The organism is Armatimonadota bacterium, from assembly GCA_016789105.1.
GTDB lineage: Bacteria > Armatimonadota > Fimbriimonadia > Fimbriimonadales > Fimbriimonadaceae > UphvI-Ar2.
In genome coordinates this window covers 457,673-512,622 of the sequence record JAEURN010000004.1, presented here as the reverse complement: position 1 = coordinate 512,622, position 54,950 = coordinate 457,673, and the positions used below count along the sequence as shown (strand labels likewise).

The 54,950-nt window shown below is 58.3% G+C and carries 59 protein-coding genes and 1 pseudogene (2 of these 60 running past the window's edge); 28 read left to right on the top strand and 32 right to left on the bottom strand.

Features of this window, described 5'->3' with window-relative positions:
* The 4 genes and pseudogenes from JNM28_05485 to JNM28_05470 form a co-directional block, all read left to right on the top strand.
* Positions 1 to 517: the 3' portion of a C40 family peptidase gene (locus JNM28_05485; GenBank protein ID MBL8067880.1), read on the top strand. Its footprint begins 38 nt before the window's first position; 517 of the gene's 555 nt are visible here — the last part of the coding sequence; the start codon falls outside the window, past its left edge; the stop codon is at positions 515 to 517.
* 6 nt (positions 518 to 523) lie between these two features.
* Positions 524 to 730, top strand: a complete 207-nt coding sequence (locus JNM28_05480; protein MBL8067879.1) for a hypothetical protein — start codon at positions 524 to 526, stop codon at positions 728 to 730.
* 246 nt (positions 731 to 976) lie between these two features.
* Entirely contained in the window at positions 977 to 1,171 is a 195-nt protein-coding gene (locus JNM28_05475) for a DUF2202 domain-containing protein (protein ID MBL8067878.1), read from the top strand.
* A 15-nt stretch (positions 1,172 to 1,186) separates the two neighbouring features.
* Positions 1,187 to 1,507, top strand: a pseudogene (locus JNM28_05470) (DUF2202 domain-containing protein).
* Here the strand turns inward: JNM28_05470 and JNM28_05465 are convergent.
* From JNM28_05465 to JNM28_05455, 3 genes are read right to left on the bottom strand one after another with little or no spacing between them, the layout of a single operon-like run.
* Positions 1,504 to 2,247, bottom strand: coding sequence for a hypothetical protein (locus JNM28_05465; GenBank protein ID MBL8067877.1), 744 nt, complete (start codon positions 2,245 to 2,247; stop codon positions 1,504 to 1,506). The pseudogene JNM28_05470 and the gene JNM28_05465 overlap by 4 nt on opposite strands.
* Positions 2,244 to 2,957 carry a hypothetical protein gene (locus JNM28_05460; protein MBL8067876.1) on the bottom strand — a complete coding sequence of 238 codons (714 nt, stop codon included), beginning with the start codon at positions 2,955 to 2,957 and terminating at the stop codon, positions 2,244 to 2,246. Before JNM28_05460 ends, JNM28_05465 begins: the two co-directional genes overlap by 4 nt.
* Positions 2,950 to 3,729, bottom strand: coding sequence for an FKBP-type peptidyl-prolyl cis-trans isomerase (locus tag JNM28_05455; GenBank protein ID MBL8067875.1), 780 nt, complete (start codon positions 3,727 to 3,729; stop codon positions 2,950 to 2,952). The genes JNM28_05460 and JNM28_05455 overlap by 8 nt, the downstream gene beginning before the upstream one ends.
* A 44-nt stretch (positions 3,730 to 3,773) precedes the next feature.
* On the opposite strand from JNM28_05455, the gene smpB reads away from it, so the two are divergent.
* Positions 3,774 to 4,244: an SsrA-binding protein SmpB gene (smpB, locus tag JNM28_05450; GenBank protein ID MBL8067874.1), complete on the top strand. Its 471-nt coding sequence runs from the start codon at positions 3,774 to 3,776 to the stop codon at positions 4,242 to 4,244.
* A gap of 3 nt (positions 4,245 to 4,247) precedes the next feature.
* On the opposite strand, the gene JNM28_05445 is transcribed toward smpB, so the two are convergent.
* The 3 genes from JNM28_05445 to miaA are packed head-to-tail and all read right to left on the bottom strand — an operon-like array spanning position 4,248 to position 6,231.
* Positions 4,248 to 5,060, bottom strand: a complete 813-nt coding sequence (locus tag JNM28_05445) for a diaminopimelate epimerase (protein MBL8067873.1) — start codon at positions 5,058 to 5,060, stop codon at positions 4,248 to 4,250.
* Positions 5,057 to 5,314 carry an RNA chaperone Hfq gene (gene hfq / locus JNM28_05440; GenBank protein MBL8067872.1) on the bottom strand — a complete coding sequence of 86 codons (258 nt, stop codon included), beginning with the start codon at positions 5,312 to 5,314 and terminating at the stop codon, positions 5,057 to 5,059. The genes JNM28_05445 and hfq overlap by 4 nt, the downstream gene beginning before the upstream one ends.
* Positions 5,315 to 5,319: 5 nt before the next feature.
* Positions 5,320 to 6,231 (bottom strand): tRNA (adenosine(37)-N6)-dimethylallyltransferase MiaA, encoded by a 912-nt coding sequence (gene miaA / locus JNM28_05435; GenBank protein ID MBL8067871.1) that lies wholly within the window; start codon positions 6,229 to 6,231, stop codon positions 5,320 to 5,322.
* A 101-nt stretch (positions 6,232 to 6,332) separates the two neighbouring features.
* Between miaA and JNM28_05430 the strand changes: the two genes are divergently transcribed.
* Together JNM28_05430 and JNM28_05425 are read left to right on the top strand one after the other, a co-directional pair.
* Positions 6,333 to 7,052 carry a matrixin family metalloprotease gene (locus tag JNM28_05430; protein MBL8067870.1) on the top strand — a complete coding sequence of 240 codons (720 nt, stop codon included), beginning with the start codon at positions 6,333 to 6,335 and terminating at the stop codon, positions 7,050 to 7,052.
* A 24-nt stretch (positions 7,053 to 7,076) separates the two neighbouring features.
* On the top strand, positions 7,077 to 7,871 hold the full coding sequence (locus JNM28_05425) for a metallophosphoesterase (protein MBL8067869.1): 795 nt from the start codon (positions 7,077 to 7,079) through the stop codon (positions 7,869 to 7,871).
* Here the strand turns inward: JNM28_05425 and pruA are convergent.
* Entirely contained in the window at positions 7,868 to 9,496 is a 1,629-nt protein-coding gene (pruA, locus tag JNM28_05420) for an L-glutamate gamma-semialdehyde dehydrogenase (protein ID MBL8067868.1), read from the bottom strand. The two genes, JNM28_05425 and pruA, sit on opposite strands and share 4 nt — an antisense overlap.
* A 52-nt stretch (positions 9,497 to 9,548) precedes the next feature.
* Here pruA and JNM28_05415 point away from each other — a divergent pair, with 52 nt between their 5' ends.
* The 3 genes from JNM28_05415 (at position 9,549) to JNM28_05405 (ending at position 11,962) form a co-directional block, all read left to right on the top strand.
* Positions 9,549 to 10,469: an aminoglycoside phosphotransferase family protein gene (locus JNM28_05415; GenBank protein MBL8067867.1), complete on the top strand. Its 921-nt coding sequence runs from the start codon at positions 9,549 to 9,551 to the stop codon at positions 10,467 to 10,469.
* 161 nt (positions 10,470 to 10,630) lie between these two features.
* Positions 10,631 to 11,356: a PEP-CTERM sorting domain-containing protein gene (locus tag JNM28_05410; protein ID MBL8067866.1), complete on the top strand. Its 726-nt coding sequence runs from the start codon at positions 10,631 to 10,633 to the stop codon at positions 11,354 to 11,356.
* Positions 11,357 to 11,665: 309 nt separating this feature from the next.
* A complete protein-coding gene (locus JNM28_05405; protein ID MBL8067865.1) occupies positions 11,666 to 11,962 on the top strand; it encodes an RNHCP domain-containing protein in 297 nt (98 codons plus the stop codon).
* Positions 11,963 to 12,040: 78 nt separating this feature from the next.
* Here the strand turns inward: JNM28_05405 and JNM28_05400 are convergent, their stop codons facing one another.
* The 5 genes from JNM28_05400 to JNM28_05380 all read right to left on the bottom strand — a co-directional run bounded on the left by JNM28_05400 (position 12,041) and on the right by JNM28_05380 (position 17,102).
* Complete coding sequence (locus tag JNM28_05400; protein MBL8067864.1) at positions 12,041 to 12,382, bottom strand: hypothetical protein; 342 nt, start codon at positions 12,380 to 12,382, stop codon at positions 12,041 to 12,043.
* A gap of 206 nt (positions 12,383 to 12,588) precedes the next feature.
* A complete protein-coding gene (gene clpX / locus JNM28_05395) occupies positions 12,589 to 13,890 on the bottom strand; it encodes an ATP-dependent Clp protease ATP-binding subunit ClpX (protein ID MBL8067863.1) in 1,302 nt (433 codons plus the stop codon).
* A gap of 12 nt (positions 13,891 to 13,902) precedes the next feature.
* On the bottom strand, positions 13,903 to 14,502 hold the full coding sequence (locus JNM28_05390) for an ATP-dependent Clp protease proteolytic subunit (GenBank protein MBL8067862.1): 600 nt from the start codon (positions 14,500 to 14,502) through the stop codon (positions 13,903 to 13,905).
* 71 nt (positions 14,503 to 14,573) lie between these two features.
* Entirely contained in the window at positions 14,574 to 15,977 is a 1,404-nt protein-coding gene (gene tig / locus JNM28_05385; GenBank protein MBL8067861.1) for a trigger factor, read from the bottom strand.
* Between the two features lie 57 nt (positions 15,978 to 16,034).
* A complete protein-coding gene (locus JNM28_05380; protein ID MBL8067860.1) occupies positions 16,035 to 17,102 on the bottom strand; it encodes an acyl-ACP desaturase in 1,068 nt (355 codons plus the stop codon).
* A 148-nt stretch (positions 17,103 to 17,250) separates the two neighbouring features.
* Here JNM28_05380 and JNM28_05375 point away from each other — a divergent pair, with 148 nt between their 5' ends.
* Positions 17,251 to 17,772 carry a hypothetical protein gene (locus JNM28_05375; protein ID MBL8067859.1) on the top strand — a complete coding sequence of 174 codons (522 nt, stop codon included), beginning with the start codon at positions 17,251 to 17,253 and terminating at the stop codon, positions 17,770 to 17,772.
* Here the strand turns inward: JNM28_05375 and JNM28_05370 are convergent.
* Genes JNM28_05370 through murA form a run of 5 tightly spaced genes read right to left on the bottom strand, consistent with a single transcriptional unit; the run spans position 17,761 to position 23,354 of the window.
* The gene (locus JNM28_05370) at positions 17,761 to 18,954 is read right to left on the bottom strand and encodes a sigma-54-dependent Fis family transcriptional regulator (GenBank protein ID MBL8067858.1); all 1,194 of its coding nucleotides are present in this window, start codon (positions 18,952 to 18,954) and stop codon (positions 17,761 to 17,763) included. The two genes, JNM28_05375 and JNM28_05370, sit on opposite strands and share 12 nt — an antisense overlap.
* On the bottom strand, positions 18,951 to 20,447 hold the full coding sequence (locus JNM28_05365) for a GAF domain-containing protein (protein MBL8067857.1): 1,497 nt from the start codon (positions 20,445 to 20,447) through the stop codon (positions 18,951 to 18,953). The genes JNM28_05370 and JNM28_05365 overlap by 4 nt, the downstream gene beginning before the upstream one ends.
* A gap of 42 nt (positions 20,448 to 20,489) precedes the next feature.
* On the bottom strand, positions 20,490 to 21,035 hold the full coding sequence (locus JNM28_05360) for a hypothetical protein (protein MBL8067856.1): 546 nt from the start codon (positions 21,033 to 21,035) through the stop codon (positions 20,490 to 20,492).
* Positions 21,032 to 22,048: a rod shape-determining protein gene (locus JNM28_05355; GenBank protein MBL8067855.1), complete on the bottom strand. Its 1,017-nt coding sequence runs from the start codon at positions 22,046 to 22,048 to the stop codon at positions 21,032 to 21,034. The genes JNM28_05360 and JNM28_05355 overlap by 4 nt, the downstream gene beginning before the upstream one ends.
* A 16-nt stretch (positions 22,049 to 22,064) precedes the next feature.
* Entirely contained in the window at positions 22,065 to 23,354 is a 1,290-nt protein-coding gene (gene murA, locus JNM28_05350) for a UDP-N-acetylglucosamine 1-carboxyvinyltransferase (GenBank protein ID MBL8067854.1), read from the bottom strand.
* 354 nt (positions 23,355 to 23,708) lie between these two features.
* Between murA and JNM28_05345 the strand changes: the two genes are divergently transcribed.
* A complete protein-coding gene (locus tag JNM28_05345; GenBank protein MBL8067853.1) occupies positions 23,709 to 24,245 on the top strand; it encodes an HNH endonuclease in 537 nt (178 codons plus the stop codon).
* Between the two features lie 74 nt (positions 24,246 to 24,319).
* On the opposite strand, the gene JNM28_05340 is transcribed toward JNM28_05345, so the two are convergent.
* Entirely contained in the window at positions 24,320 to 27,016 is a 2,697-nt protein-coding gene (locus JNM28_05340; GenBank protein ID MBL8067852.1) for a pyruvate, phosphate dikinase, read from the bottom strand.
* 270 nt (positions 27,017 to 27,286) lie between these two features.
* Here JNM28_05340 and JNM28_05335 point away from each other — a divergent pair, with 270 nt between their 5' ends.
* Positions 27,287 to 27,970: a choice-of-anchor J domain-containing protein gene (locus JNM28_05335; GenBank protein MBL8067851.1), complete on the top strand. Its 684-nt coding sequence runs from the start codon at positions 27,287 to 27,289 to the stop codon at positions 27,968 to 27,970.
* Between the two features lie 34 nt (positions 27,971 to 28,004).
* Here JNM28_05335 and JNM28_05330 read toward each other — a convergent pair whose 3' ends face one another.
* The gene (locus tag JNM28_05330; GenBank protein MBL8067850.1) at positions 28,005 to 29,087 is read right to left on the bottom strand and encodes a response regulator; all 1,083 of its coding nucleotides are present in this window, start codon (positions 29,085 to 29,087) and stop codon (positions 28,005 to 28,007) included.
* Positions 29,088 to 29,255: 168 nt separating this feature from the next.
* On the opposite strand from JNM28_05330, the gene rpmE reads away from it, so the two are divergent.
* From rpmE to rpsT, 5 genes are all read left to right on the top strand, one after another.
* A complete protein-coding gene (gene rpmE / locus JNM28_05325) occupies positions 29,256 to 29,501 on the top strand; it encodes a 50S ribosomal protein L31 (protein ID MBL8067849.1) in 246 nt (81 codons plus the stop codon).
* A gap of 179 nt (positions 29,502 to 29,680) precedes the next feature.
* Positions 29,681 to 30,982 (top strand): PLP-dependent transferase, encoded by a 1,302-nt coding sequence (locus JNM28_05320; GenBank protein ID MBL8067848.1) that lies wholly within the window; start codon positions 29,681 to 29,683, stop codon positions 30,980 to 30,982.
* An 80-nt stretch (positions 30,983 to 31,062) separates the two neighbouring features.
* Positions 31,063 to 31,620, top strand: coding sequence for a hypothetical protein (locus JNM28_05315; protein ID MBL8067847.1), 558 nt, complete (start codon positions 31,063 to 31,065; stop codon positions 31,618 to 31,620).
* A gap of 142 nt (positions 31,621 to 31,762) precedes the next feature.
* The gene (locus JNM28_05310; protein ID MBL8067846.1) at positions 31,763 to 33,592 is read left to right on the top strand and encodes a hypothetical protein; all 1,830 of its coding nucleotides are present in this window, start codon (positions 31,763 to 31,765) and stop codon (positions 33,590 to 33,592) included.
* 79 nt (positions 33,593 to 33,671) lie between these two features.
* A complete protein-coding gene (gene rpsT, locus JNM28_05305; protein ID MBL8067845.1) occupies positions 33,672 to 33,938 on the top strand; it encodes a 30S ribosomal protein S20 in 267 nt (88 codons plus the stop codon).
* 330 nt (positions 33,939 to 34,268) lie between these two features.
* Here rpsT and JNM28_05300 read toward each other — a convergent pair whose 3' ends face one another.
* Positions 34,269 to 34,847, bottom strand: a complete 579-nt coding sequence (locus JNM28_05300) for a bifunctional (p)ppGpp synthetase/guanosine-3',5'-bis(diphosphate) 3'-pyrophosphohydrolase (GenBank protein MBL8067844.1) — start codon at positions 34,845 to 34,847, stop codon at positions 34,269 to 34,271.
* Positions 34,840 to 35,850 (bottom strand): aldo/keto reductase, encoded by a 1,011-nt coding sequence (locus tag JNM28_05295; protein ID MBL8067843.1) that lies wholly within the window; start codon positions 35,848 to 35,850, stop codon positions 34,840 to 34,842. Before JNM28_05295 ends, JNM28_05300 begins: the two co-directional genes overlap by 8 nt.
* Before the next feature lie 78 nt (positions 35,851 to 35,928).
* Between JNM28_05295 and JNM28_05290 the strand changes: the two genes are divergently transcribed.
* Genes JNM28_05290 through JNM28_05275 form a run of 4 tightly spaced genes read left to right on the top strand, consistent with a single transcriptional unit; the run spans position 35,929 to position 38,977 of the window.
* Complete coding sequence (locus JNM28_05290; GenBank protein ID MBL8067842.1) at positions 35,929 to 36,252, top strand: hypothetical protein; 324 nt, start codon at positions 35,929 to 35,931, stop codon at positions 36,250 to 36,252.
* 19 nt (positions 36,253 to 36,271) lie between these two features.
* Positions 36,272 to 37,249 (top strand): hypothetical protein, encoded by a 978-nt coding sequence (locus JNM28_05285; protein ID MBL8067841.1) that lies wholly within the window; start codon positions 36,272 to 36,274, stop codon positions 37,247 to 37,249.
* 43 nt (positions 37,250 to 37,292) lie between these two features.
* Entirely contained in the window at positions 37,293 to 37,808 is a 516-nt protein-coding gene (locus JNM28_05280; GenBank protein MBL8067840.1) for an RNA polymerase sigma factor, read from the top strand.
* Entirely contained in the window at positions 37,805 to 38,977 is a 1,173-nt protein-coding gene (locus JNM28_05275) for a DUF4349 domain-containing protein (protein MBL8067839.1), read from the top strand. The genes JNM28_05280 and JNM28_05275 overlap by 4 nt, the downstream gene beginning before the upstream one ends.
* A gap of 112 nt (positions 38,978 to 39,089) precedes the next feature.
* Here JNM28_05275 and JNM28_05270 read toward each other — a convergent pair whose 3' ends face one another.
* The 3 genes from JNM28_05270 to JNM28_05260 form a co-directional block, all read right to left on the bottom strand.
* A complete protein-coding gene (locus JNM28_05270) occupies positions 39,090 to 40,364 on the bottom strand; it encodes a DUF4097 family beta strand repeat protein (GenBank protein ID MBL8067838.1) in 1,275 nt (424 codons plus the stop codon).
* Positions 40,361 to 40,765, bottom strand: coding sequence for a DUF2089 domain-containing protein (locus tag JNM28_05265; GenBank protein ID MBL8067837.1), 405 nt, complete (start codon positions 40,763 to 40,765; stop codon positions 40,361 to 40,363). The genes JNM28_05270 and JNM28_05265 overlap by 4 nt, the downstream gene beginning before the upstream one ends.
* A 68-nt stretch (positions 40,766 to 40,833) precedes the next feature.
* Positions 40,834 to 41,859, bottom strand: a complete 1,026-nt coding sequence (locus JNM28_05260) for a glycosyltransferase family 9 protein (GenBank protein ID MBL8067836.1) — start codon at positions 41,857 to 41,859, stop codon at positions 40,834 to 40,836.
* A 54-nt stretch (positions 41,860 to 41,913) separates the two neighbouring features.
* On the opposite strand from JNM28_05260, the gene JNM28_05255 reads away from it, so the two are divergent.
* Together JNM28_05255 and murQ are read left to right on the top strand one after the other, a co-directional pair.
* A complete protein-coding gene (locus JNM28_05255; GenBank protein ID MBL8067835.1) occupies positions 41,914 to 42,843 on the top strand; it encodes a hypothetical protein in 930 nt (309 codons plus the stop codon).
* The gene (murQ, locus tag JNM28_05250; GenBank protein MBL8067834.1) at positions 42,840 to 43,658 is read left to right on the top strand and encodes an N-acetylmuramic acid 6-phosphate etherase; all 819 of its coding nucleotides are present in this window, start codon (positions 42,840 to 42,842) and stop codon (positions 43,656 to 43,658) included. The genes JNM28_05255 and murQ overlap by 4 nt, the downstream gene beginning before the upstream one ends.
* On the opposite strand, the gene JNM28_05245 is transcribed toward murQ, so the two are convergent.
* Entirely contained in the window at positions 43,655 to 43,963 is a 309-nt protein-coding gene (locus tag JNM28_05245) for a hypothetical protein (protein MBL8067833.1), read from the bottom strand. The two genes, murQ and JNM28_05245, sit on opposite strands and share 4 nt — an antisense overlap.
* A gap of 120 nt (positions 43,964 to 44,083) precedes the next feature.
* Between JNM28_05245 and JNM28_05240 the strand changes: the two genes are divergently transcribed.
* The 3 genes from JNM28_05240 to JNM28_05230 all read left to right on the top strand — a co-directional run bounded on the left by JNM28_05240 (position 44,084) and on the right by JNM28_05230 (position 46,361).
* Positions 44,084 to 44,548: a hypothetical protein gene (locus JNM28_05240; protein MBL8067832.1), complete on the top strand. Its 465-nt coding sequence runs from the start codon at positions 44,084 to 44,086 to the stop codon at positions 44,546 to 44,548.
* Between the two features lie 130 nt (positions 44,549 to 44,678).
* A complete protein-coding gene (locus JNM28_05235; protein MBL8067831.1) occupies positions 44,679 to 45,071 on the top strand; it encodes a CBS domain-containing protein in 393 nt (130 codons plus the stop codon).
* 6 nt (positions 45,072 to 45,077) lie between these two features.
* Entirely contained in the window at positions 45,078 to 46,361 is a 1,284-nt protein-coding gene (locus JNM28_05230; protein ID MBL8067830.1) for a hypothetical protein, read from the top strand.
* Positions 46,362 to 46,374: 13 nt separating this feature from the next.
* Here the strand turns inward: JNM28_05230 and JNM28_05225 are convergent, their stop codons facing one another.
* The 4 genes from JNM28_05225 to JNM28_05210 are packed head-to-tail and all read right to left on the bottom strand — an operon-like array spanning position 46,375 to position 50,679.
* Positions 46,375 to 47,124 carry an ABC transporter ATP-binding protein gene (locus tag JNM28_05225; GenBank protein ID MBL8067829.1) on the bottom strand — a complete coding sequence of 250 codons (750 nt, stop codon included), beginning with the start codon at positions 47,122 to 47,124 and terminating at the stop codon, positions 46,375 to 46,377.
* Between the two features lie 15 nt (positions 47,125 to 47,139).
* The gene (locus JNM28_05220) at positions 47,140 to 48,348 is read right to left on the bottom strand and encodes a branched-chain amino acid ABC transporter permease (protein MBL8067828.1); all 1,209 of its coding nucleotides are present in this window, start codon (positions 48,346 to 48,348) and stop codon (positions 47,140 to 47,142) included.
* Entirely contained in the window at positions 48,345 to 49,388 is a 1,044-nt protein-coding gene (locus JNM28_05215) for a branched-chain amino acid ABC transporter permease (GenBank protein ID MBL8067827.1), read from the bottom strand. Before JNM28_05215 ends, JNM28_05220 begins: the two co-directional genes overlap by 4 nt.
* 31 nt (positions 49,389 to 49,419) lie before the next feature.
* Positions 49,420 to 50,679 carry an ABC transporter substrate-binding protein gene (locus JNM28_05210; GenBank protein MBL8067826.1) on the bottom strand — a complete coding sequence of 420 codons (1,260 nt, stop codon included), beginning with the start codon at positions 50,677 to 50,679 and terminating at the stop codon, positions 49,420 to 49,422.
* A gap of 149 nt (positions 50,680 to 50,828) precedes the next feature.
* On the opposite strand from JNM28_05210, the gene JNM28_05205 reads away from it, so the two are divergent.
* Positions 50,829 to 51,869, top strand: coding sequence for a hypothetical protein (locus tag JNM28_05205; protein ID MBL8067825.1), 1,041 nt, complete (start codon positions 50,829 to 50,831; stop codon positions 51,867 to 51,869).
* Here JNM28_05205 and JNM28_05200 read toward each other — a convergent pair.
* The 3 genes from JNM28_05200 to JNM28_05190 form a co-directional block, all read right to left on the bottom strand.
* The gene (locus JNM28_05200) at positions 51,866 to 52,873 is read right to left on the bottom strand and encodes an alpha-ketoacid dehydrogenase subunit beta (GenBank protein ID MBL8067824.1); all 1,008 of its coding nucleotides are present in this window, start codon (positions 52,871 to 52,873) and stop codon (positions 51,866 to 51,868) included. The two genes, JNM28_05205 and JNM28_05200, sit on opposite strands and share 4 nt — an antisense overlap.
* Position 52,874: 1 nt before the next feature.
* Positions 52,875 to 54,005 carry a thiamine pyrophosphate-dependent dehydrogenase E1 component subunit alpha gene (locus tag JNM28_05195; protein ID MBL8067823.1) on the bottom strand — a complete coding sequence of 377 codons (1,131 nt, stop codon included), beginning with the start codon at positions 54,003 to 54,005 and terminating at the stop codon, positions 52,875 to 52,877.
* A 179-nt stretch (positions 54,006 to 54,184) separates the two neighbouring features.
* Positions 54,185 to 54,950, bottom strand: the 3' portion of a protein-coding gene (locus tag JNM28_05190) for a thioredoxin family protein (GenBank protein ID MBL8067822.1). 236 nt of this gene lie beyond the right edge of the window; only the last 766 of its 1,002 coding nucleotides appear in the window; its start codon lies off the right edge, out of view; its stop codon occupies positions 54,185 to 54,187.

Below are 54,950 nucleotides of genomic sequence, written 5' to 3'. Positions count from 1 at the left end.
GGCGGTCGCCGGTGGGGTTCTTTACCGGGTCTTCAATCCGCCCGCGACATTGCTCAAGACAGTTCCGGCCGATGTTTTAAAGAAGCAGCCGGAGCTTGAACCCGCCTATCGTAACTATGTGAAAAATGGCGGCGAATACATTTGGGGGGCAAACGACTGCTCGATTTTCGTCAGCGACTACATCAACCAATGCGGTAACCCCTGCCCGTTCCGGCCGACGACCAAGGAGTTGATCGACCCGGCTTTCATGGCCAAAGTCGGTTTCACCTCCGCGAGTGGCCAAATCCGCCCCGGCGACGTCATCGTTTTCCGCTACCTGAACGCCGACCGGCAATGGCGCGGGCACACCGGAGTGGTTGTCTGGTACGACGGGGCCAATTGGGTCATGCACAACACTGAGCGATATCAAGGCATGGTCGTCGAAACCTTGGATAGGTTTTTGGCTCGGGCCGACGCGGCCACAAAAGGGAATCCGGATTTGAGGAAAGTGTTCCGGCGGCGAGACGCCAATCTTTGAACCCGCATGAGACTGTTCCTCTTCGTCTTCGCCGGGTTCGTCCTGTTGGCTGGAATCGCCGCCGTCGGCTACGGCGTGATGGTCGGATTTGGGGGTGGGATCACCCAAGCCCAGGCCAGCAACCGGATCCTCGCCTGGGCAATCCCCGGCTTTTTCGGCTCCGCTGGATGTGCCGTTGCGCTCGGCGTTGCCGCCGCCCGAATGAAGAATTAAGGTTGCAAGGCCCTTGCCGCCGCCTTTCGGTATCGCCGCCGCACGCTCGCTCCGGGGCCGGGAGGGCATTGGCCCCATTTCGGCGGCAACGGCGGGACCCAGTGGATTCTTGGGGAAGAGGGATGCCCACGGGCCGGCCTTGCATGCTTTGGACGGCGGCAGGAATCCCGATCGTTCGATTGGATTGCCGAAAAGCAACCCAGGACACGGTGAACCCCTCAGCCGGGTATTCGACTCTTTCCAATTATGATCGCATCCATCCTGCTTTCTATGATTCTCCGCCCTTCCGTCCATGGCCCAGATTTAAATTTCATGATTCAGGAAGAGAAGATGGCGCGGGACGTCTATACGGCCTTTGCCGATAAGTACGGAATTCGGATATTCGCCAACATTGCCAAATCAGAGCAAAAGCATATGGACGCCGTCGCCGCTTTGCTTTAGAGTGTTGACCAAGCCAACCCTGTCGAGGGTCTCAAGCCCGGCGAGTTCAAAAATCCCGATGTCCTCACGCTTTACAAGAAGCTGATTAGGGCTGGCAACAAGTCTCTTTTGGATGCCCTCAAGGCCGGCGCGACAATCGAAGACAAAGACATCTTCGACCTGAACGCCATGATCAAAGCGGGTACCGAAGGGCAGGTGTTGACAACGTTGAGTGCACTTCGTTCAGCATCAGGGAACCACCTGCGCGCCTTTTACGGGCAAATCAAATCCCGAGGAGGTGACTACGAACCGCAGTTTCTCACCGAAACAGAATTCCGAAAAATTGTCGGAAACTAGTCCGCCGCCGTGGGAACGGACAGGCCAAGGCACTCTTCAAATCCGCACATGACGTTCATGGTGTGGACGATTTGGCCCGCCCCGCATTTGCCGTTCTTATCGGCCATAACCAGCACAGTGACCAAGGCGCGGTCTTCAAACGGGCTGACCCGCAAGGTGTAAACGGCGTTGTCCCAACCCCGGACATGCTCGACATCCCATGTCAGCGCGTCGACCCCGCGGATGAAGAACGACCGGCCAAAGGCCTCTTCGAACAAGGAATCCAACTCCGAATAGTCAGCCATCGCCTCGATCTCGGCCATGCAGACGGCGGCCAAGACTGACCCCAACTCTTGAGGGTCGGCGTGGACGACGACATCACCTTGCCAACCCAGCTCTGCCAGCGCCGGCCCGATATCGCCATGAGCCGGCTCAAACGAGAGTTGAACCACCGGGTCTTCGACAATGAGCCCGGCACGCACCAATGGCCCGAGCCCGATCAGGGCCAACGTAGCTTCTGGCGAAGGGACGCTGAACAGGTCTGCGCAAACCAACGGGTTGTTATCGGCCAATTCCGGAAGGCCGTAGAGAGAACCATTGACCGCTTGCCGCCCCGGCTGGCCCACTACGATTTCGCGATTCCAACCGCCGCGGGCAAACAGCACTTTGTCGGTCGGATCCCCCGATAGGGTGAATCCAGAATGCCCGCGCAACCGCCGATCCAACTCGGGATCTGTGGATGGGCGGGCGAACCAAGTCATTTCCGGGTCATCTTGACGGTGAGGTCGATCGATTGCGTTACAGTTTTCCCTTTGGAATCCTTGGTGCTGATCGTCATCTTGAGGGCCATCGACGTGCGCAAGAGTTGGCCATCAGCCATGGAGATCAGCGAATCGGTCTTGCCTTTGCCCGACACTCCGCCACCCGAAACGTTCAAATCGGTCGTCACGTAGGCGTAAGATTTGCCGCCTTCGGTTCGGAACCCTTTCAACGTGTTGGTGGCCGTTCCCGTCATTTTGCTGCCGCCCATACCGGGGAGCGAGGCGTTGGTCTTCCAACTCCCCCCGACGGCGACGGCTTCGGCCGGAAACTCAAGGATGTTTGAGAACCCGGCAACGTTGGAACCGCCGGAGGCCCGACCGCGGTCGTCGATCTTCACGGTTTCCTTTTGGGGTTGCTGCCCGGCATTGGAAACCGTGGCTTGGACGGTTCCGACCCCGTTGGCCACCGAAAGGACGTCATAGACCAAGCCCATCTGCATCGGTTTTGCCGTGCTGCCGACCTGGGTCATTTCCAACCCATAAGCCATGTGGGCCCCTTTCACCCACTTCATGCGGAACTTGTATTTGCTTCCGCTCTTGGTCACTTGCGCCAAAGAAGGCGATGGGGCTACTGCAACAAATCCGAGGGCGATGACGGCCGAAGCCAAGAAGAACTTTTTCACCATTTCCATTCCAAACGCGTCAGGCACCGGCTCCGTTGACTTTGAGCAGCTCAACCACGATTTTGATAGGCTGATTGCCCTTCACCGATTCCGAACCAGACATCCCGAACGCCATGGATGGGGGCAGAACCAGGGTGCGCACGCCGCCTGCCTTCATCCCTTGGATGCCATAGATCAGGCCAGGCATTCCTTCTTCCGTGATTTTGAGCGGAAAGGTCACCGGGTCGCCGCGCTCGCGGCTGTTGTCCCATTGCTTGCCCGAAAGGTAAGTGCCCTTGTAGTGGATGGTCACGGTATCCCCTTCCTTGGCAACCGGCCCCGAACCGACTTTGGTGTCGACTGAATCGATCACGTTCTTCTCGCTATCCTTGAGGACATAAAGGAGCTTGATCTCAAATCGCAGGTCGGCTTTGGGGGGAATCTTGTCCCGGCCAGTATCGCCATAAGCGTCTTTGTAAGGGATGTCGATGATGCGGGTGCCCCCTTCTTTCATCCCCGGGATTCCATCAAGCCATCCCTGAATCACGCCGCCATATTTGAACTGCACCATGAATGGCATCGACGACTCTGGGTCGTCCATATTGCTGTCGAATTGCTTGCCGTCTTTGATGAACGTCCCTTTGTAAAGGACAAACACGGCATCGTCCTTGGTGGCCTCGCGGCCCGTGCCGACCACGGTGTCCTTGGTCGTCAACTTCTTCAGCCCGGTGTCGTATTCGGACTTCTCACCTTTTTTGCCATCACAGCCGCAAAGGGTGAGGGCGACCGCAACAACAACGGCCAAACCTAAGGATTTCATGCGACAATGGTACCTGCGCGGCATCACGGTACACTCAACGGCCCATGGGGTCCAAGGATTCCAAAAAGAACCAAAAATCGGGCCCAGCGACGATTCAAAACCGTAAAGCCTCTTTTGAATACCATTTTGAAGATACGGTCGAGGCTGGAATCGTCTTGGTGGGTTCGGAGGTCAAAAGTCTTTTCCTGGGCCGCGCCAACCTCACCGACGCCTACTGCCAAGTCAAAGCAGGCGAATTATTCCTCTTCAACCTCGACATCGAGCCCTATGAGTTCAGCGCCGCCTTCCCGCACGAACGGCGGAGGGCGAGGAAGCTGCTGATGCACCGGAACGAGATCGACCAACTTCAGCGAAAGTCAGAACAGAAGGGGCTTGCCCTCGTCCCCTACAAAATCTATTTCAAAGATGGCAAAGCCAAGGTTGCCGTTGCCCTTGCCCGGGGCAAAAAAACCTACGACAAGCGCGAATCGATCAAGGAACGCGACGAAAAGCGGGATCTGGAACGCAACGGGTGAAAACTACGGCCCGTCGGGCCACGCCCCCCGGCGGCCGATCCACGTCCCGGTAAAGCTGCGCACGGCCGGGCCGGTCATTGTGGCGAGGTTGCCCTCAAAGTCGATTTGCAAATCCCCGCCAGGCAAATGGATCAAAACCGAATCGCCACACCACCCATGCCCCCTTGCCGCAGCGGCACTGGCGCAGGCACCGGTTCCGCATGCCAGAGTGATCCCAGCCCCCCGTTCCCAAGTGGACTGCCGGAGGGTGCCATCTGGCTCCAGGCTGACAAAATGAACATTGGTTCGGTTTGGGAAAGCCGAATGGTTTTCCAAACGGCGACCCCACTCTTCCAATTTGACATCTTGATGGCTGGGGCAGAACACCACCAAGTGAGGGTTGCCGACATCTACGCCACAGGAGTCGAACCGGTGCCCATCCAACTCTATTTCAACAGGGCCGGGCAGAATTTGCACCACGCCCATCTCCACGGCGACCTGGTCTCCGCGAACTTGACACCGCAAGGAACCGGCTCTGGTTTCCACTCGATAGTCCCCGGCTGATTCCCGACCTTGATGGTGCCACATGGCAAAACACCGCAACCCGTTGCCACACATTTCGGCTTCGCTACCATCCGGGTTGTACATGGCCATCCGCGCATCCGCGTCAACTGGCGGCAATGCAACAAGGAGCCCATCGGCACCGATGCCGAAGGTGCGTTGGCAGACGGCCCGCGCAAGCTCCGGCAGGTCGCCCTCGGCAATCCCGTCTGGTAAACCGTCGATCAGCACGAAATCGTTGCCGATCCCGTGCCACTTCTCAAATTGAAGACTCAATCCTCGCTCTTGGCCGGAACTCCGTTTTCGTCCTCTTTTTGGCCGACTTGCTTGCTGGGGACCACGCTGGTGATCGCGTGCTTGTACACCAATTGGGTCGGCTTACCGGGGGAATCGAGCAAGACGGTGAAGGCATCAAAACCCCTCACATTCCCGCGAAGCTGCACGCCCCCCATCAAATAAATCGTCACCTGGATGCCTTCTTTGCGCACCTGGTTCAAGAACATGTCTTGCAAATTGATCGCTTTGCCCATTTCCGTTATCCATCCCGTTTTGCGGCGGACGTCCAAATTGACGCCGCAACCGCTTTCAAAGACCTGACTGAACCAGGTTCAACGGCCAAAGTGCGCAGGCGGGGCTCTTTCCTAAACCAAGTGCGCTGCCGCTTGGCGTATTGAACCGTCAAGGTCAGGATCTCTTCTTTCGCCTCGTCCAAAGTCGTTGCCTTGGACAAGTAACGAATCCAACTGTGATACCCGATTGCCCGCATCGCCGGGGCATTTTGTGCAATTCCCTTCCCCTGGAGCATTTTGACCTCTTCGATCCAACCCCGGTCGATCATCGCATCCAGCCGCGAGGCAAGCAGGGCCCGGTGTCCGGCCGGTTCAACCTCCAGGCTGAACTTTGATAGGTTGAATGGCGGGAGATCTACTTTGACCGGCTCCGTCGGGCAGTAAATCCGTTCCAAGGCGCGGCGCACCCGAACCGGGTTGGCCAAATCCACTTTGGTGTCCGGATCCAGCCGCGTTAACTCTTCGGCCAGGGCTCCCAGCCCGGATTCCCGCTCCCTTTGCATCAGCTCCGCCCGGACGGCCGAATCTGGCGGGCCGGCAAGATCGGCATATCCTTCGAACAAGGCCCGGATGTAGAGGCCGGTGCCCCCCGCCACCACGACAGGGATGCGACCCTCCCAAGCTTTGGCCAGGATCGGCCCGCACCGCTGCAAAAATTCCCCAACCCCGAACTGCTCCGGTGGCTCGCAAATGTCGATCAATTCATATCTTGAACGGTCATTGGGCTTGTTCGTGCCAATGTCGAACCCCCGGTAGACCTGAAAGGCGTCGGCGGAAACCAGGACCGCACCCAACTTGGCCGCCACCATTTCGGCGACATCGGACTTGCCAGACCCGGTTGGGCCCATGACGGCGATAAGGGGGGGAGCCTGATCCACGGCAGACGTTTACCCAATCCTGGCAATTCGTCCAGGAAGGTTCGCCAGAGATTTCCAAAGATAAAAAAGTAAGAAGCCGGGACAACCGGCGGGTTTTGGCAATGAACAAGTTCGCGTACCCCACCTTGGCGGCAATCGCCATTTGCGCCCTTGTGCCAGCCCATGCCGAAAATGCCCGCAGGCCCTACGATTTGGTTCAGCCAAAATTGCGCGAATTCATCCAGACCGCCGGTCAAGCCATGGCCGGGGGCGATTATGACAAAGCCATTGCCTATGCCGACCTCGTTCTTGTTCAGAACGAGATCCGCTACACCGTTGACTATTCCCAGGTTCTGGATTCACAGGCCGAATCTGCCAAAGCGGCCATTCATGACGCCGTGGCGATCTGGAACAAGGCCCTGGATCAGGAAGTCCGATTTGTCGAGGTCGAACCGGGCCAAGCCAACGTGCGGATTCGGTTTGAGACGGGCGTCCGGTCGGTTGGCGGCGAGGTCGCCGGCTATGCGGTTTGGCAACGCCAGGTCAACGATTGGGGCAACGGGCGATACAGCCTCACGCTCAGCGGTGATATTAAAGTCCGTACAAAGGCCCCCAGCGGCCGGGATATGGATCAATCTGCCTTGACTCACGCCGCAGCCCACGAACTCGGACACCTCCTTGGGCTGTGGGACAGCCCCAACTTGGGGGATGTCATGGGGCCGCTCTACCTAAAGCAACCGGCGACCTCCGCCAGCCAATTAGAGGCCGCAGCCCTCCGCGGGGCCCGGAATGAAGCCCGCTCCATCGCCCAAGCCAGCCTCCTTTCCAAAAACGGCAACTGACCCCGCTCAGGTACAACCGTTCCGTTGAAAAAGCTCCTACCCTGGCTCGCCGCGGGTGCGGGTGCCCTTGCCTATGGGGCTGCGGTGGAAGCCAACCGCCTCAAATGCGAGAGCCGGCAGATTGAACTTCCCCGCTGGCCAAGCGGGTTGGCCGGCTTCCGCATCGGGTTTTTCGCCGATCTCCACATCCGCGACCGGCAGACCGTCCACTTGACCCGCCAAGCTCTTGAATGGCTCAAAGATCAAAACCCTGATCTCCTCGTTATTGGTGGAGACCTTGTGGATCGGAACATCCCGCACTACCGCGACCTCTTGCGAGCCGCCTTGCACGACCTGCATTTTTTTGCCGGAAAGTCGGTGGCCATTGCCGGCAACCGCGACCACGACCGGGGGGATGTCGAGCTCGTGCGGCAGGTCGTCGAATCTTTCGATTGCCGGTTCCTCGTCAACGAGGTTTGGTCTTACCAAGGCCTGCAACTGGTCGGGATCGACAGTGCCAATGCGGGTTCACCACAACCATTTGCGACCCTGATGAAGACCGATCCGGCAAAGCCGATGGTCGTTTTGTGGCATGAACCGGATATGGTGGACGTCTTGCCCGTTGGGCCAGAACTCATGTTGAGCGGCCATTCCCACGGCGGTCAGTTTGGAACGCCCTGGGGTTGGACGCCGATGAAGACCCGCAACGGGCGCAACTATGTCCGAGGGTTCTACCCCCATGCCCCCACGCCGCTTTATGTCACGCGGGGGCTGGGGACGACGTTCTTTCCGAGCCGGTTGTTTTGCGCGCCCGAAGTCGCCTTGCTGACTCTGGCTTAGTCTTCTTGCAAGAACGGGTAGCGGTAGTCGGTCGGGGTCACAAACGTCTCTTTGATCGTCCGCGCACTCAACCACCGATACAGGTTGAGCGCAGACCCAGCCTTGTCGTTGGTGCCGCTTGCCCTTGCGCCGCCGAACGGCTGTTGCCCGACCACGGCCCCGGTGGGTTTGTCGTTGATGTAGAAGTTGCCGGCCGCGTGCCGGAGCTTTTCAACCGCCATTTCCACCGCGGCCCGGTCTCGGGCAAAAACCGCGCCCGTCAACGCATAGGGACTCGTCGAATCGATGAGCTCCAACGTCTCTTCATACCGGTCTTCGTCGTAGATGTAGACCGTCAGCACCGGGCCAAAGATCTCCTCGCACATCGTTCTGTACTTGGGATCGTTGGCTTCGATGACGGTCGGTTCGATGAAATAGCCCTTGCTCTTGTCGTACCCTCCGCCGACCCAAAACCCTTGGCCATCGGCTTTGGCCTGGTCGATGTAGGCCGCGATGGAATCAAAAGACTTTTCGTCGATGACTGCGTTGATGAAGTTGGAGAAATCATCGACCGGCCCCATTTTGAAGGACTTGACCCCTTCGACCAGGAGGGCTTTCACTTCGGCCGCCAAGTTGCGGGGGATGTAGGCCCGGCTGGCCGCCGAGCATTTTTGACCCTGGTATTCAAATGCCCCGCGCAGGAGGCCGGTGGCCACTTGGACGGCATCGGCCGATTTGTGCGCGACCACAAAGTCTTTGCCACCGGTTTCGCCAACGATTCTGGGATAGGACTTGTAGTTTCCGATCCGCTCCCCGATTGTCTTCCAGAAATAGTTGAATGTTCCCGTTGAACCGGTGAAGTGCACCCCGGCAAAATCAGGATGGCTGGTGCAAGCCTCGCCCACCTCTGGCCCGCTGGCGTAAACCAAGTTGATGACGCCATCGGGCAACCCGGCTTCTTGCAGGATTTGCATGAACATGTGCGCGGAATAGATTTGGGTATTGGCCGGCTTCCAAACAACGACATTGCCGCACATGGCCGCCGAAGTGGGGAGGTTCCCACTGATCGCCGTGAAGTTGAACGGTGTGACGGCCAGGACGAACCCTTCGAGCCCGCGATACTCCATCCGGTTGTGGACCCCTGGGCTGCTGTTGGGCTGCTGCCGGTAGATCTGGTCGAGGAAGTGGACGTTGAACCGGAGGAAATCGATGATTTCACAGGCGGCATCGATTTCGGCTTGGAACGCGTTCTTGCTTTGGCACAGCATCGTCGTCGCGTTCATGTAGGGGCGGTACTTGGTGGCAATAAGGTCGGCTGCCTTCAAGAAAATCGCAGCCCTCGTTTCCCAATCCATGGCCGCCCACGCCTTGCGGGCCGCAAGGGCGGATGCAATGGCCTGTTCCACGTGCTCGCGGGTTCCGTAATGGTAATGGCCCAAGAGGTGCCCGAGTTCGTGGGGGGGGCGCATTTCGCGCCGGTCGCCGGTTCGAACATCTTGGCCCCCAATCACCATCGGCAGGTCGGAAGTCTTTGCCTTGAGTTCGGCCAAAACCTCTTTCAATCGGCGGCGCTCCGCACTGCCTGGCGCATAATTCAGCACCGGCTCGTTTGCCGGCATTGGGTAGCAGAAATTCCCAACCTTCATACTCCTCAGTCTACCGACCACCCTGCGAGAGCCCAAGCCGACGCCCAGCCCTATGCCCCGAACCTGCCCTGAAAAAACCCGTCTCAACGCGGCCGCTTTAGCCGCATTGGAACTCTTTGGTATCGAAGTCTCAGCCTGCAAACTCATCCATTACGGGTTCAATGCAACTTTCCGGGTCGAAGATGCAAATGGCCAACTTTTCGCCTTGAAACTCATCACCGACTCCCCCCGGACTATTGACGACTTGAGGGCAGAATTGGCGTGGTGCGACTCCCAATCCAAAGCCGGCATCCCCGTTTGTCGGCCATTTTCTACCGAGCCAGTCCGCGTTGCCGGCGCAGGGCCGCAAGGGACTTTGGCAATTTGCAACCACTGGATCCAGGGGCGGAAACTCCCCGCTAACCTCACTACCGGGCCATTGCAATCCGTGTGTGGCCTTTTGCAGAGGATCTCCGGCCACCCGCTCCCGCCCGGTTTCCGGCTGCCCGAATACCGATCGGTGTTTGCCGGCTTGGAATGCCGGTTGGAAGGCCCCGTCTTCAGCGAGGCGTCGGCAGAATGCCAAGAGGCGCTGGACACCCTGTGGCGCAACCAGCCCCCCTCCGCCCTGCACTTCGACCTCCACAACCGGAACGTCCTCCGCTTCCGGCGCCAGCTGATCGCCTTCGACTTCGAATACTCGCACACCGCCCCGCCGGCGATCGAGGTGGCCAACACGGTGTTCTACTACATGACCAAAACGCCCCGGTGCGATGTGGAAGCCATTGTTCGGCAAACATTTTCATTTGAGCCAGTCCAGATTTCGCTCACAGAAAGACAGTTCCAGTCCCTCATCTTGGCCCGAAAGCTGTTCTTTGCCAACGACCTCTTTTTTGTTGCCAACCCAGAGCTCGACGAGATCAAAGAGCGCTATGCCACCCGCGCCCGGATTCAGGCCGAGATGTTCCTTTCCACGGGCGCCTATTCCCCTTAGCCTTGCTATTCCGCGAGCCGGAATCGGCTGCATATCCCGTAAATTTGCCAGTTCCGAACACATGGCAAACATCCCTGGCAAAAAATCAGTTATGATTATTTCAACAGGGTTTGCTGAAACGGTTCAGTAAACGTCTGATTTTTCACAGAGGACAAAATTCAATGACGAAAACAAGCGTTTTGGCACTGGCCTTCGGCCTGGCCTGCATCACGCCGGGAATCGCCGGCGCAAACCTCTTGCTCAATGGCGACCTCGACGTCACCTATCAACAAGAGATCGTTCCCAACTTCTTCTTGCCCAAGCCGGCCAACTGGATCAACGATGGCACCCGCTCCTCAACCGGGGCTTACGAAGATGAAATGTCGTCCGAGTCGTGGGCCGGCCCTGCCCCCACCCCCGTGACCACCAACGGCGCCAACTCAGATGACTGGGGGGTTTTCTTCAAACCCTTCAGCGGCACGTCGACAAACCTTGCCACCGGCCACCTATACCAAGATGTGGCGGCAACGGCAGGCACGGTTTACACCATGACCGGATGGGCCGGCGGCGAAGCCAACGCCCTGATGCAAGATGCCGTGTTCGCCATGGAATTCCATGATGCGGCCGGCGGGCTCCTTTCCCAAGTGTCACTCTCCTTGCTGCCGACCCTGGTGACCGCCAATGGCCAAGCGTTCCAATACAAGCTGTACTCCTTGACGGGCACGGCTCCGACCGGCACCAACTTCGTCCGGGTGCGCGCTTCCATGATCAACGCCCAATCAAACCCGTTGGGTGGCGGCCAAGCGTTTGTTGTCGATGACTTCACCTTGGATGCGGTTCCGGAACCCGGCACCATGGCTCTCTTGGGCCTCGCCGGTTTGGCCGCCCTCAAGCGCCGCAAAAAGTAAAGCTTAGTCAAAAAGCAAGGGTCATAATCCCGCACGGATGCGGAAACACCGGCCCGGCTCCGAAAGGAGTCGGGCCTTTTCCATGGGTCTTGCCCGAGCGGTTTGTGCCAAAATGGCCACGGTATGCAATCTGCCCGATCCTGAGTTGGGGCCGCGGAATCCAATCTGGAGCCAAGGTTCCCCTAAAAATGTGTTAGCAACCCTCTCCGAGAGGCCGCCTGGGTGCTTCGTTGCGCCTTCATTCACAGGATCCATTTGTCAAGCAGAAAACAACTCAACCAGCCGTTCCGGTGCGCGCATTGCCGTGCCATGGTTTTCCCCGAAGGGGCCGGTTCGCGTCACCGCAACCATTGCCCCAACTGTCTCCATTCGCTTCATCTCGATTCCCGGCCCGGCGACCGCTCGTCGAACTGCGGGGCCGAAATGGAGCCCATCGCCATTTGGTCTCGGAAGGGTGGCGAGTGGGCTGTCATTCACCGGTGCACCCAATGCGGGGCTCTTAGCAGCAACCGTGTCGCTGCCGACGACAACCCGTTCGTGCTGTTGCAATTGGCGGCCCGGCCGTTGGTGCAGCCGCCCTTCCCCATCGACCGGGTCGGCATTTGAATCCATGCCATAGCCCAACATAAACGCGGCCGCCCCAGGGCGTGAAACCCTGGGGCGACCGCTCAATCTGATAGCAGACTAGCAGGCGAAGGCCATGTACCGTTCCCGGCCTTCCAAAACGCCCTGAAGCCGGCTATTCGTCAAAACCGCGGCCTCTTTTTCATTGCGCGTGATGAATGTCACGCGGCTTGCGCCAGCAAAAAGGCAGATCTCCCGGGCTTCTTCCATTGTTTGGGCCACGGGTTCATCCATGAAACTGGTTGTCGAGTAATCGACGGTCACATCGAAATGGCTGTCCTTCCGCTCGGCCAGGATATCGCGGAGTTCATCGATGAACACCCTTGCTTCGTTCAAAGTCACGTGGCCGCCAAAGCTCGCTTCGACTTTCCGCTCATTCTTGTTCCAGGTCAGTAAGTACATAGGTCAGGTTCCATTCGATCCCCAAACCAGCCTTCCGCAACGCGTTGGAGCCGGTGGGGCACAGTTTGTTTATTCACTTTGGCGGCCCAGAATTTCCTCACAGGATTAACAGGGTCTTGCGGAACCGGCAGGGATACCGGCCCGCAAAAACAACATGCCCCCGGGTTATTGGATCCCGGGGGCATTGGATAGAGAAGCGTTTGCTCTCAGCTTGCTTCTTTGATCTGCTCGGCCGTCATCAAGATCGGCTGTTTCTTGTCCGTTAGGACTCCCGGGGGAATCACCACGCGCTTGATATCCGATTTGCTCGGGACTTCGAACATCGCTTCCAGCATGATTTGCTCGATGATGGCGCGCAGGGCACGGGCACCCGTCTTGCGTTTCAAGGCCTCTTGGGCGATTTCCTTGAGCGCTTCGCTGGCAACTTGCAGTTCAACACCATCCAGTTCGAACAACTGGGCGTATTGCTTCATGATCGCGTTCTTCGGTCCGGTCAGAATCTCGACCAGGGCCTCTTCGTCCAATTGGTCAAGGGCCGTGATGACCGGCAATCGGCCGATGAATTCCGGGATGAGCCCGAACTTCATCAGGTCTTCCGGATTGGCCTCGCGCAGAATGTCTTTCTTGCGTTCCTGTTTGCTTTGCGGTTCGCTCCGGAAACCAATCACGTTTTCCTTCATGCGGCGTTGGACGATCTCCTCGAGACCGTCGAACGCTCCCCCGCAAATAAACAAGATGTTGCTTGTGTCGATCTGCAGGTAATCCTGTTGCGGGTGCTTGCGGCCGCCTTGGGGCGGCACGTTGGCCAGCGTCCCCTCCAAAATCTTGAGGAGGGCTTGCTGAACCCCTTCCCCGCTCACATCCCGCGTGATCGAGGGGTTGTCGCCTTTTCGGCTCACTTTGTCGATCTCATCGACGTAGATGATCCCGCGCTCACAAAGGGATTTGGGGTCTCGGCCATCCATGCTTTCGGCGGTTTGCCACAGCTTGAGCAAGATGTTCTCAACATCTTCGCCCACGTATCCGGCTTCCGTGAGGGCGGTGGCGTCTGCAATCGCAAAGGGGACTTCAAGCATCCGCGCCAGCGTCTGCGCCAGCAGGGTTTTGCCGCTCCCGGTGGGCCCAATCATCAAAATGTTGCTCTTGCTCAGCTCAACATCAGAATCTGTGCCCCGGTTGCCGATCCGCTTGTAGTGGTTGTAGACCGCCACGGCGAGGGCGCGCTTGGCGTGCTCTTGGCCGATGACATAACCGTCCAGGAATTCGACAATCTCTTTGGGCTTGGGCAAGTCACTCGACTTGCCCGAAAAACCAGTCGAAGTCGTCAGGTTTGCGGCCGTCGGGGCCAATTCGGGCCGGCGTGACGTGTCGCTGCCCAGGATTTCCTTGCACAGTTCAACGCAGTCGGTGCAAACGGCTCCGTGGAGACCCACGATGAGTTTGGGAACTTGTTCCTTTTTCTTTCCGCAAAGACAGCACCTGTCTCTCCGCTCTTCCGTTTTCGCCATAAGCCTCTTCTATTATCGTTCGCCGGGCTTCAAAACTTTATCGACCAGCCCGTATTCCAGGGCTTCCTCGGCCGACATGAATTTGTCGCGGTCGCAATCTTTGCTCACTTGCTCGACAGACTTGCCGGTGGCTTCAGCCAAGATCCCCATCAAAATCTGCATGTAGCGGTCTGCCTCTTGGATCGCGATCTTCATATCCGTGAGCTGGCCTTGGGCTCCCCCGCTCACTTGGTGGATCATCACCCGGGCGTTATCCAGGCAATACCGTTTGCCCTTTTTCCCGCCGGCCAACAAGACGGCACCCATAGAAGCCGCTTGCCCCACGCAGATGGTCGCCACATCCGGCTTGATCATGTTCATCGTGTCATAGATCGCCAGACCCGCGCTGACACTGCCACCGGGGCTGTGGATGTAAAAGTCGATGTCCTTGTCCGGGTCTTCTTTTTCCAGGAACAGGAACTGGGCGATCAACAAGTTGGCGACATAGTCGTCAACGGGCGTCCCCAAAAAGACGATGCGGTCTTTCAGCAACCGCGACCAAATGTCGTAGCTCCGTTCCCCTCTCGCCGTTTGCTCGATGACAAACGGGACTCCGACGTTCATCTCATTCATTCTCGTCAATCCTTGTACCTTTGTACTGTTGTCGGGCCTGGTCGGTCATCCTTGCAGGCTAGTTTTCTTGACTACTTCTTTGTTTTCTTCGTTTCGCTGGCGGGCTTTTTGGCGGCTTTCGGCTTTGCCGGCTTTTCGGCCGGAGACCCGGATTCGGAGATCTCGGCATGTTCGATCAGGTAATCCGTGACTTTGCTCGTCATCGCCCGGAAGATCACTTCTTCACGGATTTGGGCACCAAACTCCTTGGTGAACGATTCCGTGTTTTCCGGGGCCACATTGTTTTCGGCCAAGACTTGCCGGAAAAATCCGTTCAGGTCATCCTGGCTGATGGTCATCCCATTGTCTTGGAAGATCTTTTGGATCACGACTGCCCGGTGCACGTTAAGCTTGGCATCGGCCCGCAACTGCTCCAAGAACTCTTCTTCCGTCAGGTTGTTGGCCTTAAAGTGCTGTTCGTAGTCCATCCCCCGGTTCTGGAGTTCGGCCCCCAGCTCCCGGATCCGGCGATCCACAACGCTTTCCCAGGTGTTCTCGGCGACATGGACAGTGCTCTTTTCAAGCAATGTATCCAGGAGCTGATCCCGGACCATGTCCCGCACCGCATTGTCTTTGACCCTTTGAATGCCTTCCCGGACGCGTTCTCGCAAGGCCTCCACGTTGTCGATGTTGTAGCCTTTGGCGAATTCGTCGTTGAGTTCCGGGAGCTGGAACGATGTGACCGATTTGACGGCGATTTTCGTCTTCAGCTTCTTGCCTTTCCAAGCTTCGTGTTGGAAGTTGTCAGGAAAACTGAGCGTTTCAGACTTGACGTCGTCTCCGGCCATGCCCTGCAGGGCCTTGTCGAGGTCGGGGAACGTCTGGCCAGCAATGACCATGAAGCTCCTCGGATCGGCGTCGTCAGCGGAAAGGCTCAAAACAACGGCGTCACCATCTTGGATCCCCCGGTCGGAAACTTCGCGCTTCGTCCCTTGGCCGCGCCGCAACTCCTCGATCTGGTAATCGACCTCTTCCTCGCTGACCGTGACGGCGGGGCGTTGCGCCTGCAACCCTTTGGTGTCGGCCAATTCCACAACCGGGGCCAAGGGGATTTTGATTGTGAATTGGAGCGTCGGGTCAGCCGTCTTCCCGTCTTCGGTGGTTTCACCTCCCCGGTAAAACTGTTGCAAGTCGACGCTGGGCACGCCTTCCGGTTTCAAATCGAATTGCTTCGCCGCTTGCTCATACGCTTTGCGGATGATCATGTCCGCGGCATTTTCGTAAAGGGCCTGCGGGTTTACGGCCTCCTCGACCATCTTCCGGGGGGCTTTGCCGGGACGGAATCCGGGGACCTTGACTTGTTTCCCGAGTTCACGGAGGGCCCGGTCGAAGCCAGCGGAAATCTGTTCAGCGGTACAGGAGATGGCGAGGCGCACCGTCGCCGGGTTGATGTCTTCTCGAGTGACCTGCATTTCGGAAAGGCCGGTTGTGCTCATGCTTGAATGCCGCATGGTACCTGGCTGATCCGGTTTCTGCCGGGGCCATGCGCTGCTTCAGTAGGCAGGTTTGAATCCGAACGGGTCGACCTCGTCAAACCCGATTTCCGCTTCGAACTTGGCCGTACGGTCGAACATGCGCCTTACGGCCTCCTCCACGTGGGAAAAGTCCAGTCCGGGGAAAATCGCCGTCTCCCGCAAGTTGCCATCCGCATCCGGAACCAATCGGGTTTTGCGGATTCCGTCCTCCAGAAGTTTTTTGCTGGCCATCCCCAAATTATTGAGGGCGACCTGAATCACGTCTTTGGCGTGTTCCCGAGGGCCGTAGATCCCCGCCTTGTGCACAATCGAACTGAACTCGTCGTAATTTGGGATGATCTTGCCCGCCGGCATCGAAAAATACTTGATGACGTCGTGCATCGCTTCCAGCGCCTGGGCCGGGTAGTAGTAAAGGAACAGTCGCGCCCCTTCAAGGAAAAAGTTGTAGTGCGCGGCTTCGTCGATCGCGATCAGCCGGCATGCCTGAACCAAAACGGGGTCGGCCGAATCTTTGTAGGCCTCCAGCTTGCTCTGGCCCTTGGCAATCACGCCCATGTTGAGATAGTTGATCTGGGTTGCCCGCTCTTGGAACACCGTATAGAAAATCATACGCATCGGGTCGCCTTCCCACGGCAACCGCCATTGGTTCCCGCGGAGTTCACCCATATAGTTGCGCAGCCATTCCGGGCTTCTGAACCGGCTGAACAGACAGGCGTTGTGCCACAAATCGGCGTGTTTAGCCTCTTCGCTTCCCCAGCGGATCTGAAAATGGCTGCGCCCATGGCTTCGCCGAATCAAGTTGACCATGTCTTCCACATAGTCGGGGACATATTGCTCAACGGCAAAAAACCCTTCCAAAATCCGGTTGACCTCATAGCTGTGGTCGCGCCGGATGTTCTTCCACAGCACGTCGCGGTCGGGCGACCAGTTGCGCAACGCCTGGCTCCGGTCCACATACCAGCGGTAAAGGGCCAAAAAACCCCGTTCGATCAAACGATCCTTTTCTTCACGGCTCAACAGCCCGACCGGGATCCGGGGCCGATCCGATTCCAGTTCTTCTACAATTGATTTGTCGTAATTCAGCATCGGGCTTCCGTTGGGCGGTTCTGCAAGTGTACCTGTGGGCTCTCTACGCCACAAAGCGCGGGAGTGCGTCAAAATGCCCTCCCTTTTGGTTAGGGACGGTACCAGCCAACCGCCTGGATCGTTCAAAATACAGACTGGTGGAATTGCTATGAGCTTGGCCCTCGCCGTTATCGCAATCACGCTCACCTGCAACGAAACGGCGGAGCAAGAAGCCATGGCGGCGATGGTGGGGTTTGCAAGCCGGAACCTGGGCAAAAAAGTCGGAGATGGCCAATGCGCCGACCTCCCGGCCGAAGGGCTGACCTCAACTAATTCCAAACCTTTCGGGACTTGGCCGGATTACCCTGACGAAGGCGACTATGTTTGGGGGCGCCGCACGGCCACCCTGACCGCTGAATCGCACGCCGGCCAACTCAAACCAGGCGAGGTTCTGCAATTCCGGGACGTCGTCATCGTCACAAAGGCCGGCAACGCAAAATTCACCTTCCGCGCTGTTCACCACACGGCCGTGGTCGAAAGTTATGAGCCCAGTTCCGGGCTAGTCAAAATCTTGGAGCAGAATTCGCAGGGCCGCGCCTACGTCACCCGGGGAACCATCGACCTGAATGGATTGCAAGCCGGCACGATTTGGGTTTACCGGCCGCAACCCAAGTCCGCGTCAAGCCGCTGACCGCATCTTGTGGGGCAGGTGTTGGATCGATAGTTCGACTTCTTCTGGGCGGGCCATGACCGTTGCCCGCTCCATGGTGTTTTCCAGTTCCCGAACATTGCCCGGCCACTCGTAGCGGTGAAGAAGTTCCAAAGCCTCCGTGCTAACGGTGGCCAAACCGCGGCCGTTTTCGGCCGAGTACTTGGCCAAAAAGTGCTCGCACAACGCCCGGATGTCCTCCTTGCGGTCGCGGAGTGGCGGGAGATGCACTTCCACCACCTGCAACCGGTAAAGCAGATCAAGCCGGAACGTGCCGTCATCCACTGCTTCCTGGAGGTCGCGGTTCGTAGCCGTCACAAGCCGAACATCCACCCGTGTCGGTTTGGTCGAACCCAACCGCTCGAATTCCCGCTCTTGGAGCACCCGCAACAGCTTGATTTGGATGGGCATGGGGATGTCCCCCACCTCATCCAAGAACAACGTTCCCGTGTCCGCCAATTCGAACCGGCCCGCCTTGGCTGAGTCGGCCCCCGTGAAGGCCCCCTTTTCATGCCCGAACAGTTCGGATTCAAGCAGCGTTTCGGGCAGGGCCGCGCAACTGATGGCGACAAAGGGGTTGGCGCTCCGGCCAGAGAGCGAATGGATCATGCGGGCCACAACCTCTTTTCCGGTACCGCTTTCACCTGTCACCAAAACCGTGGCGCGGCTGTCGGCCACTTGCGCGACCATGTCCATAATCTCGCGCATGGCCGGCGATTCGGCGATGAACGTACGCTGCACGCCGCCGCTTTCCTTCTTCCGCACGCGACCACCCGGCTTTTTGGCGCCGGGTTCACAACCGTCCAAGGCCAGCTGGATCGTCTTTTTCACCGAATCGAGATCGAACGGTTTGGTCACGAACTCAAAGGCGCCGCTCCGGATCGCTTCCACGGCCTGGGGGATCGTGCCATACGCCGTCATGATAACCACCGGGATGTCGGGATACCGTTCGGCGACTTCCTTTTGGATCTCATAGCCGCTCATGCCCGGCATCGTCACATCGGTCAAAACACAATCGATCTGTTCCCTCGCCAAGATGCGCAAAGCCTCTTCGCCCGATTCGGCCGTCATGGCCAGCCAGCCGTTTTTGTCGAACGACGCTTGCAAAATCCGGCGGATGTTCAACTCGTCGTCTACGATCAGGACGCGGTGCTTCTTGCTCATACTGTCTCTCGGTTTAGTTGGACGGTCAATGTCGTGCCCTCGCCGAGTGCCGATTCAACACCCAATTCCCCTCCATGGGCGTCCACTATTTTCTTGCAATTACACAACCCCAGCCCCGTTCCATTCGGCTTGGTTGTGAAGAACGGCGAAAACAGCTTCTCTATCACGTCTTGTTCCATCCCTGGACCCCAATCCCGTACCAAAAGGACACCCGGTTCGGCCTTAATGAGGACTTTGCCGCCGGCAGGAGTCACCTCGATGGCGTTCCGAACAAGGTTGTGGACAACCTGCCCGATCCGCCGGACATCGATTGATATCGGCAAATCCGGGCCGATCTGCACAAATTCCAACGAAACCCCGGTTTCTCCGGCAAGGGGGGCAAGCACGTTGACGATTTGGCCCGCCAACTCGCCAACCCGGTGAGGGGCCAAATTCAGCTGAAGAGGCCGGGCAAATTCCAGGAATTCGTCGCAAAGGTCGTTCAACCTCAACGATTCCTCCTCGATTAACGGGATGAAGTCCGGCACCATTTCAGGGTGCTGCCGGATCATTTGGGCCGCACTGCGGATCCCGGTCAACGGGTTACGAATCTCGTGAGCGATGGCCGCCGTCATTTGGCCGATCTCCGCGAGGCGCTTGACGCGCGCAAGCTCACGCTGTTGGCTTTCGTGGGCGGTCACTTCTTGGGATGAGACCACGGCCCCACCGCTTTCCAGCGCCGCGGTCCGGACAAGCCAGGCGCGGCCCGATTGCGGATCGAACAACCTCACCGGTTCGGGAGCCGGCCCTGCAAATGCCTCGGCGGCAAAGCGGGCCAAAGAGCTCGCTACCAAATCGGTCGGGTCAGACATGCACGTTAGGGCTTGCAAGTTCTGGTTGACCACGCTCCCATCCGGTGCCAAAACCCAAACCGCTGAACCGACGGAATCCAAAACGGCGACCAACTGCTCGTTGGCCCGCACAATGGCGTCCCGGCTATCCCGTAATGAGGCCACAGAGGCGGCATTGCCGACGGCGAGCGCCACATGGGCCGCCAAAGCGACCGCCTGATCCAGATCCTGATCCCGGAACGGTTGCTCACCGGATTGCCGGCTGATATTTAACACCCCAATGACCCGGCGTCCGGTATCCGCGAGCGGGATGACCATCGAACTGGCAACCCGCGAATCTCCGGCAACCCCGGCCAAATCGGGGTAAATCTGCGGGTCGTCGATCAAACGGGCGACGCGGCTGGAAGCAACAATTCCCGCAATCCCAACTCCGGGTTCGATGACCGCGCCGACCGGGAGCCGGCTCAGATCCCCCGACTTGGCCATCAACCGGAAGCAACCATTGCCGTCATCCAAGAAAATCGACCCGCCACTGGCACGAAACCAGCTGACGCATTTGGCTAAAGTCACTGCCAGGTATTTTCCGATATCCGTCTCTGAAACCGGCCCGAGGTCGAAAAGATCCCACAGGTCGGCCTGAGACCAACGAGGTTGCGCCGCCACCGACTAGATTTTCGGCGGATCGCAGCCACTTCGCCAGCCGATTCAACCGCCTTGCAAAGAAGGTGTCCAAGCCGGATCTGGCTGGTGAGAGTAGATCATCACCCGGGTGAAGAAGTAGCCAAGGGCGTCGCCAAGCTCTTCTTCCCCGATTTCGGGGCTGTTTCCGGCCACAAGCGGCCCAACCGGGCTCACAACCAGCCACTTGGAAAACATTTTCAGGGTCTCCCGTGTCTTGGGATCCGCGTTGAACTTGTCCACAACATCTGGGTAGACGTCGCCGGGCCGGGGTGTCACCCGGAATTTTGGCTTGTACTTGGCAAATAGCTTGGCCAGTTCGGCGACCACCTCATCCCGAGTGACCTTGCCCTCCCCGCCTTGATAGGGGGTCGCCCGGACTCCCAGTTTCTTGCTGGCGGCCGAATCGAGCCCGTTCAAAACCAGCGCAAAATCTGAGCGCAAAGCCGTCTGCGGTTGGGCGGATTGGGGCCGTGGCGGAACGGCTTTGGGAGCCGGCTTTTGCCCTTGTTGGGCGCAAACCGGGCAACCGAGCAGGATTGCGAGCCCAATGGCTGCTACAGCCCGGCTCATATCCGTGTGACTGCCCCCGACCGTTCGATGTCGTCCATGTGTTCAAGCGCGCGGCCGGTGCCAATGGCCACGCAATCCAAAGCGTTGTCCGCCACACGGACGGGGATCTGGGTCATTTTTTCCAAGAGCGTGCTCAGGCCGCGTAACAACGCGCCGCCTCCGGTGAGGACGATGCCGCGCTCGATGACGTCGCTCGAAAGTTCCGGCGGGGTTTCTTCCAGGACTTGGCAAAGCTTTTCTGCGATCGCGCGCACGGGTTCGCTCAGCGCCTCCCGGATTTCAACGCTGCTGACTTCGACAGTCTTGGGGAGCCCGGCTACCATGTCCCGGCCGCGGACTTCCATTTGGAGTTCGGGATCCATGGGGAACGCGCTGCCGATCCTGATTTTGAGTTCCTCGGCCGTGGGTTCGCCGATGCCCAGGTTGTAGACATTGCGGATGTGGCGGATGATCGCCTCGTCCATCTTGTTGCCGCCGACCCGGAGGCTGGCCGACCGGACGATCCCCCCCAGGCTGATGACGGCAATATCGGTTGTCCCTCCTCCGATGTCTACCACCATGTTGCCGCCGGGTTGGGCGATTGGGAGCCCGGCGCCGATCGCGGCCGCCATCGGTTCTTCGATGGTGCTGGCCCGGGAAAACCCAGCGGCCTGGGCGGCCTTGAGCACGGCCCGGCGTTCTACATTGGTCACGCCGCTGGGGACGCAGATTAGGGCCACCGGCTTGACGAACCCCGGGCCGGGAACCGTCTTTTTGCGGATGTATTCCAACATCTTTTCGGTGACGGTGTATTCCGCGATGACACCGTCCCTCATCGGCCGGATGGCGGTGATGTTGCCGGGGGTCCGGCCCAGCATCTCGCGGGCGTCGTTGCCGACGGCCAAGACCCTTTTGGTCTTGCTGTTGATGGCGACAACCGTCGGTTCGTTCAACACGATGCCCTTTCCGCGCCGGAATACCAAAAGATTGGCCGTGCCGAGGTCGATTCCGATTTGTGGGACGAGTCTCAAGATGGTTCTGCCTGGATCATTATGAACTGACCGAGCCAGTCGCCTTCAGCCATTCCCCTTCTGCTAAACGTTCGATCTGGCCGCCCAGTTGCGCGAAGTTTCGTTCGAGGTTCTGGTAGCCGCGGTCGATATAGTGGACATTTTTGATGACGGTCTCGCCTTGGGCAGCAAAGGCCGCCAGGCAAAGGGCGGCACCCGCCCGCAGGTCGCTCGCAACGACGGTCGCCCCCGTCAAATTCTCAACCCCGTCAATCAAGGTCGAACGGCCCTCAACCCGGATGTTCGCCCCCATCCGCCGGAGTTCGTCGACGTGCCCGATTCGGCTTTCATAAATGGTCTCTTCGATCGAACTCGGCCCATCGCAAAGGCACAAGAGGGCGGACATCGGCTGCTGGATATCGGTTGGGAAGCCCGGGTAGGGCATGGTCTTCACCCGGATCCCCCGGCCCCGGCCTTCGGCCCAAACCCGCACCCAGTCGTTCCCTTCTTCTGAATTGAAACCAGCTTCGCGCAGCTTGTTCACCAAAGCCGTCTGCTCTTCGGGCAAAATCCCCCGGCAGGTCACGTCCCCGCCAGTGATGGCCCCCGCCAGCAGATAGGTGCCGGCTTGCATGCGGTCGGCCGGAATGCGGAACCGGCAACTTTCAAGCCGATCGACACCTGCGATAGTGATCGTGCTCGTCCCTGCTCCCTCGATCTTTGCCCCGGCGGCGGTGAGGAATGTGGCCAAACTCACCACTTCGGGTTCCACGGAAGCGTTTTGGATCACGGTGTTCCCTGGCACCAAGGTCGCCGTTGCCAACAGGTGTTGGGTGGCCCCGGCGCTTGGGGCGTCCAGGTAGATTTCGCACCCATCTACACCTTCGACTTCGGAGACATAAGTGCCAGCCACCGTTTCGATTTGGACGCCCAGCGCCCGCAGGCCCTTGAGATGGAAATCGACGGGGCGGGCCCCGATTTTGCAACCACCCGGCATGGGGAGTTGCACTTTGCCAAGCCGCATCGTCAGCGGTCCCAACATGTAAAAGCCAGTTCGGATCTTGCGGACTTCTTCTTCGGGGAGCTCGGCCTGCTTCAACCCGGCCGTATCGAGGGTCAGTCGGTCACCTTCGAAGACCGATTCCACCCCCAGTTGATTGAGGAGCGCCAACTTGATGCGAATGTCGCTGATATCTGGCACATTCGTCAGCTCAACCCGGCCATCGACCAACGGCACCGAGGCCAAAATCGCCAAGGCGGCATTTTTGCTGCCCGCCACATCGACATTGCCCTTCAATGGGCTGCCACCGACAATCCGCAATACGTTCATTTCCCCGTTTCCACCATCCATGGTCTTTTCCGAAGCAGCCGGATTCGCACCGGCTCAACCTGTCCATTCTACCGGACGAGGCCGGCCCGCCAGTTTTTTTCAGGTCAAGTGGAGGATTCGTTGCCAAGTCTGTTAAGACAATAAAAATTCGAGCGGCAAATCTTATCCGCCGTCCGTATGAAAAGCAGAGACATGCAACTCTGCGGCAGCTATCTGGTACGCCACTGTGGGTGCCCACCCATATGCTTCGACACCCTGATACGCCCGGCCGTCGGAGACCATCCGGCCCGCGCTTGTCCCAACAGGCGCGGGCTTTTTTGTACGCCAAGCGCAATCAACCAGGTGATGTGACCCATGCCGAAACACGAAGTCTTGCTACTCAACGCCAACTACGAGCCGCTCAACGTTTGCAACCTCCGAAGGGCCGTCACGCTCATCATCCTGGGCAAGGCCGAAGTCATCGAAGACACCGGGGCCGCCTACCTCACTTCATGCGGCGAACACACGACGCCGTCCGTTGTCCGCATGCGCTACCAAGTCCGCCGACCCATCCCCCGGTTGCGCCTTTCGCGGCACAGCATCCTCGCCCGCGACAAATACGAGTGCCAGTATTGCGGCTCCACCCGCGACCTCACCCTGGATCACGTCATCCCCCGGTGGGTGGGTGGGCCCCACACCTGGGACAACCTGGTGGCTTGCTGCCGCCGGTGCAACCTCAAAAAGGGAGACAAAACCCCGCAGCAGGCCAACATGAAGCTCAAAAAAGTCCCTAAACAGCCGCACTACGTGCCTTATCTCAGCTTACAAAAATACATGTCCGCCATCGAAAGGGACGACTGGGCTTTCTATCTTCCCGTCTTCAAAGAGTTCGGGCAAAAGGCCGTCAACTAACATTCGGCAAGCGCCAGCCGAAACAAGTGGGGGGCGGTTCCAAACCGCCCCCCAATACTGCTCTTGATCCCGGTTCACTTATCAGCCGTGCCGACCTTGACGCGATCTTTCACCGCGGCCTGGGCGGCGGCCAAGCGCGCGATCGGCACGCGGAATGGGGAGCAACTCACGTAATCCAGGCCGATGGCGTGGCAGAAATGAACCGATTCCGGGTCTCCCCCGTGCTCGCCGCAAATCCCGCACTTCAAGCCGGGCCGGACTCCGCGGCCCTCTTCCACAGAGAGCTTCATCAGGCGGCCAACCCCGGTCTGGTCAATCGACTCAAACGGATTGGTCGGCAAGATCTTTTGCTCAACATACCGTTGCAAAAACTTTCCTTCCGCATCGTCCCGGCTGTAGCCAAAAGTCATTTGCGTCAGGTCGTTGGTGCCAAAGCTGAAAAACTGGGCGTATTCGGCGATCTCGCCGCTGGTCAGAGCGGCCCGTGGGATTTCGATCATCGTGCCGAACATGTATGGGATGTCGACCCCTTGCTCGGCCACGATCTTCTTCGCCTCGGTCTCCAAGAGCCCTTGCACAACTCGCAATTCGTTGACGGTGGAAACAAGCGGGATCATGATCTCTGGGAACACTTTCACACCTCGTTTGGCAACCGTTGCCGCCGCTTGCAAAATCGCCCGCGTTTGCATCACCACCATCCCGGGGAGGATGATGGACAGTCGCACACCGCGCAGACCCATCATTGGGTTGGCCTCGCTCATCGCCTCCACTTCGTGAAGCAGCTTCTGCTTTTCTTCCAACTTCAGCTTGAGCTCGGAATTGGTCATCGATCGGTAGCCGAGGTCGCAGACTTCGTGGATCAGCTGATCCTTGCTCGGGAGGAATTCGTGCAAGGGCGGGTCGATCAAGCGGATGGTCACCGGCTTGCCGTCCATCGCTTCAAAAATCCCCTCAAAGTCGCCCTGCTGAACCACTTGCAATTTGTCCAACATGTCTTGCCGGATGGCTGGATCCTTGGTCAGGATGAGCTCCTGGACCAAGGGGAGCCGGTCGGCTTCAAAGAACATGTGTTCGGTCCGGCACAACCCGATCCCTTCGGCCCCGAATTCGATCGCTTGTTGGGCGTCGCGCGGGTTGTCGGCGTTGGTTCGCACCTTGAGGGTGCGGAATTCGTCCGCCCAGGCCATCAGCTCTCCAAATGACCCGCTGACTTCGGGGGCGATGAGCGGGAGCTCGCCCAGATAGACCTTTCCGCTCGACCCATCCATCGTGACCGTCTCTCCCTCCTTGACCGTGTGGCCGCCAACGGAGAAAAAATGCGCCTTCTCGTCGATGTGCAACTCCTCGGCCCCGGCAACACAAGGAATCCCGAACCCACGGGCCACAACGGCGGCGTGGCTGGTTTTTCCGCCGCGCGCGGTCAAAACGCCTTGTGACGCCAGCATGCCGTGGACGTCGTCGGGGTTGGTTTCTTCGCGGACGAGCAGCACTTTTTGACCAGCCCCGCCGTGAACCCCAAGTTCGGCGGCCTTATCGGCGGTGAAAACCACTTTGCCGACGGCAGCCCCCGGCGAAGCCGGCAGCCCTTTTGCCAATTCGGTCGCATTTTCCAGGGCCGAAGGATCGATTCGCGGGTGGAGCAACTGGTCCAAGTGGGAACCGGTGACCCGCTGGATCGCCTCTTCGCGGGTGATCAGCCCTTCGTGAACCATTTCAACCGCAATCCGGACGGCCGCCGGGCCGGTTCGCTTCCCATTGCGGCACTGGAGCATGAACAACTTGCCATGCTCGATGGTGAATTCCAGATCCTGCATGTCCTTGTAGTGCTTTTCCAAGATCGCGCAGGTGTCGGTGAAGTGCTTGAACACTTCCGGGTTTTGCCTTTCCAGCTCGCTGATGGGCACCGGGGTGCGGACGCCGGCCACGACGTCTTCGCCTTGAGCATTCATCAAATATTCGCCGAATAGCTCGTTTTCGCCCGTGCTCGGGTCGCGGGTGAAGGCAACCCCCGTCCCGCAATCCTCGCCGGCATTGCCATAAACCATCGATTGGATGTTGACGGCGGTGCCAATCTCGTCGGGGATCTTTTCTGTCCGGCGGTAAACAATGGCCCGGTCGTTGTTCCAGCTTGCAAAAACTGCCTCGATCCCGGCCATGAGCTGATCCCACGGGTCGCTCGGGAACTCTTTGCCCGTTTCGGCCTTGACATAGGCCAAAAATTCATCGCAAACCTCTTTCAGTTGGTCCGCCGTCAAGTCGAGGTCGCCCTTAGCCCCCACCTTTTTCTTGTATGCCGAAAAAATCTCGTTATCAAAGTGGTGTTTGCTCAGCCCGAACGCGACGTCGCTGAGCATCATGATGAGCCGGCGATAACTGTCGTAGACAAAGCGGGGGTTGCCGGTTTCCGCGATCATCGCCTGGACGGTCGTCTCATTCAAACCCAGATTCAAAACCGTGTCCATCATCCCCGGCATGGAGAATTTGGAGCCAGAACGGACAGAAACCAGCAACGGCTTGCTGGATCCGCCGAAAGTCCGACCCATTTGGGATTCGACATCCCTAACCGCGCTTTCCAATTCGCCTTTGAGGGCGGCGGGCAACTGGCGACCGTTGGCGTAATATTCGCCGCAAACCTCGGTGGTGATGGTGAATCCCGGGGGGACCGGTAGGCCGATATTGGTCATTTCGGCGAGGTTGGCGCCTTTGCCGCCAAGCAGGTCGCGCATCGATTGGTTCCCTTCTCGGAACAGATAAACTCGCTTGTCGCTCATGGGTGGTTCCTGTTTGTAAACTGGAATGCCCACCCGCCCTGGCGCCGCTGACAAAACGGTGGGGATTGCGCCCCGAGTATATCCACGGGCCGTTTTCAGGTTCAGGACGCCAAAACAGAACCCCAACCCGCAAAAATACTAGCCTTTACCCTGATTGTTGCCGGGAAAGTCAACTTTCGCCGGATTTTTCTGTCAGACTCCTAATGAAGAGATTGCACTGGTTCGTCTGGAACCGGCTCTCCTAATCTTGCGAAAGAGAGAAAACAAAAAATGAAAAGAGTCCTCCTCCTCGCCCTCGCGGCAGTCAGCGCGAGCGCGTTTGCATCATTTACCGAAGAGTTTGAAGACATCACCACCCTCCCGGGTAGCGGATGGGTTCAATCCAACCAATCCACCCCCCTCGGCACCACCAACTGGTTCCAGGGCAACACTACGGTCTTCAACGCTTTCTCGGGCGCTCCGGCCGGCTACATTGGCACCAACTTCAACAACACGACCGGTGCCAACACTATTAGCAACTGGCTCGTCACGCCGACCGTCACGCTCGACAACGGCGCGACCTTCTCGTTCTACACCCGAACCGTCAGCAGCCCGGCGTTCCCGGACCGGCTCCAAGTCCGCATGAGCACCAACGGTGCCAGCAGCAACACGGGCGTTCTCCCCACCGACCTCGGTGACTTCACCACCTTGTTGCTCGACATCAACCCGACCTACACCACGGCAGGCTATCCCAATAACTGGACCCAATTCACGGTCAACATTAGCGGGCTCGGCTCGGCAACCACCGGCCGCTTGGCCTTCCGCTACTTCGTCGAAAATGGCGGCCCCTCCGGCGCCAACTCCGACTACATCGGAATCGACAAAGCCTCCTACACCGACGCGGTGCCCGAACCGGCAACCATGGCCATCCTCGGCCTGGGCGCTGCTGCGGCTCTGCGCCGCAAGCGCAAGTAATTGCGTTAAGGGATCAATTGGAGAAGCCCGCAGCTTAGGCTGCGGGCTTCTCTGCTTCTTCTGGAGGCCGCATCGGCGCCGTGCCTTCTGCCCCATTCCAAATCTTTGAAATCGAAGGGACATTTTGGTCGAAATAATCTAGCAATTCCAAATAGAGCCCCACGCAATCGGGATCGAAATGGCTCCCCGAGCCTTCCGCCAAAATGCCGCGGACTTTGTCTTGCGGGTAAGCCTCCCGGTACGGCCGGTTGAAGCTCAGCGCATCCCACACGTCCACAACCGAGAACATCCGGGCCACCAAGGGGATGCTCTCGCCCTTGATCTTGAACGGGTAACCCGTGCCATCAAACTTTTCGTGGTGGTAAACCGGGATCGGCAGGGAGTCCCGGAGGTATTCGACCGGGTAGAGCATCTCGTGGGCGTGTAGCGGATGCTTTTCCATGATGCGTCGCTCCTCGCTGGTCAGCGGGCCCCGTTTCCGCAAGATCGCGTCGGGGATGGCCAGCTTGCCGATATCGTGGAGCAAGGCCCCGCGCCAAATGTGTTGCATGTCGCTTGCCGGGGTTTCAAACGCTCGGGCCAAGTGGACGGTCATCTGGGCAACCCGGACGGAGTGGCCTTCCGTCTCATGGTCCCGCAGGTCTAGCGCCTTCACCCACCCCTGGATCGTCTTGTCGTAAGCCTGCTGCACCGCCATCAGCGACTTTTGGATTTCGTTTCGTTGTTCGGCGAGTTTGCGGAACCGGTTGAGCTTGGACATGCTCCGAACAATGGCCGTGAGCTCCGCATTGCTGTACGGTTTGGTCACCACATGGTCGGCCCCCATTTCGTAGGCCCTGACCCGCATCTCGACATCGGCGACCCCGGTGACCATGACGACGGGCAAGTCCTCAATCAGCTTGTTCCGGCGGACGGTGTCGATCAGCGACCAAGCATCGATCCCGGCATAGGCCACATCGATGATGAGGATGTCGGGCATGTCGGCAATGATGTGTTCGAGCCCCCGGCGGGGATCCGGCTCGGTTGTACAGACAACCTCTTCCAAAACCAAGTGCTCCTCAATCGAGGAATACCCAACGAAGGTATCGTCGATGATCAGGACTTTGCTCTTCTCCATTCCGACAATCCCAACTGCCAACTAAGAGTTTCGGTCACCGATGCCCGAAGCATAAGCCCAAGCAAGGGACTTGAGACGATATTCTGAAATGCGGTCCCATCGGGCTTGGAACTGCCGTCCCAGACCGGACATAATAGAGGGCCGCCTCATTGCGCCGAGGTTTTAGCCATGAAAACCGACACCCATCCCGTCAACCATCCCGTGCTCTTCATCGATGGCGAGCATGAATGGCAAGGCATCTCGACCATGAAGAGCAATGAAACCCGCACGATCGACGGTATCGACCACTACGTGATCAAGGTCGAAATCAGCGCATTCAGCCACCCGTTTTACACAGGACAAAAGAAAATCGTCGACACCGCTGGCCGGGTCGAAAAATTCATGCGCCGCTACGCCAACGTCAAGCGCAAGTAATTTCGCCAAAAACAACGGGACGTTTCAAACCCGGGACGGATCATTCCGCCCCGGGTTTTGCTTTGCCTAGAATGTTCCACCCCAAAACCGCATTTCATTAGTCATTTCGACTCTTGCACTCGCATGAACTAAACGCCGTCTATTTGCAAACAGGGGCAACATTAGCCAATAATCGACCCATGGCAAAAGAAGGCCGTTACCGCGATCGATCTGTGTTGATCCACGGAAAGTTCCGTTCGGAAAAGTGGGACTTCCAAGACCACATCTTGCCCCCGATCACAACCGCCGTCTCCTTCCGCTTGCGGTCTGCCGAACGCGGAGCCCAGGGGTTCCAACAGTTTGCCAACCCAGAGTTTGACCGGAACACCACCACCCCGATCTACATCTATGACCGGCTCGATGAGCCCTGCCAAGGACTCCTGGAAGAGACGCTGGCCTTCAGCGAAAAGGGAGAGTGTGCCGTGAGCTTTGCCACCGGAATGGCTGCCGTCGCCGCTGCTATCGACATCCATGTCGAATCCGGCCACCATGTCCTCTTCCATCCGGCCATCTATGGTTGCACCCATGGGCATATCACCCACTGGCTCAAACGGTTCGGGGTCCACAACGACAGTGTCAACTTCAACGATGCCGAAGCTTTGCGCCGGGCCGTGAGACCGGAAACCCGCGTCCTCTACTTTGAAACCCCTTCGAACCCGACTATGGAGTTAGTCGACATCCGAGCGGTTGTCGAACTTGTGCGGGAGATCAACGCCGGACGCGGCGACTCTGACCAAGTCGTCACCGTCGTCGACAACACATTCGCCTCGCCCTATGCCCAGCGACCATTGGAATTCGGGATCGACTTTGTCGTCCACAGTCTCACCAAGCACATCGGCGGGTTTGGGGCGACAATGGGCGGAGTTGTCATCGGTCCCAAGAAAAAAGAAAAGGACCTCCTGCTTTACCGCAAGGATTTCGGCGGGTCGCTCAGCCCGGATGCCGCTTGGCACATCCTGACCTATGGCATTCCAACCCTCGCTGTCCGCATGGAACGGCAAGAGGAATCCGCCATGCGCGTCGCAGAATTCTTAGACCTCAACTCACGGGTGCAACGGGTCGCCTATCCCGGCTTGGATTCTTTCCCCCAAAAGCAGCTGGCCCATGTGCAGATGAGGGACATCGATGGCGATTTTGCCCCCGGCGCCATGATCTATTTTGAAGTCGCCGGTAGCCCGGAAGAAAGTTACAGCCGAGCTGTCCGCGTCATCAACCATATCGCTCAGAATTCTTTGAGCATCACTTTGGCGGTTTCGCTGGGGCAAATCCGGACTCTTGTCGAGCATCCCGCTTCCATGACCCACGCCGTCGTGCCGCCAGAAGACCAGGCCAAAGCCGGGATCGCCCCCGGAGGGATCAGGCTCTCGATCGGACTCGAAGACGTCCGCGACATCTTGCGCGACCTTGAAGAAGCGCTCGAATCGGCCTACGGCAATGGTTGATGGGAAATTCTCCCTTTTGTTGGAACAAATCTTGCCGGCCCCAGGTCTAACCCAAACGGGGTTTTATCGAGGCCAGTCGCATGCCATTGACACTTAGCTTGGTGACAGGGGAGGATCTGCAGGTTTTAGAAAACCTGTTGCAGCTCTACCTGCACGAAGCATCTCGGTTTGACCCCGTAGAAATCGGTGAAGACGGCAAGTTCGACACCAGCCCTTTCACCAAATTGTTACTGACCCCGGAAGTCGATGCCTACCTGGTGAGGATCAAAGGGAAGATCGCCGGATTTGCCATCGTCAAGCCAACTTTTCAGGGCGGCGAAATCGTGGCTCGCAGCCTCACCGACCTTTTCCTTCTGGAAACCTACCGGGGGTTTGGGATCGGCGAAGAGGTCGCCCGCATGGTCTTTGACCAATCGCCCGGCCTTTGGCATTTGGAAATCTACGGCAAGCACGAAGAAGCGGCGAAGTTCTGGGCCAAGGTCATCTATCGTTACACGGGGGACGACTTCCGCCACCTGACGCGACGAGGGAACCGGTCTGAAATCTTTGAGTTCCGGTCGCCTGCGGCCCGACCCCAATATTCCGGCCCCGCCAACGAACCAGAAGCCATCATCTCGCCCCTCCCGCAAGAAACATAAGCGATTTTTCACCGAGGGTAAAGCAGTTGGGCCCCACTCCTCAAAAGGGATGTTGGGGCCCGGCGATTTCAAATCGGCCGAGTCCCACACCAAAGCGCCCCGACATGCCAAACTATTGAGCCGCAATCCGACACTTCGGTCGGTGGAGTCCGTAATTTTGGCCAAAACGACGAACGCCCAAGAATCAATCGCACGCGACTATGCCGATCGCCTTGTCTTGCAAAAGCTGACAGAACTTTATGAAGTTGTCAAGCCGAGCGAAATCGCTGACGAACTGAGCGGCCAAGGAATCGGGATTGCCGCCATCCGCGCCCTCCTTGCCTCCAACCCCGGCCGGTTCGCCTATGCCGAACGGCGCTGGATCCCGGCCTCGAGGATCGAATCTGAGGGACGACCGGTTGCCGAGAAGATCGTTGAAATGGCCACAAGGTTCGGGGCACCCATGCCCGTTTCCCTCATTGGCATCGAACTCTCCCGCACCATCGGTATCGAAGACGAAGACCGGGCTGAAGAAGTCGTCCGCCGACACGCCGGGTCCGATCCTCGGTTGGTTCTCACCATGGATGACCACGTGGTTGCCGCCAGCCTGGTTTTTGCCGCCAAAGACGAATCCATCGAGCGGGCGTTTGCCATCAACGGCGTGACCGCAGAAGAGGTTGAAGACGTTCAGAAAGCGCTTGGCAAGTTCGATTGGCGCGATGAGGACGCCATTGTCAAGGCGGTGGAAAAGGCTTCACCCGTCAGTGTCAAAGCACTTGGGGCGGCGGCATGGCTGCAACTCAACCCGCAAGATTCATTCAAACACCTGCTTTATGATTGGAAGGCCTTTAACTCGGAACTGTTGAGCATCCCAGGGTTCATCTTCTCCGTCGATGGTTACCTCTATCCGGAATCTGAAGCGAAAGGCTGGCTCGCCACGGCGGGAAAAATCGCCGGCAAACTCGACGCCGTCATCGAGATCGAAGACGCAGCCCCGCTGGAACTCAAAAAAGATGACATCGAAGGCGTCATCAAAGATATCGTCAAAGCCGATGGCTCCCTCACCGCGACAAGCCTCCTGGCCGAAAAGTTCGAAGTCACCCAAAACATCAAGACCTTCCCGGACGACCTGGAAAACATGATGAACGCCCTCAAGGCGGACTCCCGTGTCAGTTGGGTCGGCGGCGACCGGTTCCAAAAACCAGGGCTTGCCCCCGATTTCATCAACGAAGTCCCCGAGCCGTTCCAATTCCTGCAAACCGCCCACAAGCAAGAAGACGGCGATCCCGTGGACATCGAACTCACCGATGAAGGGCTCAGCAGCTCGCTTCGGAAGCTGATGGTTCACCCGCTAGCCACCGACGTCTTGGATGAAGAAATTCTGCCTTCGCCCAAAACCATGCCGGAATCGCTGCGGCTTGTCCTCAAGCCGATCCACCGTGAACTCGGCACATTCCCGCTCAGCCAGTTCCCAACTGGGTGGTTCGGCATTGAACCAAAAATCCAAGAAGTCATCTTCAGGGATTCCCAAGATCGCGAACTCCAGGTTTGGCTGAACCACGAAGCCAGGCTGATGTTCAACCTGTTCGAATGGTGGTTGGACCAACCCGTGGAATCCGGCGCGGTCTTCCAGCTCACCAAAACCGACGAGCCCAACGTCTTGGAATTCAACTGGCTGGAGCAAACCGACCCCGTCGTCTACATCTCCAACCAAAGGATTGAAGAACTCCGCGAAATCGCCAGCGGCTCGGCTGACAAATCCACGTTTGAACTGCTCACCGAAGTGATGGCGCACTGGCCCAAAGGCGCAGACTTCCTCACCGTTCTTTGGGAGCTCAACGTTGTCCGCAGAACAAGCCGGCGCATGCTGGCCTCCCTGCTCAGCAGCTATGTCTGTTTCTACCAACGGTCGGGATCGCCTGTGTGGCATTACGACCACAAAAAGGTGGAACAGGGGTTCGACAAGTCGAAGAAGAAGTTCATCAAACCGTGACCCCGACCATCGCCCCACGAGGGTTGACTTTCAGCCAACCCTCTGCCATCATCTCTAGGCTCACCCAGCGAACCATTCCATGGCCAACCTGAAATCATCCAAGAAAGACGTCAAGCGGTCCAGCAAAAAAGCCGCCGTTAACAAAAGCGTTAAGACCTCGCTGAAGACATACGTCAAAAAAGTCCGCCTCGCCGTCGACGGTGGGGATCAAAAAGCGGTCAGCGAAGCTCTCGCTCTGGCCGTTAAGAACATCGACAAAGCGGCCCAACGCGGGATCATCCACAAAAACCAGGCGTCCCGGCGCAAAAGCCGTGCCGCAAAAGCCGCGAACGCGGTTGCAAAGTAAGCCAGATTCTTGGCAGGTGGGCAAAAGTGGCCCTTGCATCGCAAGGGCCACTTTTTTTGCGTTTGGCCAACGCCAATCCAGGCCTTGTGCCCAACACCGCAAAATGTCGCCGACCCTGGACGGCGAAGGCGAGAACTTTTTTGCCCTTAATAGAGTTTAATAATATGTGGGACGAGGGTTAGCCCTCCCTCGGAAGCCACAAAGCCTCCGCAACGTTCGAGGCAAGCGGGTTCGAAACCCATCTGGCCCGCACAAACATCCTGCATTTTTTGCAGCCGTTCCGCCAGTCGGCCTTGTCCTCTCCAGCCGATTGGCGGCTTTTTGATTTTTCTAGCCCGGAAACTTTGGATAGGCGGCAATCTCGGCCCCGTCGAACCCAACGGCAGATGCAACCGCATCCCACAGCCCAACATGGGTCTCGCGAGGGATCGTCTGGAGGATCCACACGGTTTGCCGCCGGTAACGGTCTCGTTTCGGCCCCGTGCGCGTCCGCTCACTTTCCACGATGTTGCTGAGGCGGTCGCAGAGCTTTATCAGCCGGGCCATCCGAGACATCCGCCCGATTTCCTCCAGGAGGAGCCCAGTCCGCAAAGTCCAGAACTCTTCCTTCCCCATTCCCGGCTCCCGCTCCGGTTCGATCCGGGTGACCTCGGCGACCAATCCCGCAACGACCGGGCCAAACTCGCGCTGAAGGTCTTCCAATGTGGCCTGAGTGTCTTCAACCGTGTCGTGGAGGAGGGCCGCGCAAAGCACCTCTTCGTCCGTCACTCCGGCCCGGTGCCGCATGGTCAGCATCACCTCAACTGGATGGCAAGCATAAGGCACGGCGGCCTCGCCATCCCGGTATTGGCCCCGGTGCGCGTCCACACAAAAGTCCAATGCCTTCGTCAACTGGGCGAATTCAGACATTCGGCCGCGCATTTGGTCCAAAGTTCGCCGAATAGTAGTTGGTGGTGAAGCTCCCCGGGGCGGCCACCTTGTCGATGGCCTCCAAGCATTTGCCGGAAAGGGTCTTGGCGCAAGCCTCGACGCTCTGGCGCAGTTGGGCCGGGTTTTTTGCGCCGATGATGGGGACTGTCACTCCCGGTTGATTAGCAACCCAGGCAAGGCTCATTTCAGTCAGTGTCAGACCATGTTTCTTTGCCACTGCGGCCAACCGTTCGACCAACTTCCTTGATCCGGCGTTGATGCGGCCCATCGGGTCGCTTTTGCTGTACCGGCCATCTGTTGCCTTGTCGTCCAGATACTTTCCGCTGAGTTGCCCGCCTGCCAGAGGTGACCACGGGATCACCCCGTAATCGTATGTGCGGCAGAACGGGAGCAATTCCCTTTCGATCCGCCGATCCATGAGGTTATAGGGAGGTTGCTCGCAAACAAATCCCGCGGTGCCCAACATCTTGGCGACGTAGTGGGCTTCGGCAATCTGCCAAGCGGCGAAGGTCGAGCAGCCCGCATAACGGATCTTGCCGGCCCGGACCAAATCATCCAGCCCCCGCAACGTCTCGTCAATCGGGATTTCGGGCTGGGGGCGGTGAATTTGGTACAGGTCGATCCAATCTGTGCCCAACCTCTTCAAGCTGGCTTCGCACGCCTCAACCACGTGCTTGCGGCTGTTCCCCCACATATTGGGATCGGCATCGTCCATTTTCCCGTGACATTTGGATGCAATGACGAGCTGCTGCCGCACTCCCTTTGATTTTATCCATCGGCCCAAAACCTCTTCACTTACCCCGCGGGCGTAGACATCGGCCGTGTCAAAAAAATTGATCCCCAACTCCAAAGCTTCATCGGCTACCGCAAAGGAATCGCGCTCCGTCGAACCCCAATCGTCGGGGGCCCAGCCAAATGTCATCGTGCCAAGGCAAGGGTTGCTGACTTTGAGCCCGGTCCGGCCCAGGGTTCGATATTCCATCCCCCGTGTTTACCCCCAAGGCCCAGACCTTTATGCCCTTTCGGGAACAGTCCGGCACCGGCAGATCTTTCAATGGGCATGGGCAAAGGATTCCTGCGCAACCCGGTCAAACTCAGCACAGTGCTGGTCGCCACCATCGGCCTAGCCGATTTGTTGAGCACGCTTGCCCTCATCCGGCTCGGCGGAATGGAAGGGAATCCGCTTTTTGCCCACTTGCTGCACCACGGAGTCGCCACATTCGCGTTGGCAAAAGTGGCCTTTTTGGCTGGCCCGCTGGCGTTGCTCGAATACGTCCGCACAAAAAGCCCGGCTAGTGCCGAAGCCGGGACATGGGTCGCCTTTGGATTCTATGCCCTTTTATGGGGCGGGCAAATCGTCCGGCTGGGGCACATGTTCGGGTAAGGCGTGATAGACTAATTCTGTGAGGCTGACCGAAGGCTTGGGATTGGACGAGTCGGATATCCCGGCCCGCCCAATATCGCACTGGCGGTTGAGTGCACGGGTGGAAGACCACCTGTTCAACACCAAGAATGAAACGGTCGGGATCCGCGTCATCCTGTGGTCGCTTTTGGCCGTGGCAACGGTCTATATCCTCGCGTTTCTCCGGCGGTCCGACCTGAGCGAAGACGCCGTCTGGATCTTGCACCTCAAAGCCTACTTCGTTTCGGCCGTCCTGGATTCGGCCCTGTTCTACATCTATTACCGCATGCTCAACCACTTGCATTTGGGGCCCGGGCTCAAGCGGCTCAAACACAAACTGCCCGACGATTCGGCAGTTCCGGTGCGCATCACTGTGACCCAACGATCCGTCGTCACCGGCATTGACGAGGGGTACGCCTGGTTCCAAGAAGGAACGCTGTTCTACAAAGGGAGGCAGACAACATTCCGCTTGAACCGGGATGACATCCCCGCCACGTCGCTTTGGGCCAAAAAGGACCGCCCAAACCTGCGGCTCAACAAAATGCCCGAAGTCCTGCCAATCCCATATAAAGACACCGATCTGCACATCCGGTACGCCATCCTCGATTCGCAAGAAGACTTTGGAACGCGCCGGCAAGCATCCCACTTCTACAATTCACTTGTCAATTGGCTGGGCACCCGGCCCGAAGGGTCGTGGGAATCGCTCCTCCCGCCGACCGACCTCCACCCCGGCTTTTGGCCTGGCACCCGTCAGGCCAAGGAACCCGTTTTTGCCGGGGCCGCTCTTTGCGCGGTCAACTTGGCCATTGTCGTCTTGATGAATGTCGGCGTGGATTACCGGTCATCGGCAACGCCGTTCGTGGCGATCTGTACCATCCTCCATTTGGTTTTGCTCTACTTCTCCCTCCGCCTGATCCTCACGGCCATGCAGTCCTACCGGTTGCGGAGCCACCTGGCCCAAAACCCAGAAATCATCTGAACCGCCGCCTCCCTCCGGGACACTCACTTTGCGGATCGGCCCAATGAGCTCACTTGCAGATCAAGCCAAAACCGGCGACCCCGAAGCCTTGCGGAAATTGGTGTGCGAACACTATGCGCAAGTCTTCCGGTTCTGTGCCCGACGCGTCGGGCCGCAGGCGGCCGCCGACCTCACCCAAGAGGTTTTCCTCACCATGCAACAGTCAATCAAACGATTTGAAGAACGTTCGAGTTTTTCGACCTGGTTGTTGGGAATCGCCAACAACCATTGCCGAACCTTCTCGCGGACGAAAAAGACCGAATGGCTCTCCCTCGACAACTGGTTCGAACCGAGTGCCACATTCGAAAGCCGCGTCATCGACCGAGAATTCGTCAATGCCGCCCTATCCAAACTTAGCGCCGAACACCGGGAGGTTGTTGTCTTGCATGAACTCGATGGCCTGAGCTACCCAGAAATCTCCCAACTCCTCGGAGTACCCCAAGGAACGGTCAAATCCCGACTCCACCACGCCTTCCAAAACCTTCGCAAGTCCTGCGTCCACCCGGGGGCCAGCGCATGAACGACCACCTCAAATTCTACATCGACAACGAGATCTCCGACGACGACCGCGCCAAACTCGATGCCGAGCTTTCGGACAATGCCGCCCTGTTGACCGAGCTTGACGAGCTTAGGGGAATCGGGCACTATTTGGAAGCGAGTGCCAAGCCCATCGAAATCAAAGGTCTGGAAAAGACGCTCGCCGCCCTTGGTGGCAAGGCCAAGCGCGTGCCGTGGTATCGGACGCCCTATGCCGTCCTGGCCGGGGCCACTTGCGTTGTCGCCTTGGGCATGGCCATGCTGCCCCAGGGCCTCTCCGGAATGGCCCAGGATACCGGGGCAACGGCGTCCAGCCCTGTCATGTCGAAGTCTGCCGCCCCGATGCCGGAAGAGTCGTTCAACCAGGCGAACCCCGCGGCCGACGCATCTGCCGACAAGGACCTGGCTAAAGGCGGTGAGATGGCGGGTGCCGTCGGCAATGTGCCTACCCGAACGCAAGAATCCAAGCCGGCCGCGCCGGAGATTTCGGTACCGAACCGGCAAGTCATCAAAACCGGCAACTTGAATGTCCGGGTGAAAGAACTCAACCCGGCAGCAGACCGGGTGGAAGCCATCGCCAAACAGTATGGCGGTTATCTGGAATCCAAATCCGTCAGCGGGAGTGGCGCGAGCAAATATGCCAGCTTCACAGTTCGCGTGGACAGCCGGTTCTTTGACCAGGCCATGAAGAGCCTCCGCGATCTCGGGGACGTCACAAACGAGTCGGTCACCGGACAAGATGTGACGGGTCAAGTCGCCGACACCCAAGCCCGGCTCAAGCAAATGCGCTTGGAAGAAGCCCAATACCAAGAAGTCCTCAAGTCCGCCCGGAAGATCGACGACATCTTGCAAGTCAAACAGTACATCAGCGATATCCGCCAAGAGATCGAAGCGACAGAAGCCCAGCTCAAAACCCTCAAATCGTTGAGCAACCTGAGCACTATCGGCGTCACGTTGGAGCAACGCGAAACCGTCAGCCCGGCCCCGCGCACCGATTGGCTGTCCAACACGTGGATCAGGGCCATGAACCGATTTGGCGACTTTGGCCGGGTTGTGGTTTCGGCTGCCATCAACATCGTGGTCTTGGCCCCCTTCTGGGGACCGTTCGCCCTCGCAATCTGGTGGTGGAGCCGTCGCAAGAACCGGCGGTGAAACTGAAATCCCCAAGGTATGCGGCCCTCCCCATAGTGGGGAGGGCCGCATACCTGAATATCCAACCCTATCCTCGTTCACCTAAGCAGGTGGCCTAAGGAAGCGGCCAGAATTATTCGGTTGGGTCGCCGGCCGGAGCAGGTTCCTCTGGCTTCAATTCTGCGCCGGCAAGGGCGACGAACAAGTCGCCGTTGACCGCGCTGACATCCAGGACTCCCGTGCCTTCTCCCAGCGTTCCCGAGCATTTCATCGGTTCAATGTTCGAATCTGCCAGTGGGAGTTTGCAATCCACGTGCCCACGCAATGTGCTCAGGTTCACGCGGGCGTCGGAACCATCGGGAACATGGAATGTCACATCCCCGCTGACGGTGCGGATGTTCACAGATCCGGTCACCGGCTCAAGGAAATCAGCCGTCACATCGCCGCTTGCCGCCTCCACAGAGAGCGTCCGGCCGCGGAAACCGTAAAGCGTGACGTCACCGCTGGCTGTCCGGATATTGGCCGGGCCCTGCACATGGTCGTAGACGATGTCCCCGCTCTTGATTTCCACCTGCGACGATTTGACCACACTGTGCCGCAGCCTCACTTCGCCCGAGCTCAAAACCACCTCAACGGTGCCCGCTGCCTGCTCGATCCTAACGTCGCCACTGGCTGCCGTGACCTTGACGCTGGCAAACGTATCGGTGACAAAGGTGTCCCCGCTGGCAGTGCGCACGGTGACCGGGATCCCCTTGGCCAACTTGACCACGATATCGGCCACGACGCCGTTTTGGTCGAGCTGCTTAAGCGTCACGGAATCATCGCTTTCTTCCAAGCTGGGCGTGAAACGGTCGGCCATCTCGTTCGCCTCTTGATTGTTGTAGCTGCGGAAACCGGCTTCGATGTGGACCGATCCAATTTCGTGGCCGCCTTCGATCCGGATGTCGCCGTGGTACGCCTCAACGATAAACGTTTTGCCTTCGGGAACTTGCAGGGGCAACTCAACCGTCCGAGTCACTTGGGGGGTGAACATGGAACCAAACGGCCCCTTGCCCTTGCTAGCGTCATTGGCTGCCTCTTTGATGGCATCCACACCTTTGCCGACCCCAAGCCTGACCTGGTTGGAGATTTCCTTCCAATCGATCGAGCCAGCCACTTCTTTCGTCGCCTTTTCAATTGATCCGATTAGTTTGGAAAACGGATCCTGGTGGCTTTCGGCCTTCGGCGGGGCTTCCGCAGCCGCGCCTTCTGGCCCGGGTGTTGCCCCGGGGGCTTCTTTTTGCCCCAAATCTTCGGCGGGCCCCTCTTCAGGAGCCTCTTGGAATGCCTCGATGAGCTCGGCGGCGTCCTCGGGCGAGAGCTTCCCGTCCTTCACCAATTGCATGATCCTGCGGATTTCGTCCTTCACTTTGCCCCTACCTTTTTGAGTTGTTCTTTTGCTTCGGCGGCGCTGATCTCGCCCTCTTCCAGCTGTTTCAAAATCTTCGCCTTCTCTTCGGCCCGGTCCGTGCGGCGATCCCCCTTGTAGGGTTCAAGGCCCATGTCGTGCAACAAGGCGTCGATGCGGTTCCGCACCGTAGGGTAGCTGATTCCCAGCTCTTTTTCGATTGTGCTGATCACCCCTCGGGCCCGCAGGAAAACCGTCAGGAACTCCTTCTGTTCGTCGCTCAGTTCTGCTGATTCCGGCATTGCGAACCGGCCCCGAATCACCACTCCCGACTCTTCCGAAGTCAGCTCCGAGACGTACATCTTTTCGCCGGTGACCGGGCAAGCCTTGGGAATCGGGTGCAACGTGTCTTTTCCTTTCATTCGCACCATGCTCCTTCTACTTCGAACATTCTCAGAAAGATGCGTGCCAACTTGAGAATTCCTGAACTTCAGGCCAATTGTATCTGAAAATTATTGATCGAATCCCAGACTTTTGTCACGGTGATGTCGCTCACCGACCCATCCAAACCCGGTTCGATCACCCTTAGGTTGCGGACGGGCGGGGCCCAAAGGCGGTGGATGCCGTGGCGGAACAGCCCGACAACCGGGGTTTCGGTGGAACAGGCGAAATGCAGGATTCCGTTGTCCAGCGTCACCACCAGCTGGGTGTGAGCCAGCGCCCCCACAACCTGCGGCAGGGTGAATTCTCCGCGCAAGTCTTCGACTGGGGCCTCGGCAACAAGCCGGCTTTCATCGTCGCCTCCTTGCCAAAATTGGCTCCCCTGCTTGGGTTTGGCCCCAACCAAGCCAACCGTCCGCCCCGATTCGGCCACTCGGTGCACGAGATCCAGCCAGTTCTCCAACGGCCACAGCTTTTCCGGCAAGCTTGCCGAAGCCGAGATGATCACATCCGGAACGTCGCGGGCGGGGTCATGTTGGGGCAGCCGATATGGCGGGATCGGGCCGTCCCAATAGCAGCACCGGCAAACGATCTCGGCAATATGTCCGGTGCTGAGAAAGGGATAGTCGATGCGCAGGTTTTCTCGCGTCCACTTTTTGTCAGACCACAACCGTCCCTCCGGAGAGTTTCCAAAGGGCAGATCGCCACGCCCGTCTGAGTTCGCGGCCGGGCCAACCGCAAATCCGGCATCGCCAGCCAAAATGGGCACCAGGCTCTTGGCCCACGCGGCGTTTTCCATATTGACAACAAGGTCATAAGGTTCCCGTGCCAAAACCCGGTGGGCGACTTCGCGTGGCCCGTCGCCATAAACAGGGATCGCCTCATCAAACCAGGGGCATTCCGAGGCGATTTCCAAAACGCGGTTCCCCGTGAAGCCATCCAAAACTGCCGGATTCAACATTTCCCGCAACACCTGGGCAACCGGGCTCGACACCGCAAAGTTCCCTAGCGCATCGTTGGCGATGAGCGCGATGCGCGGTCGGTTGGGCAACCCTTCGCCCAAGTAGCGGTGCATATGCCCCAGTCTATCACGGGCCGAACCGGCACTCAGGTAAATTCCGCGAGTCCAATGCCCACCTTTTTGGGAATCGACTGCGGCGGCTCGACAACCAGGGCCTTGCTCGTAGACGCGGGCAATGCCGCCCTTCACCGAGGCCGATCTGGCCCCGGCAACTTGGCATCCACACCCCAAGTCGAAATCGAACGCCACATCCGCGAAGCCGTCGGCGAGGGCCCCGCACCCCACTACGCCGTCGCTTGCTTTGCCGGGCTGCTGACGGATGCCGACCGGCAACGGGCCCTCGTCCTTTTGGAAAGCATCTTGCCGGGGGCAAAGATCCAGGCCTATGCTGACTACTGGGGGAGCCTGGAAGCCGAACCTGGCACCGATATCGTTGTGATCGCCGGAACCGGTTCCTTGATTGCCTCCAAAACTGATGGCGGTTGCATCAAATCCGGAGGGGGAGGCCCCCTACTCGGCGACTTCGGTTCGGCATTCGACATCGGCCGCCGGGCGCTTGGGAAAACCGTCCTCGCCGCCGACCCGGCCGAAGCCAGCCCGATCTTTTGGCAAAGTGTAAGCGAGGTGTTTGGTACCGATGAGCCAAACCAGGTTTTGGCCGCCGTCTACCGCTCCGTTTCGCCGGCAGCCCGGGTCGCCCGGCTGGCCCCCGCCGTGGCCCTGGATGCCGCACGCGGCCTGCAATACGCCAGGGATTCGGTGGATCAAGCGTTGAGTTCCCTTGCCCAAGCCACATGGCAACACATCCAAAAGCACATCCCCGCCGATGACGAAGGCAACCCCATCCAACTCAGACTCTCCGGAGGGCTTTGGGAAATCGACGACGAGGCCATGGTTCGCGGATTCAAAGCGCAAATGGATACCCTTGCCCCCCGGAACCTCCAACGGCCAGTTGCCGTTGAAAGACTGTCGGCCGAACCTGTCGAAGGTGCGGTGGCCCTGGCGAAGAAACTCGCCGAAAAAGACAACAGAGCATGAACACCGAATCGCGGAACCCCCGGTCCATCGGACTCGACAAGCTCGGCGCCGAACAAATCGTGCGTTTGATGAACGAAGAGGAGCAGGCGGTTATGCGGGCTCTTCAGCAAGCGGAAAAACCGATTGCCGTCGCAATCGAAAAGGCCGCCGCCGCGTTCCAGAGCGGGGGCCGGATCATCTATGTCGGCGCCGGCACCTCCGGGAGGGTCGCGACAATGGATGCTGCCGAAATGCCGCCCACTTTTGGCATTGAGCCAGACCGGTTTGTCGCTCTGATGGCCGGTGGCGGGGATGCCGGTGGAAAGGCCATCGAAAATGCTGAAGACGAAGAACACACCGCCATCAGCAGCTTGAATGCGCTCAACCTCACCCGGAACGACATCGTGATCGGCATCGCCGCCTCTGGCCGGACCCCTTACGTGTTGGCGGCTTGCCGCCACGCCCGGCAAAAGGGAGTGTGGACTTGCGGCATTGCCAATAACCCCAAAGCCCCGCTATTCGACCAAGTGGAGCATGCCATTCTCATCGAGACCGGCCCCGAGGTTCTCACCGGTTCCACCCGCCTCAAAGCCGGCACTGCCCAAAAACTCGTCCTCAACCGGATCTCGACGGGCGCCATGGTTCTCAGCGGAAAAGTTATTGAGAATTTGATGGTCGATGTCAAAGCCACCAACGCCAAGCTCAAGGATCGATGCATCCGGATTTTGTGCGACCTCACGCCCTGCACCCAAGAAGAAGCTCGCGATCTGCTTGAACAAAACGGGTGGCAAGTCCGGGCCGCCATCCAAGCGCTCAAACAGAACGCTTCATTCTAGATCCGGTAATCGACGGGACGACGCACCGCCTGCCGGAGGGCGGTCATGATTCGTTGGAACAGATTGGCCCGATTGGCGGGCCGCCAAAGTTCGCGGAGCTCCGGCTGCCTGAGCGCCAGCTCCGCCAAACGCAACCTGACCAGTCGGCCATCGGTTTCAAACTGGCCAGACCACCGGCACGCAAAGCACTCGTCGTTTTCAGAAACATTCAAACACCCGCACAAGGGGCAGGCCTTGAGCTTTTTGATGGAATTCCAATCCCGCAGGTGGGCCATCGTCGTGTGGGTGAGTCGCGTTTTTGGCATTGCGTCTTTCTTAGATTTTTGGCGGGGGATGTTTTGTTCCTCAGCAGATTTGCGGACCCAAAAACCACCCTAATGCGGAAGTAGGCCCCGAACCGATAATCCCGATTGGAGCCCTAGAAGATGAGCGCACTTGGAATGATCGCCTACTTGGTCGGCGCCTTGATCGTCGGCGGAGCCGCCACAATCGTGATGTCCATCTTCCGCAGCGTTAAGAAGCACGACGAATTCCGCTCTTGGCGGTGGATGGCCCTTTTCGCCCTGATCGCCGCTGTCGGGCCCTACGTCTATGCCGAAGTCAGGACACAAATGAACGGCGAAGGGATGGCCGACGCCGCCGCCGCCGTCTTCAAATCCGCAAAGGTTAATGGCAAGGTCAGTTACTACAAAGTGATGCAAAGCGACGACAAAGTCGCCAAAATCATCGTCGTCGGCAAAGAAAAGACCTCGATCAACGACAACGAAAGCATCGTCATTCAGGCCACGCTGAAACGCGACCCGAAAAAGGGTTGGAAAGCCGATACGTTCGAAATCGTCGACTCGTTCGACCGGGGCAAAGACGGCGTGACCTTTCCGCCTTATTGGTAACTCCGCCGCACTCTTCGCGCTTCCGACGGCCGGCAACGGTGCCGCCCGGGGCGGAGGAGGCCCGCAAGGGCCGACGAGGGAGTGGCCCCGGGCCGGGCGGCTCCGGCCAAAGCGGCCATAATCTCATCCGATGACCCTGCGGGAAGTCCTCCATGCCCATATCCCGACCCTCACGGCCGAAAGCACCGTCCGTGACGCGGTGGACAAAATGGACATCTACCAGTTCCCCGCCCTCGTCATCGTCGACCACGATTTGCGCCCAACCCATGTCCTCACGGAGGGAGACCTCGCTCGGGCAACATTGAAAACCGGCAAAGTCACCGCCATCGGCCAGGAGCCCGCTTACCTCTTTGCCACAGAAAAGCCGACCGTTGCCAGCGCCGCCTCCGAAATCAGCGACGCCCTGCACCAAATGCTCGGCCAGGGTTTGACAATCCTGCCCGTAGTCGAATCTGGAGTCCTCCTCGGGGTCGTCCTCCGCATCGATTTGATGCAGGCCCTGCTCATGGATTCTGCCAGCTGAAACTCCATGGTCACCCTCGCCCTAATCCTTGCCCAAACTGCCGAAACCAAGCCCGCGCGGATAGAAGTCATCACTCCGATTCATTCGGAAAGCTTTAACAAAAACGGCACCGCCAAAGTCCGCAAGCAAGGGGGGAACCCCCGCACCACCGGCGGAATCTTGACTTTTGATGGGAGCACCGATGGGAACCGGCAAGTCGACCCCCAGATTGCTGTCGGGGGAGGATATGTCCTCCACGGGACAAACAGCGGCCTTGTCATCTACGATAAGAAAGGCAATTACGTCCAAGGCGTCCCCCAATCTGAGTTCAATTCAGGAATAGATCCTAAACTCATCTATAGCATTCATGGCCGGTTTTTTGGATTCGAACTGTGGAACCCTTGGGATAAAGAAGGGAAAAAGCCCGTGAACGTCTCCATATCGCAAGGCCAAAATCCGACCGGCCCCTGGAACACCTATGCCGTCCCGGCACCCAATGGCGTGGATGGCGGTGCCATTGGCTATAGCGGCAAATGGATTGGGGTTTCGTTCCCGGGAGGATCGGAACAGACCTTTGTGATGAAGGTCAGCGAGGTGACGGCTGGCAAGCCCGCCACCGTCTTCCACTTTTCTGGGAGCCTCGGCCATCCTGTCTACACCCAAGACAGCCAGGATGACCTTTACTTTGTCAAACTCACGGACCAAGACATCGTCTTGACTCGGGTATCCGAGAGCCGGGACGGAACCCCATACATCGTCTCCGTCACCCGAAAGCCGCACTCCATCCCCAACTTTGCCTATCCCCCAGCCTCCCCGATGAAAGGCGTCGCGGTTCGCACTGCTTCCGGCGACCGGAACCCCAAAAATCTCGTCATCCAAAGCGGATCGCTTTGGTTCTCGCAAACTGTCAATGTCAGCGGCCGAGCCGGCGTGCAATGGCACCAATATGGGCTCGATGGCTCCCGCATCCAGTTTGGGCAACTGGCAAGCCCGACCAGCAGCTACATCCAAACGACCTTGGCCGTCAACCGCCAAAACGATGTCCTTGTTGGATTCCAGGAAACCAGCCCCGAAATGTTCATCAGTGCCAGGGCGGCAATTCGCCAAGCCGGCGACGAGCCAGGCACTTTGGGGCGGTTTTACAATCTGGCCGAAGGGATTGCAGCAACCGAAGGCGGGGCCTGGGGCGATTACAGCGGCTCAGTTGTCGATGGCGACAATCTCACCGACCTGTGGACGATTCAAAGTTATGCCAACTCCCAAGGCAAAGGCAGCACCGTGATCGCCAAAATCCCAATGAAAAAGCAATAGCGCGCTTCAAGGGTCAAACGGGCTCGCCCAGATACGCCTCGATCACCTTGGGGTCGTTGCGGATCTCGTCCGGGCCACCATAGGCGATCTCCTCGCCGTGGTCAAGCACCACGATCTTCTCACACAGGTTCATGACGAATTTCATGTCATGTTCGATGAGGAGAACCGTTTTCTCGAACTCGTCCCGGATGCGGTGGACCACGGCCCGCAACTCGTCCTTTTCTTGGGGGTTCATCCCGGCGGCCGGTTCATCCAGCAGGATGAGTTTGGGGTCGGTCGCCATCGCCCGGGCAATCTCTAGCCGGCGTTGTTTGCCATAACTCATGTCTGCCGATCGCGTGTGTGCCTCTTCGGCCAGATCGACCACGCTCAAAAGCTCCATCGACTTCTTACGGAGTTCAGCGGTTTCTTTGATGGCCCGAGGCGTGAGGAGGAATCCGCTCAGGAGGGATGTCTGGTGCCGCAGATAGGCCCCCACCATCACATTTTCCAAAGCACTGAGCGCGCTAAAAAGCCGGATGTTCTGGAACGTCCGGCAAATCCCCGTTTGCGCGATCCGGTTCGGCGGGAGCCCAGAGATGTCCCGGCCCTCGAAAATCACGTTCCCTTCGGTCGGCTTGTAAACGCCCGTGATCATGTTGAAGCAGGTCGTCTTACCGGCCCCGTTCGGCCCGATCAAGCCAAAAAGGTCTCCCTTTTCAATATCAAAGTTGACCTTGTTCACGGCCGTCAACCCGCCAAAGCGGATCGTCACATCTTTCATGCTCAAAAGCGGCACTTATGCAGCCTCCTGGTGAGACGCCCGGCCCTTGAAGAGCCGCCTCACGCCGTCCCAACTGAACTCATGATGGCCAAGCAAACCAGTTGGCCGGATCAACATGACCACCAAAAGCACAACGGCCAAGATCATCAACCGGATATCTGCAGATTCATACACCTTGTCGCCCAGAATGGTGAACCTTTCCAAAATCTTCCCCACCACTGTTGCCAAAGTCAGCGGCACAAAAACCGCCCCGGCGAAGGCCATGGCTTGGGGCCCCTTTTCCAAATGAACCCGGTTCTGAACATAGCGAACCGCATAGACCATCGCGCCAATCCCGACAACCAGCAGCGAGACCAACATGGCCTGCGAGACTTGGAACTTGGCGATCCGGCCCATTTCTGGGATCATGAAGAGGCAGACCGCGGCAATGGTCGAACCGGTGATGGAGCCCGTGCCCCCGAGAACGACCATCGTCAAGATCAAGAAAGAAACGTCCATCTTGAACAAATCTGGGTTGATGAACTGCGTTTCGTGGGCAAACAGCGCTCCGGCGGCACCGGCAAAAGCAGCCCCAACGACAAACGCCACGACCTTTGTCTTGGTCAGATTGATCCCCATGGCCTGGGCGGCCACTTCATCTTCCCTCACCGCCAAGAACGGCAACCCGTGAACCGATTTGAGGAGGTTCCGGCAAACGGCGATACACAAGATCGCCAACATGAACACCAGGGCAATGGATCGGTATTTGTTATCCAAGTTGTAACCGTAGGAGCCGCCCCACTGTTCTTGGTTCTGCATGGTGATGCGCAGAATCTCTCCAAACCCCAACGTGACGACGGCGAGATAGTCGCCTTTCAACCGTAACGACGGCAAACCAACTATGAGGCCGGCAACAGCCGCCGCCGCCGCGCCGATCACGGTGGAGACCACGAGATAGGCGGGCATATCCAGTGGTTGCTTTGCAAAAAGGGCATTGCTGGAAAGGCCAGCCGCATAAGCCCCCACCATGTAAAACGCCGCATGCCCAATCGAGAACTGGCCCGTGATCCCGTTGATCAGGTTCAAACTGACCGACAACGTTACGTAAACGCCCGCCAAAAAGAACAAGCGCAAGTAATAGTCGTCGCGGATCAATTGTTTCAGTAAGACTTCGGCGCCGATGCAAAGCAACACGGTCACCACCACTGAAACCGCCCGGACGCCTAGGATCTTGCCGAGGCTCATACCTTTTCCACCTTGTCAGACCCCAAGAGTCCGCCCGGCTTGAGCAAGAGCACAAAGATCAGGATGACGAATGCCACCGCATCCTTGTATTGGCTAAATCCCAACCAGACGACCAAGGTCTCCGCCAACCCCATGACGATTCCGCCGAGCACCGCTCCGGGAATGTTGCCGATGCCGCCCAAAACGGCCGCCACAAACGCCTTGACACCCGGCAAAAGACCATAAAACGGCTGCAGGGGAGTCCCTTCGAACGTGGCTAGCATCATGGCCCCCGCTCCCGCCAAAGCCGAACCCAGCATGAACGTGAAGGTGACCACGCGGTTGACGTTCACCCCCATCAAAGAAGCTGAATCGAAATCGTGGCTAGCCGCCCGCATCGCCCGGCCGGCCCTTGTGTACATCACCAGGTAAGTCAGCAGGCCCATCAAAACGACCACGGTCACCAGCATGATCACTTTGCCTTGGGTCACCGTCAGCTCGATTGCCGGGCTGGTTACGCTGCCATCCTGGGCGATCACCGCCTTCCGGAAGGAATGGTTGATGACCCCTTGGAACGGATTCACTTCCTGAACCACGCTTGGCGGGGGGTTTGCCGGCAAAAAGAGTTGCCCTCCATATTGCAGGAACAGCGAGACCCCGATGGCCGTGATCAATGCGGCAATCCGCGATTGGTTCCGCATCGGACGGTAGGCGAGGAATTCGATCACGGCACCGATGACCGCGCAAACCGCCATCGAAGCCAAAATAAGGATCACCAGGTTGAACGGGCTGCTGGTAAGGGGGTGGCCCTGCATCACGCCCTTCTTCACCAATTCCGGCGTAAAGCCCATCGTGTACGACGTCAACAGGGCCGTGTAGGCACCCAACATGAACACTTCGCCATGGGCAAAGTTGATCAACCTCAACACCCCATAAACCATGGTGTAGCCCAGGGCGATCAGCGCATAGATTGCGCCGATCACCAGGCCATTTACAAGCTGTTGCGGAAGAGATGAAAAGTCCAGCGTGAAGCCAGCCACCAAATGGAGAACCGAATCCATCGCCATGCTCAGTTAAGGGGCTGGGCCAAATTTATTGGCCCAGCACTTCGGCGGGGGTGTATTCCTTGGAGAAAACAAACCCGTCTTTCTTCACTTCGACGATCAGGGCCCGCTTTGCCGGGTCGCCAGTCGTCCCCTTGAGCGTGATATCGCCGCTGACGCCGTGGAAGTTCTCGGTTTCCATGATCGCTGCCGCCACATTGGCCGAATTAATCTCTTTGCCCGAGTCGGCGACGCGCTTGATCGCATCGAGGACAAGAGCCGTCGCATCGTAACCCAATGCCCCCATCGTGGTGCCGGGCAAGTTGCCGTTGTTGGCCGCCTTGTAATCTTCCAGGAACTTTTTGACTTCCGGCCGCTCTTCCTTGTCGTTGTAGTGGTTGCAGAAGAAGCCGCCCACAATGGCGTCGCCGCCGCTTGAAATGAGGTCGGCGCTATCCCACCCGTCGCCACCCATCAGGGTGACCTTGTCGGCCGTCATGCCCAGCTGGCGCACCTGGCGAGACATGGGGCCCACTTCGTTAAAGTAACCCGACATGAAAATGCCGTCTGGGTTAAGGCCCTTGATCCGGGTCAGCTGGCCATTAAACTGCGTGTCTCCGGATTGATAGCTCTCATCGGCGACGATTTTGCCGCCCAACTCCTCGAATTTCTTTTTAAACGTGGCGGTGAGGCCCGTGGAATAAGGCTGCTTCTTGTCGGTCATGACGGCCACGCGCCGCAGGCCCCGGTCATAGGCGAACTTGGCCATCACCGGCCCTTGCAGGTCGTCGGTGTAGCACACGCGGCTGATGAGCCCTTTTCCATCTTTCGTGATGTCCGGGTTGGTGGCCCCGACGGCAACCATCGGGATGCCCTTTTCCAGCGCCACGATCTTCATTTGTTTGGTGATGCCGCTCGCAACTTCGCCGATGATGGCCACAACCCCGTCGCCCGCCAGCTTGGCCGCGGCCGATTTCCCTTCTTCCGGTTTGGAGTTGGAATCTTCGACGATCAGCTCGATCTTCTTGCCGCCGATTCCTCCGGCGTCGTTGATTAACTTGACGGCCAAAACGCCGCCCGATTCACAGTCAGTGCCCCAGGGCCTGAGTTCACCGTTGCGGCTGGCAACCATCCCGATCTTGATCGTGTCGCCGCTGGCAGTTCCGCCCGTGCCGCCCGAACCCGAAGTCGATGAGCCGGTGGTGCTGCCCGTAGACCCGGCACTGCCGGGATCCTTGCATCCGCCGAAAAGGCTCATGCCGGCGATGGCAAGCGTGAGCCCTGCGATTTGAAGCAATCCGTTTTTCATAGTCAATCCAAGCAAGCGCGGCGGGCCCCAATCCACCCGGCCGCTTTGGTGCCGCCGAGTATACAGGAATTTTCCCGCATGATTCCCCCCAACGGAACAAACCGCTCAACGGCCTAAAGAAATCCCCACCCCAGGATTAAACTGGAACCATGCGGACGGCGAAAACCATGCCGCTCCTGGTCTTCGCTTTCTTCTGCCTGGCCAGTTGCCGCTCCAACACAACCTATAAGATCCCCACCCAAATTTATGCCCCGACGGCACGCCAAGCCGATGCCGACGATTTAGCCCAGTTTCGCAGGAGTTACCTGGCGTTTTCACAATATTGCGGATCAGAATTCTCGCGCCAAGATGGGGGCTTTGCATTCCCCATCGTCACTGCCTACCAGACCGGGCTCACCCTGCTAGCGGCATCCGAAGGCAAGACATTCACCGAGGCTGCCACCTTTTTGCACACCGACTCTCCCGATGAATACCCGCTGGTTCAGGGATTTAACGACCTCTACATCCCGCTTGTCCAACCAGAAAATCACCAAATGAAATTCGGGAGCGCGGTTTGGATGATCTGGCCAACCCCCATGCAAACCGAATTCCAAACGGAAATGGCTGAACGGATCGGCAGCGACGTCGTCCGGCTTGGGAGCGCCGGCATCACCCCGCACAATGCCATGGCCGCGTGGATCCACCAGTTTATCTACAAGGCAAAAGCTCCGGACTTTGATAAATCCGACCCAATTGTTTGCACCGGCGCACTTTCCGTCACGTTTAATTCGCCGCTGGCCAAGAATGGTGACATTTGGGGAGCCAAGGACGGCAACCTGATCTTTTTGGCTTGGGAAGACAAGGATTTATGGCAATTACCTGCGGAATCTTATCTTAAACAGGTTGTCAATTTTGAATCCGCCCCTGGGCCTAGCCCGGTGGAAACCGTGATCGAAGGAGAAGCCGATTTGTTGCCAATGGCAAAAGCCCTCGGCCTTGAAAAGCTCATCACCGGCCCGAACGACCTCCGCAACCTAAGCGTTGAAATCATCCCGCAAGGCGACGAGATTGGGGTGGCCATCATGCGCCAGTATCTCTCAATCAAAATCGATGGAACCACTGGGCCGCCCTCCAAGGGCGAGCCGTTCCGTTGGGCCCTCTACGACCGGCGGACTTCCCTACCATTGGCCATCGGCCGATTTGTGCCTTAGTACCGGCAAGCCTTGACGGCCGCTTCGGTGATTTTGGCAACGCTGGGCAGAACGTAGAGTTCCAACGGTTTGACCCAAGGCACCGGCGTATCCATACGGGTGATTCTCGCCGGCGGGGCATCCAAGTATTCAAAGGCCTTTTCCGTCATCCGGCTCATGATCTCGCCAGCAAACCCACAGGTCATTGGGGCTTCGTTGACGACCACAAGACGGTTGGTTTTCTTCAGGGACTCGATGATGGTCTCTTCATCCAACGGAACGAGCGACCGGATATCAATAACTTCTGCCGAAAAACCTTCCTTTTGGATCTCATCGGCCGCCGCAAGAGCGTGGTAGACGTTTTGCCCGTAGGTAACAATCGTGACGTCATCGCCTTCGCGAGCGATCCGTGCTTTGCCGATGGGGACGATGTAATCCTCTTCGGGCAGCACTTCTTCGATTTCGCGCCGACGGTAAAGGTCTTTGATTTCGTAAACCAAAACGGGGTTCGGGTCGCGGAGGGCCGCTTTCATCAAACCTTTGGCATCATAGACCGTGCTTGGGCAGATGATTTTCAGCCCAGGTGAGTTAGCAAACCATGCTTCGTTCATCTGGCTGTGGTAAAGCGCGCCGCCGCCGTAGGCTCCAGCAGGGCCACGGATGACCATTGGGATGTTGACTTCGCCGGCCGTCCGGTAATGGTAGGTCGCCGTCATGTTGACGATCTGGTCGAATCCACACGAAATGAAGTCGATAAATTGCATCTCGACCATCACGGTCTTGCCATTTAGACAAAGTCCGCAGGCGGTTCCCACAATGGTCGCCTCGCTGATCGGCATGTCGTAAACCCGCGATCGGCCATGTTTGGCCACCAGGCCGTCGGTGACGCCGAACGCCCCGCCAAGGGCACCGATGTCTTCGCCCATGCAGATCATGTCCGGGTTCCGATCCATCTCTTCGGCAATCGCTTCTTTGAGCGCCGTGAGGTAATTCTTTTTGAGTTCGGTTGCAACGGGTGCCGCCATATCAGTTGGCCTCCCGGAAGACCCACATCGCCGCCTCGGTTTCATCGGGCAATGGAGCCTTGATCGCGAATTGGACACCCTTGGTCAGGTAGTCGACAACTTTTTGGGGGAAATCATGGTCAGTGACTTCGCCAGCACCTTTCCCTTCGGCTTGGTGTTGCATCGCTTCGTCAACTGTGAGGTACCCGAGTTCCATCATTTTCGCCTTCATCACCGCCAATGGATCCCGCTTGCGGCCGGCTTCGACTTCTTCGCTCGGGCGGTATTTTTCCGCCCGGTCGTCATCGTGGTCGCCATGCCCATAGGCGCGGAATGTCTTGCATTCCACGATGCTGGGGCCGTTCCCAGCCCGGGCGTGCTCCACGGCCATCATGACTTTGTCGTACACATCGATGACATCTTGGCCGTCGGCGATGAATCCCGGGATCCCGTAGCCGTCCGCCCGCCGCGCAAAATCCGCCAGCGGATATTCGTAGTGGGTGGGGGTGCCATAAGCCCAATGGTTGTTTTCGATGATCGTCACCACCGGCAGTTTTTCGACCGCGGCAAAGTTGATGGCCTCATGGAAGACGCCTTGGGCCGTAGAACCTTCCCCATTAAACGTGACCGCAACCGTGTTCAGCCCGTTCAAGCGGTCGGCCAACACGACTCCAGTTGCAGCGGGGATCGTCCCGGCCAGCATCGATGTCGAGTGGATGATCCGTTTGGCCTTGCTGCCGATGTGGCTCCAGTTGTCGCGGGCACGGCCAGGCGACGTGGCTTTGCCCCAAACTTGGCTGCAAACTTCTTCGATCGTCATCCCCATCCGGTCTGGGTTTTCCCAACCTGACCGAAAGTCCTTGAGGAAAAAGGCGGGCATGTCCCGGTGGATCGGCGAGATCCAATCCATGGGTTCCAACCCGAAAAGCGATCCGACGAGCACGGCCTCTTGGTTGTGGCTGCTGTAAAGCGTGCCTCTCAAACGGCCGCGCTTCTTTTCTTTAATCAAGCGGACGTCGAAATACCGGGCCAAATAAAGCTGGAGCAACAGCTCGCGGTAATCGTCAGGGGTGAGCCGATCGCTCGGCCGGCTCACCGGACTTTGCTGCCCTTGGTTCTGGGCACTCTCCGTGTCCGTTGTCGTGGTCGCCACTACGTATTTCTCCTTCTCGCCGGATTGGTGCTCCCAGGTTGAAAGTCCGTGGATTTTACCGTCGGCTTACTGCCCTGCCTAGGCATTGCCGAACTGGGGCCATTCCAACATTCTCGGCATAAAAAGCCCCGGAGCCAAGCGACTCCGGGGCCAACTTCCGTTTCAATCAACGGATAGGGTTACTTGCCGTACTTGGACTTAGCCGTTTCGACTTCGTTCATCACTTGACTAAAGCCGCCATAACCAAGGAACTCGTGGACAATGGTTCCGTCCGGTTTGATGAACTTGACCGAAGGCATGGCTTCGATCGCATATTTTTGGGCCAGGTCGGGCGAATTGTCGACGTCGACTTTGAGCAGGATCATGTTCGCGGTCGCCTTCTTGAACTCGTCCGTGGAAAAGACTTGGTCTTCCATCATGTGGCAGGGGCCGCACCAGCTGGCCATGAAGTCGATCATCACCATCTTGCCGCTGGCTTTGGCCAGCTTGAATGCTTGGTCGTAATCCCAAAGCCACTTGCCCAGGTTCATCACGCTCAGGTCGACTTTTTGGGCACCGTTCGGGGCCTTGAAAGTGAACAGGTCGGCCGGGCGGCTGCCCACTTGAACGTTGGACATTGCCAACACTTTGCTTTCAGTTCCGGAGATGCCTTTGGTGTTGATCGCCAAGCGGGCCGGCATTTTCGACTTCTGGCTCAGATAGAAATCCATGATCGTTTCACCTTTGGCATCCGCTTCCACGCGGATGACGTCCGTGGATTCGCCACCGACCTTCTTCTCGCCGGTTTTTTCAACCCGGGCGACCTTGCCATAAGCCTTTTCGTTGAAGAACGGCTGCCACACCTGCAGGTCGGCCTGACCCAGGATTTCCGCAAGCCCTTGCGGAGTTTGTTCGGCGGTGAAGTATTCGTTCTTATCCTTCAGCAGGGTCGTGATCTCCTTGCCG

What these genes read in the sequence shown, in the direction of transcription:
- JNM28_05360 (MBL8067856.1), bottom strand. Translation starts at nt 21,035, where the DNA reads ATGAGCCGGGCTGTAGCAGCCATTGGGCTCGCAATCCTGCTCGGTTGC.
- JNM28_05260 (MBL8067836.1), bottom strand. Translation starts at nt 41,859, where the DNA reads ATGCACCGCTACTTGGGCGAAGGGTTGCCCAACCGACCGCGCATCGCG.
- JNM28_05255 (MBL8067835.1), top strand. Translation starts at nt 41,914, where the DNA reads ATGCCCACCTTTTTGGGAATCGACTGCGGCGGCTCGACAACCAGGGCC.
- JNM28_05205 (MBL8067825.1), top strand. Translation starts at nt 50,829, where the DNA reads ATGCGGACGGCGAAAACCATGCCGCTCCTGGTCTTCGCTTTCTTCTGC.
- JNM28_05210 (MBL8067826.1), bottom strand. Translation starts at nt 50,679, where the DNA reads ATGAAAAACGGATTGCTTCAAATCGCAGGGCTCACGCTTGCCATCGCC.
- JNM28_05335 (MBL8067851.1), top strand. Translation starts at nt 27,287, where the DNA reads ATGAAAAGAGTCCTCCTCCTCGCCCTCGCGGCAGTCAGCGCGAGCGCG.
- clpX (MBL8067863.1), bottom strand. Translation starts at nt 13,890, where the DNA reads ATGGCGAAAACGGAAGAGCGGAGAGACAGGTGCTGTCTTTGCGGAAAG.
- JNM28_05465 (MBL8067877.1), bottom strand. Translation starts at nt 2,247, where the DNA reads ATGACTTGGTTCGCCCGCCCATCCACAGATCCCGAGTTGGATCGGCGG.
- JNM28_05400 (MBL8067864.1), bottom strand. Translation starts at nt 12,382, where the DNA reads ATGTACTTACTGACCTGGAACAAGAATGAGCGGAAAGTCGAAGCGAGC.
- JNM28_05295 (MBL8067843.1), bottom strand. Translation starts at nt 35,850, where the DNA reads ATGGAATATCGAACCCTGGGCCGGACCGGGCTCAAAGTCAGCAACCCT.
- hfq (MBL8067872.1), bottom strand. Translation starts at nt 5,314, where the DNA reads ATGGGCAAAGCGATCAATTTGCAAGACATGTTCTTGAACCAGGTGCGC.
- JNM28_05245 (MBL8067833.1), bottom strand. Translation starts at nt 43,963, where the DNA reads ATGCCAAAAACGCGACTCACCCACACGACGATGGCCCACCTGCGGGAT.
- JNM28_05240 (MBL8067832.1), top strand. Translation starts at nt 44,084, where the DNA reads ATGAGCGCACTTGGAATGATCGCCTACTTGGTCGGCGCCTTGATCGTC.
- JNM28_05410 (MBL8067866.1), top strand. Translation starts at nt 10,631, where the DNA reads ATGACGAAAACAAGCGTTTTGGCACTGGCCTTCGGCCTGGCCTGCATC.
- murA (MBL8067854.1), bottom strand. Translation starts at nt 23,354, where the DNA reads ATGAACGTATTGCGGATTGTCGGTGGCAGCCCATTGAAGGGCAATGTC.
- tig (MBL8067861.1), bottom strand. Translation starts at nt 15,977, where the DNA reads ATGAGCACAACCGGCCTTTCCGAAATGCAGGTCACTCGAGAAGACATC.
- JNM28_05320 (MBL8067848.1), top strand. Translation starts at nt 29,681, where the DNA reads ATGGCAAAAGAAGGCCGTTACCGCGATCGATCTGTGTTGATCCACGGA.
- JNM28_05225 (MBL8067829.1), bottom strand. Translation starts at nt 47,124, where the DNA reads ATGAAAGATGTGACGATCCGCTTTGGCGGGTTGACGGCCGTGAACAAG.
- JNM28_05415 (MBL8067867.1), top strand. Translation starts at nt 9,549, where the DNA reads ATGCCCCGAACCTGCCCTGAAAAAACCCGTCTCAACGCGGCCGCTTTA.
- JNM28_05215 (MBL8067827.1), bottom strand. Translation starts at nt 49,388, where the DNA reads ATGGATTCGGTTCTCCATTTGGTGGCTGGCTTCACGCTGGACTTTTCA.
- JNM28_05265 (MBL8067837.1), bottom strand. Translation starts at nt 40,765, where the DNA reads ATGAAAGGAAAAGACACGTTGCACCCGATTCCCAAGGCTTGCCCGGTC.
- JNM28_05390 (MBL8067862.1), bottom strand. Translation starts at nt 14,502, where the DNA reads ATGAATGAGATGAACGTCGGAGTCCCGTTTGTCATCGAGCAAACGGCG.
- rpmE (MBL8067849.1), top strand. Translation starts at nt 29,256, where the DNA reads ATGAAAACCGACACCCATCCCGTCAACCATCCCGTGCTCTTCATCGAT.
- smpB (MBL8067874.1), top strand. Translation starts at nt 3,774, where the DNA reads ATGGGGTCCAAGGATTCCAAAAAGAACCAAAAATCGGGCCCAGCGACG.
- JNM28_05280 (MBL8067840.1), top strand. Translation starts at nt 37,293, where the DNA reads ATGAGCTCACTTGCAGATCAAGCCAAAACCGGCGACCCCGAAGCCTTG.
- JNM28_05380 (MBL8067860.1), bottom strand. Translation starts at nt 17,102, where the DNA reads ATGCTGAATTACGACAAATCAATTGTAGAAGAACTGGAATCGGATCGG.
- JNM28_05340 (MBL8067852.1), bottom strand. Translation starts at nt 27,016, where the DNA reads ATGAGCGACAAGCGAGTTTATCTGTTCCGAGAAGGGAACCAATCGATG.
- pruA (MBL8067868.1), bottom strand. Translation starts at nt 9,496, where the DNA reads ATGAAGGTTGGGAATTTCTGCTACCCAATGCCGGCAAACGAGCCGGTG.
- JNM28_05475 (MBL8067878.1), top strand. Translation starts at nt 977, where the DNA reads ATGATCGCATCCATCCTGCTTTCTATGATTCTCCGCCCTTCCGTCCAT.
- JNM28_05315 (MBL8067847.1), top strand. Translation starts at nt 31,063, where the DNA reads ATGCCATTGACACTTAGCTTGGTGACAGGGGAGGATCTGCAGGTTTTA.
- JNM28_05430 (MBL8067870.1), top strand. Translation starts at nt 6,333, where the DNA reads ATGAACAAGTTCGCGTACCCCACCTTGGCGGCAATCGCCATTTGCGCC.
- JNM28_05370 (MBL8067858.1), bottom strand. Translation starts at nt 18,954, where the DNA reads ATGAGCAAGAAGCACCGCGTCCTGATCGTAGACGACGAGTTGAACATC.
- JNM28_05290 (MBL8067842.1), top strand. Translation starts at nt 35,929, where the DNA reads ATGGGCAAAGGATTCCTGCGCAACCCGGTCAAACTCAGCACAGTGCTG.
- rpsT (MBL8067845.1), top strand. Translation starts at nt 33,672, where the DNA reads ATGGCCAACCTGAAATCATCCAAGAAAGACGTCAAGCGGTCCAGCAAA.
- JNM28_05235 (MBL8067831.1), top strand. Translation starts at nt 44,679, where the DNA reads ATGACCCTGCGGGAAGTCCTCCATGCCCATATCCCGACCCTCACGGCC.
- JNM28_05405 (MBL8067865.1), top strand. Translation starts at nt 11,666, where the DNA reads ATGGTTTTCCCCGAAGGGGCCGGTTCGCGTCACCGCAACCATTGCCCC.
- JNM28_05480 (MBL8067879.1), top strand. Translation starts at nt 524, where the DNA reads ATGAGACTGTTCCTCTTCGTCTTCGCCGGGTTCGTCCTGTTGGCTGGA.
- murQ (MBL8067834.1), top strand. Translation starts at nt 42,840, where the DNA reads ATGAACACCGAATCGCGGAACCCCCGGTCCATCGGACTCGACAAGCTC.
- JNM28_05455 (MBL8067875.1), bottom strand. Translation starts at nt 3,729, where the DNA reads ATGAAATCCTTAGGTTTGGCCGTTGTTGTTGCGGTCGCCCTCACCCTT.
- JNM28_05300 (MBL8067844.1), bottom strand. Translation starts at nt 34,847, where the DNA reads ATGTCTGAATTCGCCCAGTTGACGAAGGCATTGGACTTTTGTGTGGAC.
- JNM28_05230 (MBL8067830.1), top strand. Translation starts at nt 45,078, where the DNA reads ATGGTCACCCTCGCCCTAATCCTTGCCCAAACTGCCGAAACCAAGCCC.
- JNM28_05330 (MBL8067850.1), bottom strand. Translation starts at nt 29,087, where the DNA reads ATGGAGAAGAGCAAAGTCCTGATCATCGACGATACCTTCGTTGGGTAT.
- JNM28_05345 (MBL8067853.1), top strand. Translation starts at nt 23,709, where the DNA reads ATGCCGAAACACGAAGTCTTGCTACTCAACGCCAACTACGAGCCGCTC.
- JNM28_05200 (MBL8067824.1), bottom strand. Translation starts at nt 52,873, where the DNA reads ATGGCGGCACCCGTTGCAACCGAACTCAAAAAGAATTACCTCACGGCG.
- JNM28_05375 (MBL8067859.1), top strand. Translation starts at nt 17,251, where the DNA reads ATGAGCTTGGCCCTCGCCGTTATCGCAATCACGCTCACCTGCAACGAA.
- JNM28_05220 (MBL8067828.1), bottom strand. Translation starts at nt 48,348, where the DNA reads ATGAGCCTCGGCAAGATCCTAGGCGTCCGGGCGGTTTCAGTGGTGGTG.
- JNM28_05275 (MBL8067839.1), top strand. Translation starts at nt 37,805, where the DNA reads ATGAACGACCACCTCAAATTCTACATCGACAACGAGATCTCCGACGAC.